47 protein-coding genes (1 of these 47 running past the window's edge) are annotated in these 57,671 nt (G+C 66.2%); 25 read left to right on the top strand and 22 right to left on the bottom strand.

Annotated features, from left to right (window positions below; all coding sequences use genetic code 11):
• Positions 1 to 5,948, top strand: a 5,948-nt coding sequence (locus ACZ92H_RS15645) for an SDR family NAD(P)-dependent oxidoreductase (protein WP_465050258.1), incomplete at its 5' end; no start/stop codon positions are given.
• Between the two features lie 297 nt (positions 5,949 to 6,245).
• Positions 6,246 to 7,013 (top strand): helix-turn-helix transcriptional regulator, encoded by a 768-nt coding sequence (locus ACZ92H_RS15650; protein WP_131370524.1) that lies wholly within the window; start codon positions 6,246 to 6,248, stop codon positions 7,011 to 7,013.
• Positions 7,014 to 7,034: 21 nt separating this feature from the next.
• Here the strand turns inward: ACZ92H_RS15650 and ACZ92H_RS15655 are convergent, their stop codons facing one another.
• The 6 genes from ACZ92H_RS15655 to ACZ92H_RS15680 all read right to left on the bottom strand — a co-directional run bounded on the left by ACZ92H_RS15655 (position 7,035) and on the right by ACZ92H_RS15680 (position 13,798).
• Positions 7,035 to 9,566, bottom strand: a complete 2,532-nt coding sequence (locus ACZ92H_RS15655) for a DEAD/DEAH box helicase (RefSeq protein ID WP_465050257.1) — start codon at positions 9,564 to 9,566, stop codon at positions 7,035 to 7,037.
• 57 nt (positions 9,567 to 9,623) lie between these two features.
• Entirely contained in the window at positions 9,624 to 11,039 is a 1,416-nt protein-coding gene (locus ACZ92H_RS15660; RefSeq protein ID WP_465050256.1) for a carotenoid oxygenase family protein, read from the bottom strand.
• An 18-nt stretch (positions 11,040 to 11,057) separates the two neighbouring features.
• On the bottom strand, positions 11,058 to 11,876 hold the full coding sequence (locus ACZ92H_RS15665; RefSeq protein WP_465050255.1) for a 4'-phosphopantetheinyl transferase family protein: 819 nt from the start codon (positions 11,874 to 11,876) through the stop codon (positions 11,058 to 11,060).
• Positions 11,842 to 12,810: an acyltransferase domain-containing protein gene (locus ACZ92H_RS15670; RefSeq protein WP_465050254.1), complete on the bottom strand. Its 969-nt coding sequence runs from the start codon at positions 12,808 to 12,810 to the stop codon at positions 11,842 to 11,844. The genes ACZ92H_RS15665 and ACZ92H_RS15670 overlap by 35 nt, the downstream gene beginning before the upstream one ends.
• 2 nt (positions 12,811 to 12,812) lie before the next feature.
• Complete coding sequence (locus ACZ92H_RS15675) at positions 12,813 to 13,148, bottom strand: hypothetical protein (protein WP_465050253.1); 336 nt, start codon at positions 13,146 to 13,148, stop codon at positions 12,813 to 12,815.
• A 71-nt stretch (positions 13,149 to 13,219) separates the two neighbouring features.
• Positions 13,220 to 13,798, bottom strand: coding sequence for an acyl-homoserine-lactone synthase (locus ACZ92H_RS15680; RefSeq protein ID WP_465050252.1), 579 nt, complete (start codon positions 13,796 to 13,798; stop codon positions 13,220 to 13,222).
• Positions 13,799 to 14,163: 365 nt separating this feature from the next.
• Here ACZ92H_RS15680 and ACZ92H_RS15685 point away from each other — a divergent pair, with 365 nt between their 5' ends.
• Positions 14,164 to 14,547 carry a hypothetical protein gene (locus tag ACZ92H_RS15685; RefSeq protein WP_465050251.1) on the top strand — a complete coding sequence of 128 codons (384 nt, stop codon included), beginning with the start codon at positions 14,164 to 14,166 and terminating at the stop codon, positions 14,545 to 14,547.
• A 486-nt stretch (positions 14,548 to 15,033) separates the two neighbouring features.
• Here ACZ92H_RS15685 and ACZ92H_RS15690 read toward each other — a convergent pair whose 3' ends face one another.
• Positions 15,034 to 15,426, bottom strand: a complete 393-nt coding sequence (locus ACZ92H_RS15690; protein ID WP_131370502.1) for a GtrA family protein — start codon at positions 15,424 to 15,426, stop codon at positions 15,034 to 15,036.
• Positions 15,423 to 16,358, bottom strand: a complete 936-nt coding sequence (locus ACZ92H_RS15695) for a glycosyltransferase family 2 protein (protein WP_131370499.1) — start codon at positions 16,356 to 16,358, stop codon at positions 15,423 to 15,425. Before ACZ92H_RS15695 ends, ACZ92H_RS15690 begins: the two co-directional genes overlap by 4 nt.
• Positions 16,359 to 16,532: 174 nt before the next feature.
• On the opposite strand from ACZ92H_RS15695, the gene ACZ92H_RS15700 reads away from it, so the two are divergent.
• The 15 genes from ACZ92H_RS15700 to ACZ92H_RS15770 all read left to right on the top strand — a co-directional run bounded on the left by ACZ92H_RS15700 (position 16,533) and on the right by ACZ92H_RS15770 (position 37,805).
• On the top strand, positions 16,533 to 18,341 hold the full coding sequence (locus ACZ92H_RS15700) for an ArnT family glycosyltransferase (RefSeq protein WP_465050250.1): 1,809 nt from the start codon (positions 16,533 to 16,535) through the stop codon (positions 18,339 to 18,341).
• A gap of 502 nt (positions 18,342 to 18,843) precedes the next feature.
• Positions 18,844 to 19,692, top strand: a complete 849-nt coding sequence (locus tag ACZ92H_RS15705) for an IclR family transcriptional regulator (RefSeq protein WP_465050249.1) — start codon at positions 18,844 to 18,846, stop codon at positions 19,690 to 19,692.
• Between the two features lie 7 nt (positions 19,693 to 19,699).
• Positions 19,700 to 21,082 carry a sodium:solute symporter family protein gene (locus ACZ92H_RS15710; protein WP_465050248.1) on the top strand — a complete coding sequence of 461 codons (1,383 nt, stop codon included), beginning with the start codon at positions 19,700 to 19,702 and terminating at the stop codon, positions 21,080 to 21,082.
• Positions 21,083 to 21,193: 111 nt separating this feature from the next.
• Positions 21,194 to 22,363 carry a porin gene (locus ACZ92H_RS15715; protein WP_131370490.1) on the top strand — a complete coding sequence of 390 codons (1,170 nt, stop codon included), beginning with the start codon at positions 21,194 to 21,196 and terminating at the stop codon, positions 22,361 to 22,363.
• 66 nt (positions 22,364 to 22,429) lie between these two features.
• Positions 22,430 to 22,945: a sugar dehydrogenase complex small subunit gene (locus ACZ92H_RS15720; protein ID WP_465050247.1), complete on the top strand. Its 516-nt coding sequence runs from the start codon at positions 22,430 to 22,432 to the stop codon at positions 22,943 to 22,945.
• Positions 22,946 to 22,986: 41 nt separating this feature from the next.
• Positions 22,987 to 24,621, top strand: a complete 1,635-nt coding sequence (locus tag ACZ92H_RS15725) for a GMC family oxidoreductase (RefSeq protein ID WP_465050246.1) — start codon at positions 22,987 to 22,989, stop codon at positions 24,619 to 24,621.
• Complete coding sequence (locus tag ACZ92H_RS15730) at positions 24,618 to 26,018, top strand: c-type cytochrome (RefSeq protein WP_465050245.1); 1,401 nt, start codon at positions 24,618 to 24,620, stop codon at positions 26,016 to 26,018. Before ACZ92H_RS15725 ends, ACZ92H_RS15730 begins: the two co-directional genes overlap by 4 nt.
• Before the next feature lie 21 nt (positions 26,019 to 26,039).
• A complete protein-coding gene (locus tag ACZ92H_RS15735) occupies positions 26,040 to 27,638 on the top strand; it encodes a methyl-accepting chemotaxis protein (RefSeq protein WP_465050244.1) in 1,599 nt (532 codons plus the stop codon).
• A 13-nt stretch (positions 27,639 to 27,651) separates the two neighbouring features.
• Positions 27,652 to 28,158 carry a sugar dehydrogenase complex small subunit gene (locus ACZ92H_RS15740; RefSeq protein ID WP_465050243.1) on the top strand — a complete coding sequence of 169 codons (507 nt, stop codon included), beginning with the start codon at positions 27,652 to 27,654 and terminating at the stop codon, positions 28,156 to 28,158.
• Positions 28,159 to 28,186: 28 nt separating this feature from the next.
• Entirely contained in the window at positions 28,187 to 29,791 is a 1,605-nt protein-coding gene (locus ACZ92H_RS15745) for a GMC family oxidoreductase (RefSeq protein ID WP_465050242.1), read from the top strand.
• Positions 29,784 to 31,136, top strand: a complete 1,353-nt coding sequence (locus tag ACZ92H_RS15750; protein WP_465050241.1) for a c-type cytochrome — start codon at positions 29,784 to 29,786, stop codon at positions 31,134 to 31,136. The genes ACZ92H_RS15745 and ACZ92H_RS15750 overlap by 8 nt, the downstream gene beginning before the upstream one ends.
• Positions 31,137 to 31,480: 344 nt before the next feature.
• A complete protein-coding gene (locus tag ACZ92H_RS15755) occupies positions 31,481 to 31,981 on the top strand; it encodes a Fur family transcriptional regulator (RefSeq protein WP_465050240.1) in 501 nt (166 codons plus the stop codon).
• A gap of 90 nt (positions 31,982 to 32,071) precedes the next feature.
• A complete protein-coding gene (locus tag ACZ92H_RS15760) occupies positions 32,072 to 33,532 on the top strand; it encodes an efflux transporter outer membrane subunit (RefSeq protein ID WP_465050239.1) in 1,461 nt (486 codons plus the stop codon).
• Positions 33,529 to 34,695 (top strand): efflux RND transporter periplasmic adaptor subunit, encoded by a 1,167-nt coding sequence (locus tag ACZ92H_RS15765; protein WP_465050238.1) that lies wholly within the window; start codon positions 33,529 to 33,531, stop codon positions 34,693 to 34,695. Before ACZ92H_RS15760 ends, ACZ92H_RS15765 begins: the two co-directional genes overlap by 4 nt.
• On the top strand, positions 34,695 to 37,805 hold the full coding sequence (locus ACZ92H_RS15770; protein WP_465050237.1) for an efflux RND transporter permease subunit: 3,111 nt from the start codon (positions 34,695 to 34,697) through the stop codon (positions 37,803 to 37,805). Before ACZ92H_RS15765 ends, ACZ92H_RS15770 begins: the two co-directional genes overlap by 1 nt.
• Here the strand turns inward: ACZ92H_RS15770 and ACZ92H_RS15775 are convergent.
• From ACZ92H_RS15775 to ACZ92H_RS15810, 8 genes are all read right to left on the bottom strand, one after another.
• The gene (locus ACZ92H_RS15775) at positions 37,802 to 39,145 is read right to left on the bottom strand and encodes a sensor histidine kinase (RefSeq protein ID WP_465050236.1); all 1,344 of its coding nucleotides are present in this window, start codon (positions 39,143 to 39,145) and stop codon (positions 37,802 to 37,804) included. The two genes, ACZ92H_RS15770 and ACZ92H_RS15775, sit on opposite strands and share 4 nt — an antisense overlap.
• Positions 39,121 to 39,783: a response regulator gene (locus ACZ92H_RS15780; protein WP_465050235.1), complete on the bottom strand. Its 663-nt coding sequence runs from the start codon at positions 39,781 to 39,783 to the stop codon at positions 39,121 to 39,123. Before ACZ92H_RS15780 ends, ACZ92H_RS15775 begins: the two co-directional genes overlap by 25 nt.
• A 46-nt stretch (positions 39,784 to 39,829) precedes the next feature.
• Positions 39,830 to 40,603 (bottom strand): COG4705 family protein, encoded by a 774-nt coding sequence (locus ACZ92H_RS15785; protein ID WP_465050234.1) that lies wholly within the window; start codon positions 40,601 to 40,603, stop codon positions 39,830 to 39,832.
• A gap of 64 nt (positions 40,604 to 40,667) precedes the next feature.
• Positions 40,668 to 41,264, bottom strand: coding sequence for an undecaprenyl-diphosphatase (locus tag ACZ92H_RS15790; protein WP_465050233.1), 597 nt, complete (start codon positions 41,262 to 41,264; stop codon positions 40,668 to 40,670).
• 51 nt (positions 41,265 to 41,315) lie between these two features.
• On the bottom strand, positions 41,316 to 41,666 hold the full coding sequence (locus tag ACZ92H_RS15795; protein WP_465050232.1) for a PepSY domain-containing protein: 351 nt from the start codon (positions 41,664 to 41,666) through the stop codon (positions 41,316 to 41,318).
• Positions 41,667 to 41,762: 96 nt separating this feature from the next.
• Positions 41,763 to 42,194 carry an EamA family transporter gene (locus ACZ92H_RS15800; RefSeq protein ID WP_290605434.1) on the bottom strand — a complete coding sequence of 144 codons (432 nt, stop codon included), beginning with the start codon at positions 42,192 to 42,194 and terminating at the stop codon, positions 41,763 to 41,765.
• The gene (locus tag ACZ92H_RS15805) at positions 42,191 to 43,630 is read right to left on the bottom strand and encodes a sensor histidine kinase (RefSeq protein ID WP_465050231.1); all 1,440 of its coding nucleotides are present in this window, start codon (positions 43,628 to 43,630) and stop codon (positions 42,191 to 42,193) included. The genes ACZ92H_RS15800 and ACZ92H_RS15805 overlap by 4 nt, the downstream gene beginning before the upstream one ends.
• The gene (locus ACZ92H_RS15810) at positions 43,617 to 44,300 is read right to left on the bottom strand and encodes a response regulator transcription factor (RefSeq protein ID WP_465050230.1); all 684 of its coding nucleotides are present in this window, start codon (positions 44,298 to 44,300) and stop codon (positions 43,617 to 43,619) included. Before ACZ92H_RS15810 ends, ACZ92H_RS15805 begins: the two co-directional genes overlap by 14 nt.
• A 151-nt stretch (positions 44,301 to 44,451) precedes the next feature.
• Here ACZ92H_RS15810 and ACZ92H_RS15815 point away from each other — a divergent pair, with 151 nt between their 5' ends.
• Positions 44,452 to 45,141: a response regulator transcription factor gene (locus ACZ92H_RS15815; protein WP_465050229.1), complete on the top strand. Its 690-nt coding sequence runs from the start codon at positions 44,452 to 44,454 to the stop codon at positions 45,139 to 45,141.
• A 12-nt stretch (positions 45,142 to 45,153) separates the two neighbouring features.
• On the opposite strand, the gene ACZ92H_RS15820 is transcribed toward ACZ92H_RS15815, so the two are convergent.
• The gene (locus ACZ92H_RS15820) at positions 45,154 to 47,307 is read right to left on the bottom strand and encodes a TonB-dependent receptor (protein WP_465050228.1); all 2,154 of its coding nucleotides are present in this window, start codon (positions 47,305 to 47,307) and stop codon (positions 45,154 to 45,156) included.
• Between the two features lie 403 nt (positions 47,308 to 47,710).
• On the opposite strand from ACZ92H_RS15820, the gene ACZ92H_RS15825 reads away from it, so the two are divergent.
• Positions 47,711 to 49,918 carry a TonB-dependent receptor gene (locus tag ACZ92H_RS15825; protein WP_465050227.1) on the top strand — a complete coding sequence of 736 codons (2,208 nt, stop codon included), beginning with the start codon at positions 47,711 to 47,713 and terminating at the stop codon, positions 49,916 to 49,918.
• A 10-nt stretch (positions 49,919 to 49,928) separates the two neighbouring features.
• On the opposite strand, the gene ACZ92H_RS15830 is transcribed toward ACZ92H_RS15825, so the two are convergent.
• Positions 49,929 to 50,840, bottom strand: coding sequence for a LysR family transcriptional regulator (locus ACZ92H_RS15830; RefSeq protein WP_465050226.1), 912 nt, complete (start codon positions 50,838 to 50,840; stop codon positions 49,929 to 49,931).
• 230 nt (positions 50,841 to 51,070) lie between these two features.
• Here ACZ92H_RS15830 and ACZ92H_RS15835 point away from each other — a divergent pair, with 230 nt between their 5' ends.
• On the top strand, positions 51,071 to 52,090 hold the full coding sequence (locus ACZ92H_RS15835; RefSeq protein ID WP_465050266.1) for an alpha/beta hydrolase: 1,020 nt from the start codon (positions 51,071 to 51,073) through the stop codon (positions 52,088 to 52,090).
• Between the two features lie 10 nt (positions 52,091 to 52,100).
• Here ACZ92H_RS15835 and ACZ92H_RS15840 read toward each other — a convergent pair whose 3' ends face one another.
• From ACZ92H_RS15840 to ACZ92H_RS15850, 3 genes are all read right to left on the bottom strand, one after another.
• Positions 52,101 to 52,637, bottom strand: coding sequence for an ankyrin repeat domain-containing protein (locus ACZ92H_RS15840; protein WP_131370420.1), 537 nt, complete (start codon positions 52,635 to 52,637; stop codon positions 52,101 to 52,103).
• Between the two features lie 74 nt (positions 52,638 to 52,711).
• Positions 52,712 to 53,224, bottom strand: a complete 513-nt coding sequence (gene sodC / locus ACZ92H_RS15845; protein ID WP_465050225.1) for a superoxide dismutase [Cu-Zn] SodC — start codon at positions 53,222 to 53,224, stop codon at positions 52,712 to 52,714.
• A 92-nt stretch (positions 53,225 to 53,316) separates the two neighbouring features.
• Positions 53,317 to 54,531 (bottom strand): YbfB/YjiJ family MFS transporter, encoded by a 1,215-nt coding sequence (locus tag ACZ92H_RS15850; protein WP_465050265.1) that lies wholly within the window; start codon positions 54,529 to 54,531, stop codon positions 53,317 to 53,319.
• Positions 54,532 to 54,863: 332 nt separating this feature from the next.
• On the opposite strand from ACZ92H_RS15850, the gene ACZ92H_RS15855 reads away from it, so the two are divergent.
• The 4 genes from ACZ92H_RS15855 to ACZ92H_RS15870 all read left to right on the top strand — a co-directional run bounded on the left by ACZ92H_RS15855 (position 54,864) and on the right by ACZ92H_RS15870 (position 57,374).
• A complete protein-coding gene (locus ACZ92H_RS15855; protein ID WP_131370414.1) occupies positions 54,864 to 55,538 on the top strand; it encodes a CsgG/HfaB family protein in 675 nt (224 codons plus the stop codon).
• 8 nt (positions 55,539 to 55,546) lie between these two features.
• Positions 55,547 to 55,918 (top strand): DUF4810 domain-containing protein, encoded by a 372-nt coding sequence (locus ACZ92H_RS15860; protein ID WP_465050224.1) that lies wholly within the window; start codon positions 55,547 to 55,549, stop codon positions 55,916 to 55,918.
• A complete protein-coding gene (locus tag ACZ92H_RS15865; protein ID WP_131370411.1) occupies positions 55,915 to 56,577 on the top strand; it encodes a DUF799 domain-containing protein in 663 nt (220 codons plus the stop codon). Before ACZ92H_RS15860 ends, ACZ92H_RS15865 begins: the two co-directional genes overlap by 4 nt.
• Positions 56,578 to 56,741: 164 nt before the next feature.
• Positions 56,742 to 57,374, top strand: coding sequence for a hypothetical protein (locus ACZ92H_RS15870; protein ID WP_465050223.1), 633 nt, complete (start codon positions 56,742 to 56,744; stop codon positions 57,372 to 57,374).
• A 26-nt stretch (positions 57,375 to 57,400) separates the two neighbouring features.
• On the opposite strand, the gene ACZ92H_RS15875 is transcribed toward ACZ92H_RS15870, so the two are convergent.
• A protein-coding gene (locus tag ACZ92H_RS15875; RefSeq protein WP_465050222.1) for a siderophore-interacting protein crosses the window boundary here: on the bottom strand, positions 57,401 to 57,671 show its 3' portion. It continues 578 nt past the right edge of the window; only the last 271 of its 849 coding nucleotides appear in the window; the start codon falls outside the window, past its right edge — the gene reads right to left on this strand; the stop codon is at positions 57,401 to 57,403.

Raw genomic sequence — 57,671 nt, forward strand, 5'->3', positions numbered from 1 at the left:
CCGAGCTGTCGGCCGGGCAGTGCTACGCCGCGCTTGGCGAACTGGGGCTGGCGTATGGTCCGGCCCTGCGCGCACTGCACACGCTGTACGTGGGCCAGGGACAGGTGCTGGCGCGGCTGGAGCTGCCGGCGGGGCAGGCGGCGCAGGCTAGCGCCTATGGCCTGCATCCGAGCCTGCTCGATGCGGCGCTGCAGGCGCCGGTCGGGCTGTCGCTGGGCGCGGCGCGCGGCGCGCCGCTGCCGTTCGGCCTGGAGCGCCTGGAGGTGCTGGGCGAATGCGGTCCCAGCATGTGGGCGCTGGTGCGCACGCGTGCGCCTGACCAGGCGGACGCGCGCGCGCGCAAGCTCGATATCGACCTGTGCGATCCGGATGGCAGCGTGCGCGTGCGGCTGACAGGGGTGGCGATGCAGGAAGGGCCGCCGCATTCCACCGCGCCGGAGAATGCCTGTGAAATCATGACCTTCGCCGAAAGCTGGCAGCGGCTGGACTTGCCTGAGACAGGCGGTGCCGAGACAAGCGTGGTGGTGTGCTTCGCTTCCGTACCGGCGCACCAGCGCAGCATCCGGGATACGCTGCGCCAGCTCGCGCCACGGTGCCGCGTGGTGTTTGTCTCGCAGACAACGCAGGGAGCGGGCGCGGATGTCCACGCGGTCAGCCTCGGCGTGCCGGCAAGTTACGCCGCTGCCTGCGCCGCCATCCGCGACGCCTGCGGCGAGATCGATGCATTGCTGTATCTGTGGCCGCTGGAGGACGCTGCCTGCATGCGCGACCACGGCCCCATCGTGCATACGCTGCAAGCCATTGCCGCTACCGGGCTGGTTTGCCGGCGCGTGCTCCTTGCCGCCGCCTATGGCGATGACGTACTGCGCTGCCATGCCCAATCCTGGACAGGCTATGCGCGCTCGCTGGGCAGCGTGCTGCCGCATACGCGCCTGGCCGTCGTCGGCCAGCTGGAGGGCGGGCCCTTCGATGCTGCCGCGTGGTGCCGCCGCCTGTGGGCGGAGCAGGCGCACGGCGCCACTGACTGCGTGGAATACCGGGACGGCGTGCGGCACGTGCCGCAGGTGCGTCCGGTTCCTCTCGATGCGACGCTGCCGACACTGCTGAAAAAAGGCGCGACCTACCTGATTATCGGCGGTGGCGGCAGCCTGGGCTACCTGCTGGCCCAGCATCTGGCAGCGGCATATGGGGCCAAGCTGATCCTCAGCGGCCGCTCGGCGCCGGATGCGCGTCTGCACGGCCGCCTGGCAATCCTGCAAGCCATGGGGGCGCAGGTCGCGTACGTGCAGGCGGACGTGGCCGACCTGACGCAGATGCAACAGGGGCTGGCCCATGCCCGCGCCCGTTTCGGCCGCATCGACGGCGTCTTCCATGCTGCCGGCCTGGAAGGCCGGACCGCCTTGCCCGACACCACCCTGGAGCAGTTCGAACAGGTACTGGCGCCGAAGGTGGCCGGGACGCTCGTATTACACGATATTTTTCTCGATGACGCGCCGGACTTCGTGTGCCATTTCTCGTCGGCCGCCGCCTTGCTCGGCGATTTTGGCTCCTGCGACTATGCGGTGGGAAACCGTTTCCAGATGGCGCACGCGGCATGGCAGGCGCGCTGCGGCACGGCCGGCAAGGCCGTGGTGGTCAACTGGCCGCTGTGGAAGGACGGCGGCATGGGCGGCACCGAAGGCGCGGCGCAGCTTTATCTGCAGAGCAGCGGCCAGCGCGCGCTGGAAACGGCCGACGGCATGGCGCTGCTGGAACGCCTGCTGGCGCAGCACGCGGGCCAGCATCTGGTGCTGTTCGGCCAGCCGGACAGGCTGCAGCGCTTCTTTGCACCCGCTGCGACGCATCAGCCTGGCACGGCCGTCGCCGCTGTCGCCGTCGTGGCGGCGACAGGCGCCACGGCTGGCCGGCGCAGCGGCATGCGCGGCTTGAGCGTGCAGCAGTGCGTCGGCATCGAACTGAAGCGGCTTGCCGGCGAACTGCTGCAGCTCGGCAGCGAGCGCATGGGGGGACAGCAGAACCTGGCCGATTTCGGATTTGATTCGGTCAGCCTGGCGCGTTTTGCCGGCACGATCAGTGCCTGTTTCGGCATCACGCTGCTGCCGACGGTATTTTTCACTTTTCCCACCCTGGACAAGCTGGCCGCGCATCTTGCGCAGGAACATGCCGCGGCGCTGGCTGCCCTGTATGCGGAAGATTGCGCCGGTGCGCCAGCGCCGGCGCTGCCCCAAGCGGCAGCGCCGGTCTCCACAGGCGTGCCCGCAGCCGCTGCGCTGCCTGCGCGCCGGCGCCAGGGATACAGGGCCGCGCCTGCCGCGCCGGGCGCCTGCGCGCAGGAAGCCATCGCCGTCATCGGCATGAGCGGACGCTTTCCCGGCGCGCGCAACGTGGACGAATTGTGGCAGATCTTATTGGACGGCAAGGAAGTGCTGCGCGCCGCGCCCGACGACCGCCCCGGCGGGTGGAATGCGGGCAGCCAGCCCTGCGGCTTCGTGCCGGGCGTGAGCGAGTTCGATCCCCTGTTCTTTGACATTTCGCCCAAGGAAGCACAGGCGATGGACCCGCGCCAGCGCCTGCTGCTGCAGGAAGCCTGGAATGCACTCGAGAATGCAGGCTACGGCCCGGACCAGCTGCGTGCCGGCCGGCTGGGCAGTTTTGTCGGCGTGGAAGAGGGCGACTACCAGCTGCTGGCGCAGGGCGATGCGGGCATCACGTCGAACCACAACGCCATCCTGGCGGCAAGGCTGGCCTACTTCATCAACGCCAGCGGACCTGCAATGGCCATCAATACGGCCTGCTCCTCCGGACTGGTCGCGCTGCACCAGGCTTGCCAGAGTTTGCGGGCGGGAGAATGCGACACGGCGCTGGCTGCGGGTGTCAGCCTGATGCTGACCGACGCGGGACATGGCCGCATGGGGCAGGCAGGCATGCTGTCGGCCGATGGCCGCTGCTATGCGTTCGATGAGCGGGCCAACGGCATGGTGCCTGGCGAAGCGGTCGCCGTTGTCGTCCTCAAGCGGCTGTCGCAGGCCCAGGCAGATGGCGATCCGATCCATGCAATCATCCGCGCCAGCGGCATCAATTACGATGGCAAGACGAATGGCATCACCGCCCCCAGCGGCGCGGCGCAGGCGGACCTGCTGCGTTCCCTGTACGAGCGCAGCGGCATTGCACCGGACGGCATCGACTACATCGTGACGCACGGCACGGCCACGCGCCTGGGCGATCCAGTAGAGGTCAATGCGCTGTATGAGACGTTCAAATCCTTCACGGACAAGACAGGCTTCTGCGCGCTGACTTCGGTCAAGCCCAACCTTGGACATACCTTGGCGGCATCGGGGTTGGTCAGCTTGATCAGCCTGATTCAGGCCATGCGCCATCAGACGATTCCAGCCAGCCTGCACTGCGCCCGCGAGAACAGCTATATCCGCTGGGAGCAGAGCCCGTTCTATGTCAACAAGCGCAACAAGCAGTGGCGGGCCAGCAAGGGCCAGGCCCGCATGGGCGCGGTCAGTGCCTTTGGCATGAGCGGCACGAACGCGCACGTGGTACTGCAAAGCCATGAGGAAGCCAGGCCCGCGGTATCAGCGCCGTCGCCGCACCATCTGCTGGTGCTATCGGCCAAGACGGAGAGCGCGCTGCAGGACAGGCTGCGCGACGTGCACGCCTGCCTGGCCGATGGCATGCATGCCGGCCATGCCCTGGCCGACATATGCCATACCCTGCTCGAGGGGAGGCAGCATTTCATGTACCGCTGTGCGCTCGTGGTTGGCGACCGCGACGATGCGCAGGCGGTGCTGGCGCGCGCGCTCGACGGTGAAAAAACGCCGCATGTCTTCCACGGCAAGGTGGCACGCGATTTCACGCCGCAGGTGATGCTGCAGCAGTACGCGGATGAGCTGACCAGGCACGACAGCGCGCTGCATGGCACGCTGGACCAGATGCAGGACAGGATGATGGCGCTGGCGGACCTGTATTGCCAGGGATACGCGCTGCATTGGCACAGCCTGTTTGGCCAGCCTGCGCCGCGCCGCATCAGTCTGCCGGGTTATCCATTTTCCCGGGAACGCTACTGGGCGGCGCCTGCGCCTGCGCCGCAAGCGGAAGCCGCGCGCTCCGCCCTGCCGGACTGGAACGAAAGCATGACCTTCGAGGAACGCTGGCAGGAGCAGCCCTGCGCGCCGTCCGCTGCCGCGCAGATGGGCACCGTGGTCTGCCTGGCGTCGCGGACGGCGGACCGGCAGGCCATAAGCGCGGCGATCCACGCACTGGAGGCCGACGCGCGCGTCGTGTTCGTGGGACGCGCCGCCCTGCACGACGCCGCGGCGCCGGCGCCGGATGGGGAGTACTGGATCGATGCTGCCGATCCGGCCAGCTATGCGCTGGCGTTCGACGCCATCGGCAAGGCGCATGGCAAGATCGGCGCCATGCTGTACCTGTGGAGCCTGGAGGACAGCGAATGCCTGCGCGACTACCGGCATATCGTTTATATTCTGCAAGCGATCGCTTCCAGCCGCCTGGAGGTGGCTCGCCTGCTGCTGGCCGGCTGCGAGTATGCGCCGCTGGACCGCTGCTATGTCGAGTCGTGGATCGGTTTTGAGCGTTCCATCGGCATCGTTTTGCCGCATACCCAGGTCGCCGCGGTCGCCCTGGACATGGCCGGTCCCGTCGCCGACATGGGGGCGTGCGTGCCCCTGCTGTGGCAAGAACTGCAGCTAGAGAAGATGAAAAGCGTCCGCTACGACACAGGCCGGCGCCAGGTCTGCCAGATACGGCCGACGGTGCTGCAGGCGCAGCCGAGCCTGCTCAAGTCCGGCGCCACTTACCTGATCACGGGCGGGCTGGGCGGACTGGGCTACGTGTTCGCCGAGCATCTGATCCGTGCCTACGCAGCCAACATCATCCTGACGGGACGCGCGCCGCTCGATGAGGCAAAGCGCGAACGCATCGAGGCGCTGGAGCGGCTGGGCGGCAAGGTACTGTACCTCCAGGCCGACGTGCGCGACGGCGAAGCGATGCGCACGGGGGTGCAGCGCGCGCGCGAGGTGTTTTCATCGATTGATGGGGTGATTCACTCGGCCGGCATCGTCAGCGTACAGACCATCGTGCACCAGGACATGGCCGGCTTCCAGTCGGTACTCGATTCAAAGATCGATGGCACCCTGGTGCTCGACGAGGTGCTGCAGGACGAGCCCCTGGATTTCGTCTGCTATTTCTCGACTGTCTCGGCAATCATGGGCGATATAGGCACATGCGACTATGCCATTGCCAACCGCTTCCAGATGGCGTACACCGAGCACCGCAACGCGCTGCGCGCGGCAGGGCGGCGCCAGGGACGCGCCATCGCCATCAACTGGCCATTCTGGAAGGATGGCGGCATGGGGCAAGCGTATGGCGACGCGACCAAGATGTTCCTCATGCTGGGTGGCCAGCGGGCGCTGGGCAACGACGAAGGCATCGCCATGTTCGAGCGCCTGCTGGCACAGCCGACGGCGCAGCAAATGGTCATGATGGGACGCAGCGACCGCGTCTATCCATCCCTGGGCCTGGCGCATGCGATCGCGCCGCCGGTGGCAACGCTGGCCTCGCCCACGGCACCGTCGGCCAGCCGCAGTGCGGCGCTGAGCGGCCTGGATCTGGCGCAGTGCATCGAGTACGACCTGAAGCAGTGCGTCAACCAGTTGCTGGCTTTCCCCGTCGAACAACTCGATGTCGAACGGCACCTGGTCGAATTCGGCTTCGATTCAATCAGCCTGGCTTCCTTCGCCAAACTGCTCAGCACGCATTATGGTGTCGACATCACGCCGATTGTGTTCTTCGGCTTCCCGTCGATCGCCAAGCTGACAGGCTATTTGCTGCAGGAACAGTTCGCCGCCATGCAACAGTTTTACGGCAGTCCTGGCGCAGGCACCCCTGAGTCACCGGCGGCGGCCCATCCGGCGGCCGCCTAGACGCCATTTGCCTTCCGCCGTGCCTGGCGGAAGGCAAGCCCGCGTGGCATTCACGTCGGCCAGGCTGGCACCCCGCGCGCATGCGCGCGCAGCGCCGGCACGGATGGCCAGGCAGCCGCGCGCGACCCGCGCCCCGGCGCTGCTTTTCCCTCTTGGAAGTAGGGATGTTCCTGTTCAGTTATTTGTGCAACATCGCTGAATGATGGTGTTAAAATACAGACAACTTAGGTCCGCAGGCCGCATGCGCCTGTGCTGTCCGACTGATATTTCATTCCCCCATTTCGTTACATCCACTACATGATGAAATTGCGCGATGAAGAGATCCGCTGCGAACGGCACAGTGCAGCCTTCGACAGCTCAGAACTGCTGTCGAACGTCATGCGCCTCAGTGATTGCGCGACCAGTGCCCAGCTGCATGGCGAACTCCAGCATCTGAGCCAGGTACTGGGATTTGATTCCTTTCTGTTCGGCGGGCGTTTCCGCACCTCCGGCAGCGTCAAGGTAGAAAAAGTCGAATCCAACTATCATGGGAAATGGCGTGCGCAGTACGACCAAAGCGAATATGCGGGCGTCGATCCGACGGTGACCCATTCGCTCAGCTCGCTAGTGCCGTTTATCTGGACGGATCAGATGTATGGGAACGCCAGCCAGCAGGCGTTCCGCGAGGAGGCCCATCATTATGGCCTGCTCGCCGGCGTCACGTTCCCGATTCAAAACAAGGATGGCGGCGTTTCCATGCTCAGCCTTTCCCTGTCGAGCAGAAGCGACGATGCGCGCGGCCATATCCAGCAAATGCTCATGTGGGGTCCGCTGGTGGCGACCTTGGCCCACGAGGTGATGAGCAAGATCGTCAAGAACTGCCAGACGGCCGGGCCACGGCTGACCAAGCGCGAAAATGACGTGCTGCAGTGGATCGCGGCCGGCAAGAGCACCTGGGAAATTTCCAGGGTGCTGGGCATTTCAGAGCATGGCGTGATCCACCATGTACGCAATCTGCTGCACAAATTTGATGTCACCAGCCGCCACCAGGCCGTGCTGAAAGCGATATCCAGCGGCTTGCTGTAAGGCCAGGCGACTGCGGCCGGCTCAGGCGATGGCAGCCATGCTGGAACCCAGGGGGGCCAGCAGGGCATTGAGTTCGGCCGCATCGAATTTGGGCGCCAGCGCCGCGTCGCTGCCCAGGATGTCCTCTGTCAGCGCCGATTTGCGTGCCTGCAATTCGAGTATGCGTTCCTCGATGCTGCCTTCGACCACCAGCTTGTAGACGAAAACGGGCTGGTCCTGGCCAATGCGGTAGGCACGCGCGATGGCCTGCTCTTCCACGGCAGGATTCCACCACGGATCGAGCATGATGACGGTATCGGCCGCCGTCAGGTTCAGGCCCACGCCGCCAACCTTCAGGCTGACCAGCAGGATGGGCACCGTCTTGCCCTGGAAGCGGGCCACCAGGGCGCCGCGCTGGGCTGGCGGGGTTTTCCCCGTCAGTGACAGCCAGCCCAGCTGCAATGCGTCCAGTTCCTTTTCGACCAGCGACAGCATTTCCGTAAACTGCGAAAAGATCAGGATGCGGCGTCCTTCGGCCACCAGATTGGGCAGCATGTCGCGCAGCATGTCGATCTTGGCCCTTTCGATGGTTTTGGGGGGCGCCTCGCCCTTGAGCAGCAAGGGGTCGCAACAGACCTGGCGCAGCTTGAGCAAGGCATCCATGATGCGGATCTGCGATCCGGTAAAGCCGCGGCGCTGCAGCACGCTGCGCACCTGCTTGTCGGCGGCCACACGCACGCTCTCGTACAGGTCGCGCTGGCGTCCTTCCAGGCGCAGCAGCTTGATCACCTCCGTCTTGGGCGGCAACTCCGTGGCGACGTTGTCCTTGCGCCGGCGCAGGATGAACGGCCGGATGCGCTGGGCGAGCAAGGCTGCGCGCAGCGTTTCACCGTTCTCTTCGATGGGCTTGCGCCACAGGCGGGCAAAACTGCGCGCATCGCCCAGGAAGCCTGGCATCAGGAAGTTAAACTGCGTCCACAATTCGCCCAGGTGGTTTTCCATCGGCGTGCCCGTCATGCACAGGCGATGGCGGGCCTGGATGCGGCGCACCGCGCTGGCGCTGCGCCCGGCCGCGTTCTTCACCGTCTGCGCTTCGTCCAGGATCAGCAGATGAAAAGGCTGCGGCGCCAGCACATCAAGGTCACGCCACAACAGCGGATAGGTCGTCAGGATGACGTCATGTTGCGCGATGCGCGCAAAGTCCCCGGCCCGTTTCGCCCCCTGCAGGGCCAGTACCCGCAGGCTGGGCGCCATGCGCCGGATTTCGGCTTGCCAGTTGAATACCAGCGAAGTGGGCAGCACCACCAGCGCGGGCAGGTCCAGGCGGCCAGCCTGCTGTTCCACCAACAGGTGCGCGACAACCTGGGCCGTCTTGCCCAAGCCCATGTCGTCTGCCAGGATGCCCGCCAGCCGGTGTTCGCGCAGGTACTGCAGCCAGGACAGGCCATGCAATTGGTATGGCCGAAGGGTGATGCCCAGGCCCGCCGGCGCTGCCACGGGCAACGGCGCGCCGCTGCCGCGCAGGCGCTGGGCCAGGGCGCGCAGGTCCTCGCCGCCCTGGAGCCGCAGGCTGCCCTGCGCGCCGCCGCAAGCGGCATCCGCGTCCAGCAATTCCAGGCCCAGCTCGTCGAGGCGCTGCGCATCCCATGGCGACAGGCGCAGCGCGCCCGGCTTGCGTTTGGGATCGGTCAGCAGATCGAGCATGGCCGTGACAATGGCCTTCAGCGGGGCCGCCAGCGCATCGATGCGCTTGCCGCCGGGCGCGCGCAGGGAGATGCGCGCATGGGCATCGATGGCGGCAATCTGCTTGCGGTCCAGCCAGCGCTGGTCGCGGCGCAGCAGGTCGGCGAGCATTGGCGCAAGATCAAACGACTCGCCGTCAATGTCCACGCCCAGGGTCAGCAGCCACCATTCAGCCTTGCCCGGACCACTGCCGCCGGCCAGGCTTGCACTGCGCCCGTGCAGGCGTGCGGCCACTTCGCGCCCCAGCACTTCGCCGCTTTCCGGATCGACGATGAGGTGCCACGCTTCCACGGGGACGCTTTCGTGTGCAAAACCGGGATGGACGACAATAGTCCAGCCTTGGGCCTGCAGCTGGGGCAGGTTGTCAGCCCAAAAGTCGCCGAACAGTTCTTCCTGCAGCAGCGACCACCATTGCATGGACGGCGCCATGCCGCCGGCGCGCCACTGCAGCGCGTCGTCAGGCAGCGGATGCATGCCCAGATTGCGGATCTGTTCCAGCGCGTCGGTTTCGGCATGCACGTTGCGGCGCATGAGCAGCCATTCGCCCTGCGGATCCAGCAGTTCCTGGGTCAGATCGGACTCGCTGGCGTACAACGATGTCGGAGCGGGCGTTTCCCAGCGCAAGCCGTCCGGCGTCGCATAGGTCCAGTCGATCTGTGCCACCGTCACATTGCTGCCACGCGGGGCAAACAGGCCGGCCGGACGCAAGCCCAGCAAGCCATCGCCGCGGCTCAGGGTACGCAGACTCAGGCGTGGCCGGAAGCGGCCCAGCGCTTCGCGAGGCGCGATGGCGGCGCGGCGCACCGGCGCCGTGGGGGCAATCTCACTCATACTCTCTCTCAATTCGTCTCGTGTATTGGCGCGGGCCAGGGCCCAAGGGCCGCGCTCTCAAGCGGCAGGAAGGTCAGCCCGCCAGTTGCCGTGAAATCCAAACGGCACGCGGCATGGCAGCGCTGCCGTCGCCAGCGGACCGGCCTCCAGGTTTTCCGCGTCCAGTATCAACAACTCGCTGCGCTGCTCGCGCGCGCGCCAGGCCACGGCCAGCAGCCAGCCCTGGCCTTCCGGCGCATCGCTGGCGGCCGGCGCGAAGACGGGTTCGGAAATGACGTCGCCATCAGGCAAGGTGTACAGCGTGCGCTTGCCGCTGTGCAGGTCAATCCGCGCCAGGGAGCCGAACAGCAGGTTCTGATAGGGATCGCGCGCCAGCGCGTCCGCATGGCAGGCATAGAAACCGGCGCGATGCGCCATGGTCGCGTAGCGTTCGTCGAAGCGTGGGAATTCGGCGGCGAGGTCATCGATGTAGTTGCGCTGGATCTTTCCGCTACGCAGGTCGATACGCCAGCGGCAAAGCCGCGCCACCATCCGGGCCGGGTCGCCCATGCGCCCACGCGCATCTGCCCAGCCGGGCGCGACGTCCGATTGCATCGCATGCGCCACGATGCAATCGCCTTCTTCCCAGGCGTTCATGAAATGGAAAACATGGCAGTCCTCGGTTTCCAGCCAGCGCATGCTGCGCTGCGTGCCATCGCGGCGCATGATGCCCACGTGCGTGCCCCTGCCTGGCTCCCAGGCAAACATCGGCAGGCCCTGCATGGCGCGCGTCATGCTGGCCGTGAGCGGCATCACCGGATAGAGCGCGAAGTGTTCGGTCAGCAGGAAGTCATGCGCCATGCCCGCATAGGGGGCGCGAAAAGTTTCCAGCCGTGTCAGCCGGCAATCGGGGTCGAGTACGCCGGCCAGCATGCCTGGCTGGCCGGCGCCGTCAGCGGCATAAGCAAAGAAGTGCAGGGCGCCGCTGCGCGGATCGGCCCGCGGGTGGGCCGTAAACGGAGCGTGCAGTCTGCCGCCAAAATCCTGGTGCCCTTTCGATGCCAGGGAGTCGGCATCGAGTTCGAAGGGCTGATGGGACTCTTCCAGCGCGAACAGGCGCCGGCCATGCCATATGACGTTGGTGTTTGCTGTACCGCTGCACAGGCCGGCGGTAACGGGATGGCTGGTCCGCGGATTGCCAAAGGTACCGAACAGCGCTTGCCCCGCGCCATGTTCCAGACGCCATTTCGGCGTGCGCATCCAGCGGTTGCGGTACGCGACGCGGCCGTCGCGGATGTCGAACGCGTGCAGCATGCCATCCCCGGCAAACCAATGATAGTCGGCGTCGCGGGGAGGAAACTGGGGATTGGGTCCGACGCGGCACAGCGTGCCTGACAGGCCCGCAGGCAGCCGGCCCGTCAGGCGCAGCCCGGTGATGTTCGTTTCGCTCGCAACAGGGGCGAAATTGCCCTGCAGGTAAGGGTTGCTATGCATGTTCAAGCGCCGCAGGCGTCAGAAAGAGGTCGTTGCGCAGATATCCTCCGACACCTGCTCTTGCAGCATCGGAATGATGCGTTTGTGTGTCAGCTGTTGTGGCTGCGGCGTGCCGGCTGGCGCGCACACCGCCACCAGGGCGGCTGCCTGCTGCCACTGCCAGAAACGCCAGCGCGCGGCCATATCGCCCAGCGCAGGCCGCACGTGCATGGCGATATGGCCGCCGGCCCCAAAGCCAAAACTGAACTGGTTCAGCGGAATCGACATGCCCATGCCGCGCGCCTTGACATAGGCTTCCTTCAATGTCCAGTAACGGTAAAAACGCTCGGTCCGGTGCTGAGCCGGACAGGCCGCCAACGCAAGCGCTTCCTCGGCACAGAAATAGTGCTGCGCCGTGTCCAGGCAGGGCGTGCGCCCATCCAGGCATTCCGTGTCGATGCCCAGCGCTTGATCGCAACTGACACACAGGACCACCAAATGGCCGCTGTGACTGAGATTGAATGCGATCCTTGCCGCTTGTAGCCCGCCATTGGCGACGGCAGGCTTGCCGTAGGCATTACAGGAAAAGCGCCACTGCGCTGGCGCGACCGGCGCGTAGCGCGACAGCACGGTGCGCAGCAGCACCCGCGTCACCAGGTAACGGTGCCGGTCCGCAGGAAAATGGAAGCGCCGCGCCTGCACCTGTTCGGCTTCCGCCAGCAGCGGCCAATAGCGCTGCAGCAGCACGGGCTGGCGCACATCGTCCAGATGGGTGCTCCACACATCGATACGGGCGCGATCCAGGGTGAGCAGGGGAGCGATATCAGGCCCCTTGCGCCAGCGGTGCAGTGGCGCCAAGCGCGGCTAGGTGCCGCACTTCGCCGCCAAAGGGCGACATCAGCGCTTGCGCGACCGACCCGGAATCGGGCTTGAGCGTGTATTTCAAAAATGTTGCCAGTGTTCCCGCCGGCCCGAGATCGAGATAGCGGTAAGGTGCGTTTTTTTCCAGCTCGGCAATGGTGTGCTGGAAGCGGATCGGCTTCCTGGCCACTTCCCAGAAATAGCTGGCCGACAGCTGCGTCAGGACGCGGCCGTGGGCGCAGCATGCCATGGGAATTTTCGCCGGTCTCTGCGGCAACGCAGCCAGGCCGCGCTCGATGCAGGGCTGGGCCGCATCGATCCAGCGCGAATGGAAAGCGAACGATACCGGCAGGGCCTGGAACGTCAGCTGGCGTTCGCGCAGCACGGCCTCGATGGCGGCCATGCTGCCGCGCTGCGCCGCTATCACAAAATGGTTGTCGAAGTTAATGGAGGCGATCTCGAATTCCGCGCTCAAATCCTCGAGCACGCGGGTGTCGGGCCTGCTCAGGATGGCGACCATGCCGCCCGGCAGGCAGTGCTGTTCCAGCGCGTGCGCTTGCATCATCACCGCTTTGAGCGCGTCTTCCACATTGATGCATCCGGAAACGGCCGCTGCAGTCGCCGCGCCCAGGCTCACGCCGAGCGTCAGGTCGGGCATGACTCCCTGTTCCATCACGGCTTGCGCCAATGCATACTCGACCATGAAAATGGCAGGGTGGGTCAGCAACGTCCGGTCAAAGGATTCCCCCTTGCCGCGCCGCTCGTCGTACAGGATGTCAAGCACGCTCTGCCCGCCGCTGTTGCGCACGAACTGATCCATATCCTGCATCCAGCGGCGAAACGTGGCATTGTGCTCAAATAGGCTCTTTCCCATATGAAAATAGTGCGATCCCTGTCCTGAGAACATGAATACGGTGGGGATGGCTGGCATGGTTATCCTATCGGGGACATGGCGACATGCGCCTTGACGTCAATGGCGGCGGCGTCGCCGGAGAGCAAGTCAAAACCGAGCCAGCGGTAATAACTGCGCCAGAAGCTCACGGCATCCTCGGCTTCGCTGCGGGTGGGGTAGTCCTCAATGACGAACAGCTCCGATTCGCTGCGTTGCCGCATTTCCGCTGTCCAGGCGGCCAGATGGCCGCTTTCGCCATGGGCCAGGCTGCGCAGTATGTCTTCCTTGTGCTGGTCTGGCCGGCAATCGCACAGGCCGATGTACGACAATTGCCCGGCTGCATGGCCAGCGCCAAACACGTAATAGCGGGAATCCATTTTCTTGCCTCCGTCATCTGCGCAACAGCCGCGCCTGGCACCTCGGAAAAGACGCAGCCGGGCGCTGCTGTTCAGTCATAAATGGTGATCGCCATGCCAGGCTGGCAGTAGGAAGCCTGGTGCTTTTCCTCGCGCTGGGCAAGGGCATGCACCAGGGCCGATTCCGTGGCATCGCTGGCCTCTATCCACAGCGCCACCGCGCGCGCCACCCCCATCGGCACCACGGGTCCCAGCCGGCGCGGCACGATGTTGGCATGCTTGAGCATGCGTTCCATTGCCGGCGTGGTGACCGTCACCAGATGGTTGACGCCATACTTGCGCGCCAGGCGCACGACATGCAGCATCATTTGTAGCGGCAGCAGACTGAGGCCGAACGTGGCAGAGTCCTGCTTGCGCACGGCAAAGCGGCTCAGTTCCCAGATGTCCCCGCCGCAAGGGGCCTCGCCGTCGAGCAGCACGGAAAACACGTCGCGCAGCATGTTCGGTCCCGTCGTCGGCAGCATGCGCCAGCAGCCATGCAAGGTGTTGCCTTCCTTGGCCAGCATGTACAGGGGATTGAGCAGGTCATACTCGTCGAATTCCATGCCGTCCTGCGTGTGGACATCCCATCCCAGCCGTTCCCGAAACATGGAGTGACGTAATCGAAACATTTCCTGTTCGTCAGAGTTTGAAAGAAAGATACTGCCTCTTTTAATCGCTACGATATCCATGGTGAACACTCCTGTATGTCAGGCTTGAATATAGAATGATCGCCATGGTGTCGTAACTACATGCTCATGTAGGATCTGCGCGCGCAGGGCCGGCATAAGCGGGAAGAACGGATGCATGTTTATTGCTATTGAGGAATATATAAAACTCTTTGGCATGGTGGATATATTGAAATGAAATCGATGTATTCGTGAATGCGGGGTTTTACGATTGAATCGCTGGCATTAATGACATGAAGTTCATGGCTGGCCGGTTAATGCAGGCGCAATACGAGAGGGAAATGGCATTTTATCAGTGAACGACGAAAGTGAATCGCGATAAATTAGATGCATTGCCATTTTCCGAGGATGATGCAATAAAAATTGCACATGGAAAAAAGACTATTGCTGTAGTAGCCAGATATGTCACGCTTGAGGGGTATTCAATTTTGCAGGTAATTCATCAATATGATGCGGAAAAGGGACGCCAATGGCAGTATCGCAGGCGAAGTGGTGGCTGCGCAATCGATAACATGCAATTGGTGAGCTTGCGAACGATTATCAATATTGATCCAGGAATGATGGAAGTCGCAGACTTGCCAATCAGATTTGGAGGCGGGGTCAGGTCTGCCATTCAGAGGCGGGGTCAGGTCTGCCATTCAGACACGATCTCAGCATTGCTTAGTTATTTTTCTTTGATGGGATTGTATTAGTCTGCCATTGGGTGTTGGGAACGGAGGCGGGGTCACGGAGGCGGGGTCAGGTCTGCCATTCAGACACGATCTCAGCATTGCTTAGTTATTTTTCTTTGATGGAATTGTATTAGTCTGCCATTGGGTGTTGGGAATAATATTCGGGGGCGGAGTCAGATGCCGTCTTGAATGGCGAGTCCTGTAGGCAAATAGTGCGCGGACTGGTTTCATTGATCCTGGCATGACAAACCGGCAATGCTGGATTTTTCTGATGAGGGTATTGTTGATGGTATCGGTAACTGAATGGCTCGGAAAGCGGCGAAAAATCAAGCGCTTAGCCACCTCATTGACCATCGAATGGGAATAATCTCCCGTCCGGCACCGTAAGGTAACGCCGGGTCAATGAAACAGCTAAGCCCCTGATTTTTCAGGGGCTTTTTTTATGCTGCATGTTCCAAGGCAAAGCGGCGGGGTATCTGGCAGCGCGAGGCTGTCATGTCGTTCGCCTCAGTTGCCGCACGATTTCGGCTGGAACAGCAGCCGGGACAGGGCGAAATTAATTCCCAGGGCGGCCACGGAACCCGCCGCCACCGCAGTCCATGGCTGCGCCCGGGCGTATGCCACGGTGGCGATGCACAGTGCATACACGGCGTAGTTGACGAGGGCGCCCACCGCCATCAGGCCGACGTAACGCAGCCATTCGGCGCGGCTGGCCCGGTTGGCGGTGCGGAAGGTGTAGCGCCGGTTGCAGAGCCAGGTGACGCTGGCTGCCGCCAGGAACGAGAAAATGCGCGCCTTGTACGGGTTCGCCGCTAAGGTGAGCAGCAATAATTGCAGCACGCCCGCATCGATGACGAAGCCCAGCGCACCGACCAGGCAAAAGCGGACGAACTGGCTCATCGTGGGCGTTGCGGCGGGGGGATTTGCAGGTAGGTCAGGCGCTTGATTTCCTGGCGTCCACGGGTGACGGTGTCGAGTATGAGTCCACAGGCGGCCGACAGCGCTGCCGTGATGCCCATGCCCGTGACCAGCACGGCGGTGGGGAAGCGCGGCACCAGGCCCGTTTCCGCGTAAGTGATGAACAAGGGCACGGACAGCAAGGTCGCCAGTGTCGCCAGCAGCGCGGCGATGCCGCCGAAGAACGCCAGCGGGCGCTCGATGCGGAACAGCTTGACGATCATCAGCAGGATGCGCACCCCATCGCGATAGGTATTCAACTTGCTGTGCGAGCCTACGGGACGCGATTTGTACGGGGAGGCGATTTCGTCGACCGACATGCGCAGTTCAAGCGCGTGCACCGTCAGCTCGGTCTCGATTTCAAAACCGTTGGCGAGGGCAGGGAAGGACTTCACGTAGCGCCGTGAAAACACGCGGTAGCCGGACAGGATGTCGCTGAAGGAGCGGCCGAACAGGCGCGCCACGCATTCAGTCAGCAGCCAGTTGCCGAGCCGGTGTCCGGCCCGGTACGCCGCGACTTCTTCGGTGATGCGGCGCGCCACCACCATGTCGAGCCGCCTGGTGAACAGGCTGTCCAGCATGGCCGGTGCGCTCGCGGCCGCATAGGTGTCATCGCCGTCGACCAGCACGTAGGCGTCCGCCTCGATGTCGGCAAACATGCGCCGCACGACGTTGCCCTTGCCTTGCAGGGGCACGCTATACACTACCGCACCATTTTCCCTGGCAATTTCGCTGGTGCGGTCGCTGGAGTTATTGTCGAACACGTACACGGTGGCGCCGGGCAGGGCCGCCACGAAATCACGGACCACGGCGCCGATGGCGACTTCTTCGTTGTAACAGGGAATGAGTACTGCAATTTGCTGCTGGTGGATCATTAAGTTGTTCCTGTGGGGGAGCCATGGGGCGAGAGCGCACCGAGGAGGGCCGGCCAGTGCGCGGGGTGCGTCGTGCACCGCGCTTGACGCGATGATATGCATCATCAATAATTATAGTTGATAATTTTAGTGTACTGGTGAGCATACGATGACCCATCTTGTTGTGGCACATTCATGATGGACAAAATCGGCTATGCCGCCCTGCATTACCTGACGCTGCTGGTCTTCCTGTTTGCGAGCTGGGGTTACGGCCATTTCCTGATGCGGCGTTTCATTCCATCCTCAATGCCATTGGCAGCGGCGTCTGCGCCCACTGGTGCGGATGCCCCGTTCCTGCACGCTTACAGCGCCATGGTGGGCATCGGTGTCTCGGTCTGCTTCTTGCAGTGGCTGGCAATTGCCGGTCAATTCCGGCTCGCGCCGGTGCTCGGCATCGTGCTGGCCGGCGCACTGATCGGCATCGGCCAATTGCGCGCGCTGCGCCCGTCGGCCCGGCCGTCATGGCGCGCGCGCTGGCGTGCCGCCAGCTGGCCCTTGCGTGGCGCCGGACTGATCATCGCGCTGCTGCTGTTGCCCACCGTGATCGCCCCCCTGTGCCCGCCACTGGCGTGGGATGAAGTCATGTATCACTTGCCGCATGCCCAGCAGTGGGTACTCAACGGCAAGCTCACGGTGAACGCGTGGCTGCGCTATCCATGGTTCCCCTACAACGTCGATGTGCTGTTTGCCGGCGGCATGCTGGTGCAGGACGATGTGCTGCCCCACATGCTCAACGCGCTGATGGGCTGGCTGGCCACCTTCCTGGTGTACCAGACCGGCAAGCGGCATGGCGGTGCCGGACTGGCTTGCCTGGCAACCATCATTTTCCTGGTACTGACGCGCTGGGACTATGACAGCGCCATGATCGACCTCGGCGTGACAGCCTTCATGTTTGCCGGCTGCCTGGGCTTCGCGCGCTGGATGGAGCAGCCGCGCCAGCTTGGCTGGCTGGCCAGCGCGGCATTCCTGTTCGGCATCGCGGTGGGCGCCAAATACCAGTCGCTGACGGTGCTGCTGCCGCTGGCCATTGCCATGTTGCTGCGGACACGCAAGCCCGGTGTCTGGCTGGTGGCCAGCATCAGCCTGCTGCTACCCTGCATCTACTGGTACGCCCGCAATTACCTGATGACGGGGGATCCGTTTGCGCCTGTCGGCGGCAAGCTGTTCGGTTTTACGGACTGGAACCTGGAAGACTATGTGTATCAGTTCAATGATCTCAAGATGCATGCGAACTGGCCGCATTTCGTGCTCTGGCCAGCCTTGCTCGCGCCCCTGGTTCCCGGCCTGCGGCAAATCCCGGCGGCGCGCGCGGCGCTGATATTGAGCGCGTATGCGCTGCTGGTCTGGTATCTGACGTCGCACTATGCGCGCTACCTGATGCCGTATTTCCCCATCCTGGCGCTGCTCGCCGCGGCGGCATGGCGATGGCTGTTCATGGCAGGAATCGGCAAGATCGGCGGGCTGCTACGGCACCCGGCGCCTGCGCGCATCGCCAGTATTGAGCACCGCGCGGCGGCGATCCTGGCCGCGCTGACCTTGCTGATCTTGTTGCCGACTGTCGCCAGCAAGTGGGCGGATAACTGGGCCCTGATCGCGCCGGCGCCAGCGGCGCGCGAGGCGATCCTGGAACGCAAGATCACCGGCTATCCGGTGCTGGCGTATCTGCGCCAGCATCCGATGCGGCAGACTTACCAGTTCGGGCTGGAAGATGCGCTGTATTACGCGCCATTGCATACGTCGGGCGACCATTTCGGGCCGGGACGCTACCGCGACTTCGCCACGCTGGCGCCGGCTGCCCTGGCGGCAGCCTTGCGCCAGCGCGGCAACGACAGCCTGCTGGTGCATGTCACGCGCATGCCGGGCATCACCACTCAGGCGGGTTTCGAGCAGTCGTTTGCGCTGGTGTATCAGCATGGGCCCGTGGCGTTGTACCGGATTTTATAGCTCCGTCATGTCCGATGCACGCCTTTGATTTTTCAGTTTTTTTTATTCGCGGGGCTAGCGCGGGCAGGCGAGCGCGGCCTGCAGCGAGCGCGGCCGGCTGAACTTTGCACATGGTAGATGCCTGCATTTTTCTGGCATGAAAATTTCCGTATGGCACTAAAAATCTTGACTAAGGTCAAGGTATATGGTGCTCATATGATATAGTGGCGTAGTCATGCGACGCCCTGGTGGCGCTGCGTGTCGCCTTTTGCCGGTGCAATCGCAGGAAATCGCATTATCGGCGGTGCAGTTCAATTATTTTTCCGAATAAAAGTTCGCATTCCGAATTTTGATGGTCCGGAACGGCTGGCAGGTCGGTGCGCAAGCTCAAGACAGGGCATGGCGCCATGGGACGAGCGTGCCACTGCCACCTGGGGGCAGCGAGCATGCGGCAGCACGCGGGGGCATTGCCCTTCAGTTTACGAATTATAATTCGCATTCCGAATTATTGAGGGAGTCAGACTTGAGTAAAGATACTGTTGCCGCATCTGCGGAGATGACCGCGCCGGCACCGGCGAATGCGAAAAACACGGTGCAATCGCTGGCCAAGGGGTTCAAGGTGCTGCAGGCATTCACGGCGCAGGAGCCGGAACTGACGATGGCGGAAGTGGCGCGCAAGAGCGGCATGGACAATGCCACGGCATTCCGTTTCATCAATACCCTGGTGGAGATCGGCTATGTCGACAAGGTCGACAATACCCGCCGCTTCCGCCTGACGCTGAAAGTGCTGGACCTGGGTTTCCATGCCATCGCCCGCTCCGACTTGCGCACCCTGGCGCGTCCCATCCTGCGCGGCCTCGTGGGCGAGGTCAACGAGGCGGCCTCCGTCGCCGTGCTCGATGGCAGCGACGTGATGTACGCCGAGCGCGTGCAGGCGGGGCTGACGCAGCTGGGCGTCGACGTGCGCATCGGCAGCAAGGTACCCGCGTATTCGAGCGCCGTGGGGCAGGCCATCCTCGCCTGGCTGCCGCGCGATGCGCAGGTGCGCATCCTGCGCGGCCAGCCGCTGATCAAGCGCACGGCCACCACCCTGACGGACATGGATGCGCTGCTGCTGCGCCTCGATACCGTGCGCGGCCGCGGCTATGCCGTGTCCGACCAGGAGAATGTGTCCGGCGTGTACGTGGTGGCGGCGCCCGTGTTCGACATCGACGGCTTGCCCATCGCGGCCCTCAGCGTGGCCGCGCCCGTCTGGCAGACGAGCTTGCAGCAGTTCGAGCACAACACCGTCGCCGCCGTGCAGCAGGCCGCGCAGACCCTGGCCAAGGCGCTGCAGGCAACGGGAGGCTATGCCTCCAGTGCGGCCCAGTAATTGCGGCATGCGTACGTTCGGACACGCGGATACGGCCATCATCGTGGCGATGGTGGCGCTGTACATCGTTTTCACGGCATGGCTGACGGCCCGTTCGCGCAGCCGCACGGCCAGTGAATTCATGGTCGGCGGACGCAGCCTGCCGGCGACCGTGGTCGGCATCCTGATGCTGTCCGAGTTCATCGGCGCCAAGTCGACCATCGGCACGGCGCAGGGCGCGTTTGAATCGGGCATGGCCGCCTCCTGGGCCGTGCTCAGCGCGGCCATCGCCTTTCCCCTGTTCGGTCTCTTCCTCGCCCGCAAGGTGTACGACACGGGCGAATTCACCATTTCCGGCGCCATCTTCCGGCGCTATGGCCGCGCCACGCAATTGATCGTGTCGCTGATCATGATCTACGCGCTGCTGCTGGTCAACGTGGGCAACTACCTCAGCGGCGCCGCCTCGATCGCCGTCGTGCTGCAAGTCGACCTGCCCGTGGCGGCCACCGTCATCGCCGCCGTCAGCACCTTTTATTTCGCCTTTGGCGGCATGAAGAGCCTGGCGTACGTGAACCTGCTGCACAGCGGCGTCAAGTACCTGGGCATCTTCGTCGTGCTGGGCGTGGCGCTGCACCTGTGCGGCGGCCTGGCGCCCGTCATGCAGACCTTGCCGGCAGCGTATTTCACGTGGGATGGCCAGCTGGGCGCGTCCACCATCGCCGCGTATTGCATCGGCACCATCGGTTCCGTGTTTTCCACCCAGTACATCATCCAGGCGATTTCCTCCACCGCCAGCGCGGACGCGGCGCGCCGCTCGACCTTCATCGCGGCGGCGCTGGCCATTCCCGTCAGCATCGCGCTGGGCCTGATCGGCGTGGCCGCGCGCTACCTGTATCCGCAGCTCGACAGCCTGTATGCGCTGCCCGTGTTTTTGCAAGGCATGAACGTGTACGCGGCCGGCTTTGTCAGCGTGGCGCTGGTGGCGTCGATCTTCATCAGCGTCAGCACGGTGGCGCTGGCGATCGCCTCGCTCGTCGTGCGCGATTTCTATGTGCCGTACTGGCAGCCCGGCGCCGGCCGCGAATTCATCACCACGCGCCGCCTGGCGGTGCTGATCGGTTTTCTTCCCCTGCTGTTTGTCTTTGTCGCGCCAGGCTTGCTGCAGCTGTCCTTCTTTACGCGCGCGCTGCGCCTGTCGATTTCCATCGTCGCCATGATCGGCTTTTATTTGCCGTTCTTTGCCAGCAACCGGGGCGCCAGCTGCGGCCTGCTGGCATCGGCGGTGGCCACCACCGTGTGGTATGTGCTGGACAACCCGTATGGCGTCGACAACATGTATGTCGCGCTGGCCGTGCCGGCGATCGTCATCTTCATCGACAAACTCTTGCACTGGAGGCCGGCCCGCATCTGAGTCCGCGCCGCGTCTCGCCCCGCACCGCATGCCCCCATTCGACTTTGCGCCGCAGTCTGGCGCGTTTTCCAGCCGGTTCCGCCGGCATCCTGACCTCAAGATAGACCTGATATGAAACAGAATAACTTCTTCCTCCTGGGCGGCATCCTGCTGTCCGGCGTGTATGGCGCCGCCGCGGCGCAATCGAACGTCACCGTGTACGGCATCGTCGACGCGGGCGTCGCGTACACCAGCAACCAGAAAGGCAATAGCAACACCTATCTGCGCAGCGGCACCAAGGATGGCAGCCGCATCGGCTTCAAGGGCACGGAAGACCTGGGCGGCGGCACCAAGGTGCTGTTCCAGCTGGAAGCGGGCTTCAATCTCGACGATGGCACGGCCAGCCAGGCCGGCAGCCTGTTCAACCGCGCCGCCTTCATCGGCCTGTCCGACAAGCGCTGGGGTACCCTGACGGCCGGGCGCCAGTACGCGCCATATTTCAGCTTCCTCAATCCACTGGGACCCGTGCCCGTGCTGACGGGGGCCACCGGCGCCCACCCGGGCGACATCGATGGCCTCGACATCACCATCCGCAACAACAACTCGATCAAGTATGTGTCGCCCGACTGGCATGGCGCCAGCTTCGGCGTGCTGGCCGCGTCCGGCGAGCAGGCGGACCACCAGGGCAGCGGCGGCGCGTTCAGCGCGGCGGCGAAATACGATGCGGGCCCATGGCGCTATGCGCTGGGCTACCAGGTACTCAAGAACGGTCCGCAGCAAGCCACGTGGGACCCGACGGCAGCCAGCAGCTTCTCGAAGTCGCCCATCAACGCGGGCTACCTGTCGGCCCGCGAGGTGCAGTATCTGACGGCCGCCACCTTCTACCAGCGCGGCGCGCTGGGCCTGGGCGGCTCGCTGAGCAACGTGCAGTACCGCCCGAACGCCTCGTCGCGCTTTGCCGACACGGCCATCTTCAACACGGGCGCCGTGCTGGCCAGCTGGAAGACGGGCACGCCCTGGCAGCTGGGCGCCGGCTTGACCTACACGCGCGCCACCCGGGCCAACGGCATCAGCGACGCGGCCAACTACCGCCAGCTGTCGCTGCAGCAGTCGTACTGGCTCTCCAAGCGCACGGCCATCTACATCGTCGAGGCGACCCAGCGCGCGCGCGGCCAGACCCTGGCGGCCGATGGCATGACGCCCATCAACGCGGTGGCCGTGGTGGGCGATTCGCAAGTGGCCACGCCGTCGTCGAACGGCAGGCAGAACGTCTTCATGGTCGGCCTGCGCCACGCATTCTGAACCTGATACCGGCATGACAGCAGCCGGCCAGGGCAGTGCCCCGGCCGGCGACATTGAAAGAAGACTATGGCTTTATCACGACGCACATTCCTGCTCGGCACGGCGGTGGCCTCGCGCGCCTGGGTGACCTGGGGCGGCTTGCCCGCCCGGGCCATTGCGGCGCGCACGGCGCCGGCGGTGGACGCGGGCGCCTTCATGCGCCTGTCGGCGCTGCTGGTCAACCACCAGCTGAACCCGGCGACCGGCGCGCGCATCGCCGCCGCCGCGGCGGAAAAGTATGCGGACAGCGCGGCCATGGCGGATGCCATCCTGGCCATCGCCACGGCGAAGGGGGCCGTGCTGGTCGAGGATTTTTTTGCCGACATCCCGCCCGGCCCCCTGCAGGAACTGGCCCACTGGGTGATCTTCGCCTGGTATACGGGCTGCTCGTCGGCGAAGAAGGATGCCCGGGTATTCAGCTTTGAAGAAGCGCTGACCTACCGGACCACGGCCGACGTGGTGGCGATTCCCTCCTATGGACTCACGGGGCCGAACGCCTGGAGCCGCGCCATCGTGCCGCTGTCCGACATGCCGCATTTCTGAACCCTTGTAACCCGCAACGCAACCCAAAAAGTAAATTGAACATGGCTATTTCCAACAGCTTTGATGTGGTCATCGTCGGCACCGGCGTCGTCGGCGTGGCGATCGCCGAGCAGCTGCTCGACGCCGGCATCGAGGTGCTGATGCTCGAAGCGGGCCCGCGCGTCACGCGCGCCGAGGTGGTCGAGAATTTCCGCAACCTGCCGCTGGCCCTGAAGGGCGATCCCTCCTCCTGCTACCCGCCCAAGCCGTGGGCGCCGCACCCCATGCCGTCGAGCGAAACGCCGGACGACGCCTACCTGCAATTGAGCGGTCCCGACCGCTACGCCCAGACCTTCATCCGCTACGCGGGCGGCTCCACCTGGCACTGGGCCGGCACCTGCTGGCGCCTGACGCCGCAGGACATGCAGCTGCGCACCCTGTACGGCGTGGGCCGCGACTGGGCCTTCGACTACGCGACCCTGGAACCGTACTACGCGCGCACCGAATACCTGCTGGGCATCTGCGGCCCGTCCGATCCCGCCCAGCAGTGGCCGCCGCTGCGCTCGAAGCCGTATCCGATGCCGCCGCTGCCATTCGGGCCGGGCGAGCAGCGCTTCACGGACGTCGTCAAGACCCTCGGCTATCAGAATATCCCCACGGCGCAGGCGCGCAACAGCGGCATGCCGTATGACGACCGTCCTGCCTGCTGCGCCAACAACAACTGCGTGCCCGTCTGTCCCGTGGGCGCCAAGTACGACGCCGCCACGGCGCTGGCGCGCCTGGAAGCGAAGGGCGCGACGATCCGCGCCAACGCCGTCGTCTACAAGGTCGACACGGCGGCCGGCAACCGGGTCGAGGCCGTCACCTATTTCGACGAACACAGGCAGAGCCACCGCGTGACGGGCAAGCTGTTCGTGCTGGCCTGTAACGGCATCGAGACGGCCAAGCTGCTGCTGATGTCGGCCAATGCGCGCAACCCGAACGGCCTGGCCAACAGTTCCGACCAGGTGGGCCGCAACATGATGGACCACCCGCAGCTGACCATGACCCTGACCCTGGCCGAGCCGTTCTGGGCCGGCGTGGGACCCGTCGTCAACAGCGGCATCATGGAAACGTCGCAGGGCGCGTTCCGCTCGGAACATGCGGGCGCCTATTTCCGCTTCAATAATTTCGCGCGCAACCGCTTCGTCACCTTTAATGCTCTCAAGCAGGGCCTGGTGGGCAAGGCCCTGGATGCGGAAATCCGCCGCATGACGGCGTGCACGGCCGATATCGTGCTGGCGCACGAAGTGCTGCCGCATGCGGATAACCGCCTGACGCTCTCCGGCAAGAAAGACTGGCTGGGCCTGCCCAAGCCGGCCATCCACTACGACGTGGGCGACTACACGCGCAAGTCGGCCGAGCAGTATTCGGTACCGATCGGCAAGCGCATCGCGCAAGCCATGGGCGCCACCGACATCAAGCTGAGCCCGAAATTCGCCCAAAGCAAGCACATCATGGGCGGCACCATCATGGGCCTGGACGGAGCTGATTCCGTGGTCGATGCCGACTGCCGCGCGCATGACCACGAGAACCTGTTCCTGCCAGGCGGCGGCGCCATGGCCAGCACGGCCTGCGGCAACAGCACCATCACCATGGTGTCGCTGGGCCTGAAGGCGGCCGACGCCATCGTGCGCCAGATGCGGGGTGCCGCATGAAGCGACATTTCTTCAAGGCACTGTGCCTGCTGGCCATCGGCCTGCCGGCCGGCGCGGCCACTTTTTCGCCCGAGCTGGTGGAAAAGGGCCGCTACCTGGCCATCGCCTCGGACTGCATGGCGTGCCACACGGCGCACCACGGCAAGCCGATGGCGGGCGGGCTGTCGATGGCCTCGCCCGTGGGCGACATCATTTCCACCAATATCACGCCATCGAAGCAGTTTGGCATCGGCCAGTATACGCAGCAGCAGTTCAGCGACGCCTTGCGCAAGGGCATCCGAGCCGATGGCGCGCCGCTGTATCCGGCCATGCCGTACACGGCGTATGCCGTGATGAGCGATGCCGACATGCAGGCCCTGTATGCCTATTTCATGCAGGCCGTGCCCGCCTCCGAGCACGCCACGGCGCCCACGCGCCTGCCATTTCCCATGAATATGCGCGCGTCGATGCATGTGTGGAACGCGCTGTTCCTCAAGGACCAGCCCTTGAAACCGGAACCGTCGCGCTCGCCGCAATGGCTGCGCGGGCGCTACCTGGCCGAAGGCCCGGCCCACTGCAGCACCTGCCATACGCCACGCGGCGTGCTGATGCAGGAAAAGGCGGACCTGTTCCTCGGCGGCGCGCAAGTGGGCGCCTGGCATGCGCCCAACATCACCTCGCACCCGACGGCCGGCATCGGCAGCTGGACGCAGGCGGAACTGGTGCAATACCTGCGCACGGGCCGCCTGGCCGGCAAGGCGCAGGCGGCGGGCAGCATGGCCGAGGCCATCAGCCTGAGCTTCAGCCGCATGAGCGACGACGACTTGCAGGCCATCGCCGTCTACATCAAGGATGTGCCGGCCGTGGCCGACACGGGCCAGGCACCGCAGACGGTGTCGCGCTTCCGGCAGGGCCAGCCCGGCAATGCGCTGGCCAGCCTGCGCGGCAACGGTTACGCGGCCGGCATGCAGGGTCCGCTGCAAGGCGCGCAGCTGTATTCCGCCAATTGCGCCTCGTGCCATGGCGCCAGCGCGCAAGGCACGCGCGACGGCTATTACCCCAGCCTGTTCCACAACTCGGCCACCGTGAATACCAGCAATCTGCTGGCGACCATCCTGCTGGGCGTGGACCGCAACACGGCCGAGGGCCACGTCTTCATGCCGCCGTTCGGCGCGCAGGCCAATGCCGTCACCAGCCTGTCCAACGACGAGATTGCCGCGCTGGCCAACTATATCCAGGCCGGCCACGGCGCGGGCGCGGACGCGCCGGCCATCCAGGCGGCCGATGTCGAAGTGATCCGCCAGGGCGGGCCGGCGTCGCCGCTGCTGTTGCTGGCGCGCCTGGGCATGGGGGCGGGCGTGCTGGCCGCCGCCGCAATCGCCTTCCTGTTCCTGCGGCGCCGCCGCCGGCGGGCGTAAGTCTTATGAAGAAAAACAACCATGAAAATAGCTAACTTCACTATCGGCGCGCGGCTCGGCGCCGCCTTCGGCATCGTGCTGTGCATGCTGCTGGGCGTGGCCGCGCTGGGCATCAGCCGCATGGCCATGCTGCAGGGCGAGATCGAGTACCTCACCCAGGCCGCCAATGTCGAGTCGAACGCGGCCACGGCGATGCGCTTCGGCGTGTCGAACCGCATGCTGGCGCTGCGCAATGTCGTGCTGCTGCGCGAACCGGCGCAGATCGACGCGGAAGCGGCCCTGTTTGACGAGCACGCGAAGCGCTATGACGCGGCGGAAAGCGCGCTGCGCCAGGCCTTCGCCCGCTACGGCGTCACCGACGAGGAAACGCAGGCGCTGGCGCGGGTGCAGGCGGCCAGCGCCGCCGCCGTGCCCGTGATGCGCAAGGTCATTGCGCTGGGACAGGCCAATGAGGAAGAGGCCGGCGTACGCGTGCTGTTCGACGAACTCAAGCCGCTGCAGGTGCGCTGGAGCAAGGAACTGATGGAACTGGCCACCATCAAGACGCGCCTGAACGATGCCGCCACGCTGGCCTCGTCGCAGGCCTATGTGCGGGCGCGCAAGCTGGCCGTGGCCCTGAGCGCGCTGGCCATCGCCTTCGGCATCGCCATCGCCGTGTTCATCACGCGCAGCGTCACCGTGCCCATCCACCGCGCCGTGGCCATCGCCCGCACCGTGGCGGCGGGCGACCTGACCAGCCATATCGTGGCCGACACGCGCGACGAAACGGGCCAGTTGCTGGCCGCGCTGGGCGCCATGAACGCCAGCCTGCAAGACATCGTGGGCCAGGTGCGCGCGGGCACGGATGCCATGGCCACGGCCAGCGAGCAGATTGCCGCCGGCAACCTGGACCTGTCGTCGCGCACGGAGGAGCAGGCCAGTTCGCTGGAAGAAACGGCCTCGTCGATGGAAGAGTTGACGGGCACGGTGCAGCAGAACGCGGACAACGCGCGCCAGGCCAACAGCCTGGCGCAGTCGGCCTCCAGCGTGGCGGGGCGTGGCGGCGTGGTCGTGGCGCAGGTGGTCGAAACGATGCAGGCGATCAACGCCTCGTCGAAAAAGATCGTCGACATCATCAGCGTCATCGACGGCATCGCTTTCCAGACGAACATCCTGGCCCTGAACGCGGCCGTCGAGGCGGCCAGGGCAGGCGAGCAGGGACGCGGCTTTGCCGTCGTTGCCGGCGAGGTGCGCAACCTGGCGCAGCGCTCCAGCGAGGCGGCGCGCGAGATCAAGGCGCTGATCGGCGACTCCGTCGGCAAGGTCGACGCGGGCGCGCGGCTGGTGGCGGAGGCGGGCGCCACGATGGACGAGGTGGTGGGCAGCGTGCGCCGCGTCAGCGACATCATCGCCGAAATCACGGCGGCCAGCCACGAGCAGACGCTGGGCATCGAGCAGATCAACCAGGCCATCATGCAGATGGACAGCGTGACGCAGCAAAACGCGGCCCTCGTGGAAGAGTCGGCGGCGGCCGCCGAATCGCTGCAGGGCCAGGCGAACCTGCTGGCCGGGGTGGTCAGTACCTTCGTGCTGCACCAGGCAGCGGCAGCGCAGCGCCCACAACCATTACTACTCAAATAAAACAGGAGCACCCATGCACAAGAACCAGTTCAACCGCCGGCTCGTCCTCAAGGGCGCCGGCCTGCTGCTGCTGTCCGGCGTGGCCGGGCAGTTGCTGTTGTCGCGGCAGGCGAGGGCGGGCCTGCAGCCGGCCAGCAGCAATGCCGCCGCTTTCGTCACGGTCTCGCAGGCGCTGACGGGCCGCGCCACGCTCGATCCCGCGCTGGCGCAGGGCCTGTACCGGGCCTTTCAACTCAATACCGCCGATTTCGACGCCACGCTGCTCAAGCTGCAGGCTGCGCTGGCGCAGGAGGCGGGCTTGTTGCAGGGCGATACCACGGCGTTTGCCGACGCGCAAAAAGCCGAACGCGCGCTGAGCCAGGCCATTTTGCAAGCCTGGTACCTGGGCGTCGTCGGCAAGGGCAAGAAGGCCGTCTGCGTGACCTTCACCGAGGCGCTGTCGAACCGCCTGGCCGCGCCCACCCTGGTGCCGCCCAGCTATTCGTACGGCCCCATCGGCACCTGGTCCGTCCAGCCTTAATTTCGTCATCGTTCATCCAAGTACACTTATGAAAAACAATCAATCCGCCGACGTCGTCGTCATCGGCGCCGGCATCTGCGGTTCCCTGCTGGCGCGCAAGCTGGCGTTGGCCGGCCAGTCCGTCCTGATGCTGGAATCGGGCCCCCGCGTGTCGCGCGGCGAACTGGTCAACAGCTACCGCCATTCCGCCTTCAAGGCCGACTTCATGGCGCCGTATCCGTTTTCCGAAATGGCCCCGCACCCCACGTTCACGCCGGAAGCCAACCATTACCTGGAGCAGAGCGGCCCGCATGCGTTCCAGGCGCAATACATCCGCATGCTGGGCGGCACCAGCTGGCACTGGGCGGCGCAGATGTGGCGCTTCCTGCCCAACGATTTCCGCACGCAGTCGGCGTATGGCGTGGGCAAGGACTGGCCCATCGGCTACGACGAGCTGGAAGCGTATTATTATGAAGCGGAAGTGATCACCGGCACGGGCGGTTCGCCCGACACGGGCTCGCCCCGCGCGCAGCCGTTTCCCATGGACCGGGTGCCGGCCTCGTGGTTCCAGCAGCGCATCACGGAGCGCCTGGCGCCCGCCTTCAAGGTCGAGGATGACTGCACGGCGCGCAACAGCCGCAGCTTCGACGGCCGTCCCGCCTGCTGCGGCAACAACAACTGCATGCCCGTGTGCCCGATCGACGCCCAGTATCACGGCGGCATCGCCGCCGCCAGCGCGGAGCAGGCCGGCGTGCAGGTGCTGACGCAAGCCGTGGTCTACCGTTTCGAGCACGATGCGCAGGGCCGCATCACGGCCGCGCATTACTACGACTGGAACAAGACCAGCCACAAGGTGACGGGCAAGACCTTCGTCATCGCCGCCAACGCCATCGAGTCGGCCAAGCTGCTGCTGATGTCGACCAGCGCGCAATGCCCCGACGGCCTGGCCAACCGCAGCGGCCAGGTGGGGCGCAACCTGACGGACCATCCCGCCATCGGCGTCACGTTCGACATGGACGAACCCGTCTGGGCGGGCCGGGGCCCCGTCAGCCCCTGTTCCATCGGCCAGTTCCGCGATGGCGATTTCCGCCAGGAGCATGCGCCATTCCGCATCGACATTTCCAACGCCTCGCAAGTGGCGTCCGTCACCAAGGAGCTGATCCAGGAGGGCTACCACGGCGTCAAGCTGGAAGCGGGCATTTTGCACCGCGCCGCGCGCCGCGTCAGCATCAAGAATGCGCTGGAACAGCTGCCCGACCCGGAAAACCGCGTCACCCTGAGCGACAAGAAGGATGCGCTGGGCCTGCCCACGCCGCGCATGTTCTGGAATATCGACGAGTACGTGATCAAGGGCACGGCCGCCACGCGCCAGCGCTACAACGACATTGCCGCGCAACTGGGCGCGACGAACATCAAGCACAGCAAGGAGGGCGCCTTCGGCAACCGCCAGCACATTACGGGCACCCTGTCGATGGGCAAGGACGCGGCCACCAGCGTGGTCGATTCCTATGGCCGCGCGCACGACCATGCCAATCTGTACATGGCCGGCACGGGCATCATGCCCACCGTGGGCACCTGCAACGTCACCCTGACGGCCGTTGCGCTGGCCCTGCGCACGGCCGACCAGATCATCGCGGAGGCGCGCCATGCATAAATTACTGCAGACATTCGCCTTCGGCCTGCTGCTGGCGGCCGGCGCGGCCAGCGCCCAGCCTTCCGCTGACCTCATCAAGCGTGGCCAGTACCTGGCCACGGCCGGCGACTGCATCGCCTGCCACACGCAGACGGGCAAGGCGCCGTTTGCCGGCGGCCATGCCATCGCCAGCCCGCTGGGCACGATCTACGCCACCAACATCACGCCATCGCCCACGGCCGGCATCGGCCGCTACACGCAGGCGCAGTTCAGCGACGCCGTGCGCCTGGGCATCCGCGCCGACGGCAGTCATCTGTACCCGGCCATGCCGTACACGGCATATGCCAAGCTCAGCGATGATGACCTGGGCGCGCTGTATGCCTACTTCATGCATGGCGTCAAGGCCGACGACACGCCGTCGCCGCCAACGCAGCTGCCATTCCCGTTTAACCTGCGCTTTTCCATGGCAGCGTGGAATGCGCTGTTTCTCGACAGCAAGCCATTCACGCCCGTGCCCGGCCAGTCGATCGAATGGAACCGGGGCGCCTACCTGGTGCAGGGCCTGGCCCACTGCAGCACCTGCCATACGCCGCGCAACGTGCTGATGGCGGAACAGGACGGCCAGTTCCTGCGCGGCAGTTCGCTGGGCACCTGGTACGCGCCCGACATCACGCCGGGCAACCGCGCCGGCATGGGCGGCTGGAGCCAGCAGCAGATCGTCGACTACCTGATGACGGGCCACGCGGGCAATGGCGCCACGGCGGGCGGCCCCATGCTCGAAGCGATCGAGAAGAGCTTCTCGCAGATGGAACTGCGCGACGTGCAGGCGATGGCCACCTACTTGCGCTCCTTGCCGGGTGGAACGCAGGACGCTGCCGTAGCCGTGGCGCCCGCCGTGCCAGTCCTCTCCGGCAGCGACCTGGCGGAAATGGCGGGCAAGCTGCGTCCCGGCGAGCAGCTGTACCGCGATAACTGCGCCTCCTGCCACCAGAACAATGGCGACGGCATGCGCGGCTTGCCCGCCTTGCGCAACCATCCCGTGCTGCGCCATCCGAACGGGGACAACGTGGCCATGGCCATCCTGCAGGGCGTGTGGCCGGAAGACTGGCAGGGCATGCCCGGCTTTGCCGCCGAGCTGACCGACCAGCAGATCGCCGACATCAGCAACTACGTGGTGGCCGACTTCGGCCACGGCGCGGCGCGCGTCGACGAAGGCCGCGTGCGTTCGCTGCGGGCGGGCGGCGACGCGCCCTTGCTGCTGCCGCTGGCGCGCGGCGGCATGCTGCTGGGCGCCTTGCTGGCGCTGCTGCTGGCGTTTGCCTGGCGCCGCAAGCGCAAGGCCCGGCTTGCCGGCCAGGCGCGTTAAACCGCCACAGCCAGCCGCGCCGTCGCTCCAGCAACCCCGAACGCCAGGCACTGGCTGTCGGGGTTTTTTCATGCGCGGACAGGCAGCCTGGAGCGCGGCATGCGGGATGCGGCGCTCCATGGCGCGCTTGCCCTCGAAATGCCGCTAGCCCGGCAGCACGCCGGTGTCCTTGCGCACGCGCACAGCGAAGGTGGCATCGCACAGGCAAATGAGCGCGAGCATCATTATTGCTTGCCTTGCGTGGCAGCGCTTCTTCATGCCCTGTTCATGATCGGCTCGCTACCATTGCCAGCCAGGGCGAGAATGCAGCGCCCGCCACACAGTGACATCACCGGCCCAGGCACATGGATCAAGCACAATCGATTGCCCCGCAGGCATCTTCCCCCGACCATGGCGATGCGCATGCCTACCTGCGCAAGGCCGGACTGCGCCCGACCAGCGCCCGCGCCGCGATCGTCGACATGCTGCACGAATATCGCCACCAGCCGCTCGCGGCGGAAACCCTGTTCCGCCGCCTGGGCGAGCGGGGCGTGAGCATCAGCCAGGGCACCATCTACCGCGTGCTGCACGAACTCGAATACCGGGGACTGTTGCACCGCGAACGCGAGGAAATCGACCCCAAGGCCAGGCTGCTGTATGCACTGGCGCCAGCCTCGCCGCCGCCGGCTGCATATTGCTGTGTGTGCCGCGGCTGCGGACGCGCCATGCCATTGGAAGACAAGCAGTTCGCTGAAACGTTCTACCGGCTTGCCAGGAGCGCCGGTTTCGATCACATGCTGTCCTCGCTGTCGATGCAAGGGACGTGCAACGACTGCGCCCAGGCGCTGCCGCAGCGGCCGGCCTGAAACAGCATGAATTAAATTTCATCTGGCGGCGAAGGGGGATTTAGCCCCTGCGGCCTATTCTGGACACCAGTTCAGAACGAGGCCATCACCATGAGATTCCCGATACGACGGGCCAGGATCCCCATCCTGGCCACCCTGGCCGCCAGCGCCATCCTGCTGGGCGGCTGTTCGCTGGTGCCCGCCTATGAGCGGCCCCGGGTGGACCTGGCGCCGCGCTGGAACAGTTACCAGGCGTCACCGCTGGAGGCCACCGTGCCCGTGCGCAGCGGCTGGTGGCGCAGCTTCGGCGATCCCGCCCTGTCCGCGCTGGAAGACCGGGCGCTGCGCGACAGCCCGACCCTGGCGCAGGCGCGGGCGCGCATCGATCAGGCGCGCGGCACGGCCCAGTCGGCCGGCGCCGCGCTGTATCCCACCGTCAGCCTGAACGGCACGCTGGACCGCGTCCACAATGGCAGCGGCACGACGGCGAAGGTGGGCAGCGGCAGCAGCAACACGCAGAGCCTGTTTGCCCAGGCCGGTTACGAGCTCGACTTCTGGGGCAGGAACCGCGCGGCCGGCGACGCGGCGCAGGCGCTGGCGCAGGCCAGCGTGTACGACGCCGACACGGTGGCGCTGACGCTTACCGCCTCCGTCGCCGATACCTATTTCCAGCTGCTGTCGCTGCGCGAACGCCTGCGCCTGGCGCAGGGCATCGCCGACGATGCGCAGCGCCTGCTGGTGCTGGTGCAAAGCCAGGCGGACCTGGGCGTGGCCAGCGGCCTGCAGGTGGCGCAGCAGCGCAGCGCGGCGGCCAGCTTTGCCGCGGCGCTGCCGCCGCTGCAGCAGCAACTGGAGCAGAACAGCCATTTGCTGGCCGTGCTGGTGGGCGCCACGCCGGAACAGTTCGCGCTGGCCGACGGCGGCGTGCAAGCCGTGGGCGTGCCGCAGCCGCAGGCGGGCCTGCCGGCCAGCATCCTGCAGCGCCGGCCCGACATCCGCGCCGCCGAAGCGCGCCTGCAGGGCGCCAATTTCGACATCGGCGCGGCGCGCGCCGCCTTCTATCCGAACCTGACCCTGACGGCCAACGCGGGCGTGACCAGCGCCGCGCTGGGCCATCTGCTGTCGTCCAATCCCATCCTCGACATCGGCGCCGCGCTGGCGCAAACCCTGTTCGACGGCGGCCAGCGCCAGGGCCAGCTGACGGTGAGCCAGGGCCGCGCCACGGAACTGGCGGCCGCCTACCGGGGCACGGTGCTGGGCGCCCTGCAGGAAGTCGAGGATGGCCTGAGCGCCACCGTGCACCAGCGCGAGCTGGAAGCGGCGGCGCAGGACGCGGCCAGCGCGGCGCAGCGCGCCAGCACCCTGGCCGAGGCGCAGTACCGGCTGGGCAGCAGCGATTTCCTCAACGTGCTGACGGCGCAGCGCACGCGCGCCCAGGCGCAGGACGCCTTGCTGCAAGCGCGCCTGGGCCGTTTGCAGGCGGCCGTGGGCCTGTTCCGCACCCTGGGCGGCGGCTTCGACGCCGCCAGCGATACCCCATTCATTGCATCCATTTCGGGAGTCACACCGTGAACCAAGAAGAACACAGCAGCACTGGCGCGGGAGCGCGGCGCGGCCGCTGGCTGCTGGCCGCGCTGATCGCGGCCCTGGCCGCCGGCGGCGCGTATGCGCTGCATAAACCGGCGCCGGCGCCCGCCGCCAGGGCCGCCGTTCCCGTCCACCTGGGCGTGGCCGAACGGCGCGACATGCCCGTGTGGCTGTCGTCCGTGGGCACCGTCACGGCCCTCAACGCCGTCGACATCAAGACGCGCATCGATGGCCAGCTGCAGAAGATCGCCTTTGCGGAAGGCCAGGAAGTGGCGCCCGGCACGCTGCTGGCGCAGATCGACCCGCGCCCCTTGCGCGCGGCCCTGCTGCAGGCGCAAGCCACCTTGCAAAAGGATGCGGCCTCCGTGGCCAGCCTGCGCCTCGATGCGCAGCGCTACGCGACACTGGCGGAGATCGGCGCGGGCAGCACGCAAAGCCGCGATACGAGCCAGGCGCAGCTGGCCGCCCAGCTGGGCGCCGTGGCGGCCGACCAGGCGCTGGTGGAAACGGCGCGCCTGCAGCTCGATTACGCCACCATCCGCGCGCCGTTCGGCGGCCGCCTGGGCATGCGCCAGGCCGACGTGGGCGCCATGGTCAAGGCGGCCGACGCGGCCGGCCTGGTGACCCTGACGCAGATCGCGCCCATCACCGTGCTGTTCTCCGTGCCGCAGGAAAACCTGGGCGAACTGGCGCAGCAGCAGGCCAGGGCGCCACTGGCCGTCGCCGTGGCCGACGCGTCGGGCGGCAAGCCCCTGGCCGATGGCCGGCTGGCCTTCATCGACAGCCAGGTCGACGCGGCCACGGGCCAGATCAAATTGAAGGCGGGCTTCGCCAACGCCGACCGGGCCCTGTGGCCGGGCCAGCTGGTGACGGCGCGCCTGCTGCTGCGCACCGACCATGGCGTCGTCGCGCTGCCCAGCGCCGCCATCATGACGGGCCAGGACGGCAACTTCGTCTACGTCACGGGACCTGATCACAAGGCCAGCGTGCGCAAGGTGGCCACGGGCGCCAGCGACGGCGCCTATACCGCCATCACGGCCGGCCTGCAGGGCGGCGAACAGGTGGTGCTTGACGGCCAGAGCCGGCTCGCGCAGGGCACGCCGGTCACGGCCATGGCCACGGCCACGGCCGCGCAGGGAGCACGATAATGTCGCTTACCGAACTGTTCATCCAGCGCCGCGTCGGCACCTCGTTTCTCGCCATCGGCGTGCTGCTGGTGGGCCTGGTGGCGTATTTCATGCTGCCCGTGGCGCCCCTGCCGCAAGTCGATTTCCCCACCATCCAGGTGCAGGCCAAGCTGCCCGGCGCCAGCGCCGACACCATGGCCACCTCGGTGGCCACGCCGCTGGAGCGCCAGCTGTCGGCCATCCCGGGCATCACGCAGATGACATCATCGAGCTCGCTGGGCACCACCTCGATCACGGTGCAGTTCGACCTGGCGCGCAATATCGACGGCGCCGCGCAGGACGTGCAGACGGCCATCAACGCGGCCGGCGGCAGCCTGCCGAAGAACCTGCCCAGCCCGCCCACCTACCAGAAGACCAATCCCGCCGACTTCACCTTGCTGTCGCTGGCCCTGACCTCGGACACCATGCCGCTGACGGAACTCGACGACTACGCGGAAAACCACGTGGCGCAGCAGATCTCGCAGATGAACGGCGTGGGCCTGGTCGACTTCCACGGCCAGCAGCGGCCCGCCGTGCGCGTGCAGGTCGATCCGGACAAGCTGGCGGCGCTGGGCCTGAGCCTGGAAGACGTGCGCGGCATCATCGGCACGCAGACCGTGAACGCGCCCAAGGGCACCTTGAACGGCCCGGACAAGGCGGTGGTGCTGAACGCCACCGACCAGCTGACGGACGCCAACGGCTACCGCGCCATGGTGGTGGCCTACAAGAACGGCGCGCCGATCCGCCTGGGCGACCTGGGGCGGGTGCTCGACGCGCCCGAGGACACGCACCAGGCGGCATGGCTGCAGGGCCGCCGCGCCATCATCCTCGACGTGCACAAGCAGCCCGGCTTCAACGTCATCGACACCATCGCCAACGTCAAGGCCAGCCTGCCGCAGCTGACGGCCAGCCTGCCGCCGGCCGCGCGCCTGGACGTGGTGGGCGACCGCACGCAGACCATCCAGGCTTCCGTCAGCGACGTGCAGTTCACCCTGATGCTGACGGTGGGCCTGGTGGTGCTGGTGATCTTTTCCTTCCTGCGCAATCTGTGGGCCACGGTGATACCCAGCCTGACCATCCCGCTGTCGCTGATCGCCACCTTCGGCGTGATGTATTTGTGCGGCTACAGCCTGGACAACCTGTCGCTGATGGGCCTGACGATCGCCATCGGCTTTGTCGTCGACGACGCCATCGTCGTCATCGAGAACGTCATGCGGCATATCGAGGAGGGGAAAGGGCGGCTGGAAGCGGCCGTGCTGGGCGTGACGGAAGTGCGCTTCACCATCGTCTCGATGACGATTTCGCTGATCGCCGTCTTCATTCCCATCCTGCTGATGGGCGGCATCGTGGGGCGGCTGTTCCGCGAATTCGCCGTCACCGTCAGCGTCGCCATCGTCATGTCGGCGTTCGTCTCGCTGACCGTCACGCCCATGCTGTGCGCCTGGCTGATCAAGCCGGGCGCCGGGGAGAAGGCGAAGCAGGGCCGCTTCTACCAGTGGAGCGAGGGCTTTTTCCAGCGCATGACGGCCGGCTACGGCCGCCTGCTCGACATCGTGCTGCGCCACCGGGGCCTGACCCTGGGCGTGACGATCGCCACCGTGTTCGCCACGGCGGCCCTGTTCGTGGCCATCCCGAAGGGCTTCTTCCCGCAAGCCGATTCCGGCCTCATCGTCGGCCTGGCGCAGGCGTCGCCGGACACCTCGTTCGACGCCATGTCGGCGCGCATCCAGCAGCTGGGGCGCATCGTCAAGAGCGACCCGGCCGTCGACAACGTGTACTTCTGGATCGGCGCCAACCCGACCCTGAGCCAGGGCCGCATGATGATCAACCTGAAACCGTTCGGCGAGCGCACGGCCAGCGCCGACCAGGTCATGGCGCGCCTGAAGGCGCGTACAGCCGTGGTGCCCGGCATCGTGCTGCAGATGCAGGTGCGCCAGGATATCCAGGTGGGCGGGCGCATCGCCGCCGCGCAGTACCAGTACACCCTGCAGGGCACGGACGTGGCCAGCCTGAACCAGTGGTCGACGACCCTGACGAAGCAGCTGGCGGCGCTGCCGCAGCTGCGTGACGTGTCGTCGGACCTGCAGTCGTCGGCCGGCAGCGCCACCCTGACCATCGACCGTCCCACGGCGTCGCGCTTCGGCATCACGGCGCAGGCCATCGACGATACGCTGTACGACGCCTTCGGCCAGCGCCAGGTGGCCACCATGTTCACGCAGCTGAACCAGTACCACGTGATCCAGGAAGTCGACCCGGCCTTCCAGCTGTCCACGCAGGCGCTGGAACACCTGTTCGTGCGCTCGCCGCTGACGCAGCAGCTGGTGCCCTTGAACCTGCTGGCCAGGGTGACGCAGGGCGTCTCGCCCATCACCATCAACCACCAGGGCATGTTCCCCGCCGTGACCATCTCGTTCAACCTGGCGCCTGGCTATGCGCTGGGAGACGCCGTCACGGCCATCCACGACGCTGAACTGGCCAGCGGCATGCCGGCCACCCTGAACGGCACCTTCCAGGGCGCGGCGCAGGCCTTCCAGAGCTCCCTGAAGAGCGAGCCGTGGCTGATCCTGACGGCGCTGGTGGCCGTGTACATCGTGCTGGGCGTGCTGTATGAAAGCCCGATCCACCCGCTGACCATCATCTCCACCTTGCCGTCGGCCGGCGTGGGCGCCTTGCTGGCGCTGATCGTCTGCGGCCAGGACCTGTCCATCATGGGCATGATCGGCATCATCCTGCTGATCGGCATCGTCAAGAAGAACGCCATCATGATGATCGACTTCGCGCTGGTGGCGGAACGGGAGCAGGGACTGTCCGCGCTTGAGGCCATCCGCCAGGCCAGCCTGCTGCGCTTCCGGCCCATCATGATGACCACCATGTCGGCCCTGTTCGGCGCCTTGCCGCTGGCCCTGGGGCACGGCGCGGGCGCGGAACTGCGCGTGCCGCTGGGGATCTCCATCGTCGGCGGCCTGATCGTGTCGCAGGCGCTGACCCTGTTTACCACGCCTGTCATCTACCTGTACTTCGAGCGCGCCGCCAAGGCGCTGGAACACCGGCGCGACGCGCGCCACGGCGCGCTGGAGGAAAAGACGGTTTAATGGGCTGCCGGCAGGCGCACTTCGACACGCAGGCCCGTGCCGCCGGCCGGGTCGGCGCAGTGCAGCGCCACCGTGGCGCCCAGGCGCAGGCAGATGGCGCGCACGATGGACAGGCCCAGGCCGGCGCCTTCCTCGCCGCTGCCCAGCACGCGGTAGAACGGGTCGAAGACGCGTTCCCGTTCGGCCGCAGCGATGCCGGGACCGTTGTCTTCGATGGCGAGGATGGCGAACGGGCCTGCGCGCCGCAGCGATAGGTCGACCTTGCCGCCCGGCGGCGTGTAGCGGATGGCGTTGCCGGCCAGGTTGCGCAGCACCGTGGCCAGGTCGGTGGCAGCGGCCTGCACCAGGACGTCGCCGCCGGCCAGCAGGCCGATATCGGTGTGCCTGGCCTCGGCCAGGGGCAGCAGCTCTTCCAGCACCTGCCGGCAGATGGCGTGCACGGAGGTGGCCGGCGCGGGCGCATCGGTGGCTTGCTGCGCCCGCGCCAGCGACAGCAGCTGCTCCAGCAGGGCGCGGCTGCGGGCCATGCCGTCGCGCAGGGTCGCCAGCCGCGCCTGCGCTTCCGCGGGCAGCGGCGTGGCGCCCAGGCGCTCGGCCTGCAGCGACAGGGCCGTCAATGGCGTGCGCAGCTCATGCGCCGCGTCGGCGATGAAACGGCGCTGTTCGTCCATCGACCGGGCCACGCGCAGCAGCAGCCGGTTGATGGCATCGGCGAAGGGACGGATTTCGGCGGGCAGGGCGGCGCTGGCGACGGGCCGCAAGTCGTCCTCGCCGCGCGCATCGACGGCGCGGGCAGCATCGCGCACGGGCGCAAACAGCTTGCGCACCAGGTCCGTGACGACCAGCAGCAGCACGGGCACAAGCAGCAGGAAGGGAATCAGGGTCAGCAGGGCGCTGTCGCGCGCCGCTTCATCGCGCACCGAGGTTTCCTGCGCCACGGCCAGGCGTTGTCCGCCGCTGCCGCGCACCATCACGCGGTAGGTTTCGCCATCCGCGCGCACCGTCTGCAAGCCGTCGGGCAGGTGGGCCGGCAGCGCCGGTGCGCCAGCCAGTGGGGCGCCCAGCCATTGCACATATACCGTGCTGTCGCTGTCGTCATGTTCATCCGCATCGGCGCCGCCCGGCGCGGCCAGCGGCTGGCGGCTGGCCAGCGCGGCCACCTGGCGCAGCATGTCGTCCTGCAGTTCATGGGCTTGGCGGAAAGCGGCATAAAAGGCGAAGGCGCCGGCCAGCACGGCCACGCAGCAGATCGCCAGGGCCAGCCACAGGGACAGGCGCCAGCGCAGCGAGGTGCGCAGGGCATTGCTGACGCGCTTCACGCGCCCTTGGAGGTCATCCATCCCACGCCCCGGACATTCCTGATGACGGCCGCGCCCAGCTTCTTGCGCAGCGCATGGATGAGAAATTCGACGGCATTGCTTTCCACTTCCTCGCCCCAGCCGTAGATGCGCTCTTCCAGTTCGCTGCGCGAGAGGATGGCGCCGGGGCGCAGCAGCAGGGCGTGCAGCAGGGCGAATTCGCGGTTCGACAGCTGCACGGGGGCCGCGCCGCCGGCCGTCGCTACGCGCGTGGCCGGGTCGAGCGAGACGCTGCCGTTGCCCAGCACGGGGGCGGCCGCGCCGCCCTTGCGGCGCAGCACGGCGCGCATGCGCGCTAGCAGCTCGGCCATCTCGAACGGTTTCAGGACATAGTCGTCGGCGCCGCCGTCGAGGCCCAGCAAACGCTGTTCCAGCGCGTCGCGGGCCGTGATGACCAGCAGCGGCACGTTGTTCCTGGCGCGGATGGCGCGCAGCACGTCCTGGCCATCCTTGCCCGGCAGGCCCAGATCCAGCAGCACCACGTCATAGTGCTGGCAGGCCAGGGTGTCGAGCGCCGTCTGGCCGTTGCGTACCCAGTCGGCCGCGTACGCGGCGTCGCGCAGCGCTGCCTGCACGGCCGCGCCTATCATGGCATCGTCTTCCACCAGCAGTACCCGCATGGCTGTCTTTCTTCAATGTCCTGCCGCGATTTTCACATATTTGTCCTCAGCGCGGCGCGGCATGCCTGTGCGTGGCCGACAGATAGGCCACCAGGGCGACGATGGTGGCGAGGAACAGGGCGCTGGTGGCGACGGTGCCGTAACCGAGGCCGCCATTGCCGGCCGGCTGCGACAGCAGGTCGCCGCAGGCGGCGCCGAAGGGGCGCGTGAGCACATAGGCGATCCAGAAGCAGGCCACGCCATTCGCCTGGAACAGGTAACGGGCGGCGGCCGTGGCGGCGATCAGGGCGCCGAACAGCAGGGCCGCATGCGCGTAGCCCAGCTGCATGCCCTCGGCCACCCAGTCGCCGGCCGCCGTGCCCAGGGCAAAGGTGAACAGGATGGCGGCCCAGTAAAACCATTCGCGGCGCGGCGTGACGATGCTGTCGATGGACAGGGTGCGCTCGCTGCGGTGCCAGAGCAGGAAAGTGGCTGCCAGCGCGGCGCAGAAGGCGCCCGTGGAGGCGGCCAGCGGCACGCCCAGCTGGTCGGTGAGGTTGTCCGTCAGCAGGGTGCCGAATACGCTGACGCACACCACCACCAGCCAGTAGCGCACGGGAACATAGCGGCTGGCGCGCAGCTGCGCCCACAGGCACAGGGCCAGCAGGGCGCCGACGACGGCCGTGGTGCCGCCCAGGCCGAAGTGCAGGTCGGCGTTCAGGTAGTCGGCGCCCGTCTCGCCGACGGTGGTCGACATCATCTTGATGATCCAGAACAGCACGGTGGCGTGGGGTATCTTGTTCAGCCAGACGCGGCTGGCGGCGGGGGCATGAGTGGGCATGATGGGCTCCGGTCAGTGGTGGTGCTGCCAGTGTGGGGCGCCAGACTTAGGCCAGCCATAGGCTTCAGGGACGCAGCCAGCCGCGCGCGATGAGGGGGGCGAACAGGGCGCGGTAAGCGCGGATGGCCTGCCGCGCCAGCGCCAGGGCGACCGGCTGCGGCAGGCAGGCCGTCAGCGCGGTGCTGACGATGGCGACCAGCGCCGCGCCCGGCATGTCGAACGGGAAATGCACGCCCAGGTAGATGCGGGCCCAGGCGGCGGGCAGGCCCAGCAGGGCAATCACGGCACCGGCGGCGCGCGTGGACGGCTGCAGCAGCAGGGCGCCGGCGGCGCACCAGATGACTGTCAGGTGATCGCTGGGGAACGAGGAATCGGCCACGTGCGCGATGAAGGTATGCCCGAGGTGCAGCATGAACGGGCGCGGATGCTGCCATCCCAGGCCGATCAGCTGGTTGAGGCCCAGGCCGGCGAGCACCGTGGCGGTGGCCGCCAGCAGCCGCGCGCGCAGCGCCTCGCCGCCGCGCAGCCAGGCGGCGACGGCGGCGGCAGGCAGCAGCCAGATCAGCCATTCGCCGAACAGCAGCGCCAGGGCAAGGGTGACGGGGGAGGGCGCCGCCGGGCCGTTGAGCAGGGCGAACAGGGTGACATTGAGGTGTTCCATGGTTTAGCTGGCAGGCCGGCCCGACTGGGTCGGGCCGGCGGGTTGGCGGGATCAGTCGTCGTCGTGCTCGTGTTCGCGGCCGTCGCGGTCGGCCTTGTCCTCTTGCGAGGACAGCACGGCGCCCTTGTCGGCATCGATGCGCACGTCGAAGACCCTGGCGCCGCTGGCCACTTCCACGTCGAAGATCCAGCTGCCTTTTTCATGTTCGAATTCGGCGCGCGTGGCCTTGCCGCCCGCATGCTGCTCGGCCGTGGCGATGGCCTGGCTGAGGGATATTTTTGCCTTGGCGATGGCCAGGGCATCGTTGTCCATGGCGGCCTGCTGGCCCGTCACGGCCCAGGCCATGCCGCCGCCCGTGGCGAGGGCGACGACGAGTAATGTCAGTTTGGTATGGCGGTACATGGTTTCCTCCAGTGGTTGTGCGCGTGGGGTGCGCCAGGGAGAGCATAGGGAACGAGACTTAGCTGTCACTGAGCACGCCGCAGCTTCGGCAGAAACCTAGAAGATCACCATGATGATGGAGCCGGCCACGATCAGCGCGGCACCCAGCGCCACGGGCCAGGTCAGGGTCTCGCCCAGGAAGACCACGCCCAGCACGATGGCCAGGGCGACGCTGAGCTTGTCGAGCGGCGCCACCCGGCTCACGGGCCCCAGCTGCAGCGCGCGGTAATAGCATAGCCACGACAGTCCCGTGGCGATGGCCGACAGCACCAGGAACAGCCAGCTGCGCGCGCTGATGGTGGCGGGGTTTTGCCATTCGCCGCGCAGCGAGACGATGCCGCCGATGACGGCGAGGATGACGACGGTGCGGATGAAGGTGGCGAGGTTGGAATTGAGGCCCACCACGCCCAGCTTGCCGAACAGCGCCGTCAGCGCGGCAAAGACGGCGGAGGCGAGGGCAAAGGTGATCCAGTTCGATTGGGGCGTCATGGGGCGGGCATCCTTTCAGGGACGGAGGCATCCAGGGAAATGGGCAGGCGCAGCGCGATGCGGCAGCCGGCCTGGCTGTCGGCGATGGCGATGCTGAAGCCGTGCAGGCGCGCGACGGCGGCCACCAGGCTCAGTCCCAGGCCATTGCCGGGCAGGTGGCGGCTCGCCTCGCTGCGGTGGAAGCGGCGGAACACGGCTTCGCGCTCGGCGGCGGCAATGCCGGGCCCCGTATCCTCGATGTCGATGCCATAGCCCGCGGCGTCCTGCCACAAGCGCACGGCGATGCGGCCGCCGTCGGGCGTGAACTTGATGGCGTTGTCGAGCAGGTTGCCGAAGGCTTCGAACAGCAGGCTCGCTTCGCCGCGCAGGGGAAATGCCTGGCCGGCCGGGCGCGCATAGTCGATGGCCAGGTGCTTTTCCTCGCCGCTGGGTTCATAGAATTCGATCACGTCGTCCAGCACGGCGGCCAGGTCCACGTTCGTGAAACCGGCGCGGCGGATGCCGTCCTCCACCTCGGAGATGCGCAGCATGGCGTTGAAGGTGGCCAGCAGCGACAGCGTTTCCGCGATCGCCGCCTGCACGGCCAGGTGGTAGTCTTCGGCGCTGCCGGCGCGGCGCTGCGCCCGTTCCAGGCCCGCCAGCAGGCGCGCCAGCGGCGTGCGCAGGTCGTGCGCGATGCCGTCGCAGACGCCCTTGACTTCGCGCATCAGGCGCTCGATGTTGTCGAGCATGCCGTTGACGACGATCACGAGGCGGTCCACGTCGTCGTTGGCGCCCTGCGCCGCGCGCTGCGGCAGGCGCTGGCTCAGGTCGCCCGAGACGATGGCTTCGATGGCGCGCGTGATGGCGTCCAGGCGCCGCACGGAGCCGCGGCCGATGATGGCCGCTCCCGTCATGCCCAGCAGCAGTGCCAGCGCCGCGGCCGAGGCCAGGGCCCGCACCAGCACTTCGTCGAATTCCTTGAACTCGTGCAGGTCCTGCGACAGCAGCAGGGTCTGGCCATTGTCCAGCGCGAAGGCGGCCGCGCGCAGTGCGCGCCGGCCGTCCTGCAGCGCCACGCTGACGGCGCGGCCGTCGCGGGCCATGGCCGGCAGGGGGCCGGGAAAGGTGCCGGCCAGGCGGCGGCCCTGCGCGTCGTACAGGCCGAACGGGCGCACGTTGTCGGGGTCGAGCCGGGCGTGGAAATCCACGCGCGCATGCAGCTCGGCGATGCCGTCGCGCATCAGGCCATTGCGCTCGCGCGCCAGCCAGTCGTCGATGCGGCCCAGCGCGTAGGCGGAAATCTGCACGTACAGGAAGGCGAACAGCAGCAGCGATATCAGGCCGTACAGGGCCAGGAACAGCAGCGCCATGCGAAAGCTGGCCGCGCGCCGCAAGCCGTGCAGCAGGGCCGTGGGGCCGCCGGGGGCGGCTTGCCACCATTTAGTCGGGGACACGGAAGACATAGCCGGAACCCCGCAAGGTGTGGATCAGCGGCGCCGTGCCGTCCGGGTCGATCTTCTTGCGCAGGCGGCTGATGTGCACGTCGATGACGTTGCTGCGCTCATCGCTGCGGTAATCCCATACGGCTTCGAAGACCATGGTGCGCGTCAGCACCTGGCCCGCGTTGCGGAACAGGTATTCGAGCAGGCGGAATTCGCGCGGCAGCAGGTCGATGGTCTGACCGGCGCGGCGCACGGTGTGCGTCAGCAGGTCCATTTCCAGGTTCGCCAGCTGGAAGCCCGTGACGGCGGGCGCCGCGTCGCGGCGGCGCAGCAGGGCGTCCAGGCGCGCCGTCAGCTCGATGAAGTCGAAGGGCTTGGCCAGGTAGTCGTCGCCGCCCGCGCGCAGGCCGCGCACGCGCTCGTCCACGGCGGACAGCGCGCTGAGGATCAGCACGGGCGTGGTGGTGCCGGCCGTGCGCAGGGTGGACAGCACGGCCAGGCCATCGAGGCCGCCCGGCATCATGCGGTCCAGCACGATCACGTCATAGCTGCCGGTGACGGCTTTCAGCAGGCCGTCGCGGCCATTGCCGGCCAGGTCGACCTGGTGGCCATGGTCGGACAGGGCCGCGTCGATTTCGCTGGCCGTCTGCCCGTCATCTTCGATTACCAGCACCCTGGCCATGTTGTCCTCCCTGTGCGCGGCGGCGGCATGGTGCCGCGTGCCCCTGATATATACTGCATTATGCCGTGGCGCCGGCTACAGGCGCTTCGCGCGCGGATTAAAAATCGTTCATGTTGGGCCGCTGCCTGGCAATTATGGAAAGAATCGCACAATGCGTCTGCTGGTAATCGAGGATGACCGCCGCTCGGCCCAGTACCTGGCCCGCGGCCTGGCCGAGAGCGGCCACGTGGCCGACCAGGTGGGCGACGGCGCGACGGGCCTGGCCATGGCGGGCGAAGGCATCTATGACGTGGTGATCGTCGACCGCCGCATGCCGGGCATGGACGGCATGGCGCTGCTGGCGCAGCTGCGCCAGCGCGACGCGCGCACGCCCGTGCTGATGGTCAGCGCCCTGGGCAGCACCGAGGAGCGCGTGGCGGGCCTGCGCGCCGGGGCGGACGACTACCTGGTCAAGCCCTACGCGTTTGCCGAGATGCTGGCGCGCCTCGAGGCGCTGGGACGGCGCGGCGACGCGAGCCGGCGCCAGCCCGTGCTGGAACTGGCCGGCCTGCGCGTCGATACGGCCGCCCGCACGGCGCAGCGCGACGGACGCGCGCTGGACTTGCAGCCGCGCGAATTCCTGCTGCTGGAACTGCTGATGCGCCGCGCCGGCCAGGTCGTCACGCGCGCCATGTTGCTGGAGGCGGCGTGGGACTACGATTTTGAACCGCGCGGCAATATCATCGACATGCACATGCACCGGCTGCGCCGCAAGGTCGACCACGGCCACGCCGAAGCGCTGCTGCACACGGTGGCGGGCGCCGGCTACTGCCTGCGCCGCGCCATGCCGGGCGATGCCTGACCGCGCTCGGCGTCAGAAGTCCACGGCGGCCGACAGCTGCAGCGTGCGTGGCGCCGACTGCGAGATGGTGCCATACGAGGCCACGCCGGCCCAGTAGTGGCGGTCGAAGGCGTTCATCAGGCCGCCGCGCAGCGTGGTCGCCTTGCCGGCGATGGCCGTGCGGTAGCGCAGGCCCAGGTCCACCTTGGTCCAGGACGGCACCGATTGCACGTTCGCCTGGTCGACATACTGCTTGCCCGTGTAGCTGACGGCGCCCGTGGCCGTCAGGCCGGGCCAGTACGGCACATCCCATTCGCCGCCCAGGTTGGCCATGGCCGTGGGCACGCCGACGGGGCGCTTGCCCATGGTGGCGGCGCTGTTGGTCTTCACCAGGCGGCCGTCGAGCAGGGTGATGCCGGCCAGCAGGCGCACGGCCTTGCTGGCCGCGCCCGACAGGTTCAGCTCCAGGCCCCGGTTGCGCTGTTCGCTGTCCATGCTGTACACCTTGCCGTACAGTGCGCCACTGGGCTTGCTGACCTGGAACACGGCCAGGGTCGCCAGCACCACGCCGAAATCGGCCTTGCTGCCCACTTCATACTGCTTGCTCTTGTAGGGCGCGAAGACCTGGCCCGCGTTGTCGGCGATGTTCGGCGCGATATCGCCCTTGCTCAGGCCCTCGATATAGTTCGCGTACAGCGACACGTGGCGCAGCGGCTTGACGACGATGCCGGCCAGCGGCGTCAGGGCGCCCTGCTTGTAGCGGGTGGTCAGCGCGCCGGTGGCGGCGCTGTAGTTCTTCGATTCGACCAGCTGGCGGCGCACGCCCAGGGTCAGCTGCACGCGCTGGTCCAGCATGTCCAGGGTGTCGGCCACGGCCAGGCTGGACAGGGTGGAGGCGGACAGTTTCGGCGCGCCGGCGGGCGCGGGAATGCCGGGATCGGGCACGGCGACCGGGTGGTAGATATTCGACGTGATGAGCTTGCCGGAATTGGCCACGCTGCCAAATTCGTCCTGGTAGACATTGCCCATCACGACCAGCGCATGCTGGACGTCGCCCGTGCGCAGGCGCGCCCGCACGCCCGTGTCGGCGCTGGCGCGGCGCACGCGGAATTTCCAGTTCATGGGCGTGACCGTCATGTCGCCCGCCGCGCTGGTGATGGTCGGCGTCTGGTCCGAATAGCGCGACACGTCGGAGCGCGTGCCGCCCGCGTCGGCAAACAGCGTGACGTTGTCGTTCAAGTCGTATTCGATCTTGCCCAGGCTGGCCAGGTCGTTGGACTTCCACCAGCCCCAGGACTGGGCGATGTTGCGGCGGCCATCGGGCGCGGCCGGCACGGGCAGGCGCGCGGCGACGAGGAAGGGGCGCGTGGGCGCGTCGATCCACTGGTATTGCTCGATCAGGTCGAACGAGGCGCGCAGGCGCTGGCCCTGGTAATCGAGGGCGACGGCCGCCACTTCCGCGCGCGAGCGCTGGTGGTCGAGCGGCGTCTTGCCCTGGCGGTGCAAGCCATTGAAGCGGATGCCGAAGCGCCGCTCCTCGCCGAAGCGGCGGCTGACGTCGATGGCCGCGCCCAGCTGCGCGCTGGAACCGTAATCGACGGTCAGGCGCGTCAGGTCGCGCGGCAGCGAGCGTTTCGGCACGGCGTTGACGACGCCGCCCACGCCGCCATTGGGCGACATGCCGTACAGCAGGGCGGCTGGCCCCTTGAGCACTTCCACGCTTTGCAGGTATTCCGTAAACAGGTGGTAGTTGGGCGAGACGCCGTACACGCCGTCGAACGCCACTTCGCTCAGATTGCCCTCGTTGAGGGGGAAGCCGCGGATGAAGAAGGAATCCGTGACGCCGCCGATCTGGCCCGTGAAGCGCGTAGACGGGTCGCCGCCCAGCACCTCGGCCAGGGTCAGCGCCTGCTGGTCCAGCATGCGCTGGCTCGTGTAGCTGTTGACGCTGAAGGGCGTGTCCAGCAAGTCCTTTTCGCCCAGCATGCCGGCGCGCGCGCTCTTGGCAATTTGCCCGCCGGCATCAGCTTCCGCCTGGCCCGTGACGACCACGGTGGCAAGGGTGGCGGGAGGGTCGGTCCTGGCCTGGGCGATGGCCTGCGGCGTCACGCTGGCGACCAGCAGGCCGGCGAGGATCAGGCGGGTGGTGAGGAGAGGGTGGGCTGGGGCGGTATGTAGCGTAGTCATCAATGGTTACAGTGGGTGAGCGTACAAGGTTGATAAATAGAAAACTGCACGCACTATAACCGAAATGAGAATCATTACGATCTAATTTTGTTAAAAAAATTGCGCCGGCATGGGGCGTTGCTGCAGCCCATGGCGGGGCTCGAAATACCCTAGCAGACCGAACATTAAGGGAGCATGAACAGGTCGCAAAAATACTACATTTATGAAATATATTTTTATATGCCTTCTCGCCGCCGGACTCGTAAATGATAATGCGGTTCATTCTCATTTGAGATGATCGCACTGAGCGTGATGCAGGCGCAGCCCTGTCCGATCACCGTTCGGCAAGCTGGACCGGGTTGACCGGCCGCTACCCCGCTGGCCCATCTTTTGGAATGGGTCCGTTTTTCCGGAGAAATTGAATATGCAGTCAAGTCATAGCATGGCGTTGCAAGCCACTCCCATGGCACGCGCCATCCGCGCCGTGTTTTTCGCCGTACCGATGCTGTCGCCGCTGGCCGTCCACGCCGCCGCAGCCGCTGACACGGACGCCACCATGCCCACCATCACGGTCACGGGCCACGCCGACCAGGGCCTGCAAGTGACGTCCTCGGCCTCGAACAAATTCACCGCGCCCCTGATCGACACGCCCCGCACCGTCACCGTCATCCCGGCCGCGCTGCTCAAGGAAACCCAGGCTGCCAGCCTGAGCGATGCCTTGCGCAGCGTGCCGGGCATCAGCTTCAAGGGCGGCGACGCATTTGGCGCGCCGGGCGGCGACCATCCCAGCATGCGCGGCTTCGATTCCAGCAGTTCGCTGTTCATCGACGGCATGCGCAGCGCCGGCGCGCAAAGCCGCGAAACCTTCGACATCGAGCAGATCGAAGTGGTGAAGGGCCCCAGTTCCGTGTACACGGGCCGCGGTTCCGTCGGCGGCAGCATCAATATCATCAGCAAGACGGCCAAGGCCGACGATTTCACGAATGCGGGCGTGGGCGCGGGCAGCGATGGCTATCTGCGCGGCACCCTGGACGCCAACCGCCAGCTCGGCGGCAACGCCGCCGGCCGCCTGAACCTGATGTGGCACGAGGCGAACATGCCTGGCCGTAATGCCGTTGACTACAGCCGCTGGGGCATCGCGCCGTCCGTCACCTTCGGCCTGGGCGGCCCCACGCAAGTCATCCTCAGCTATTACCACATGCAGTCGCATGACATGCCCGACTATGCCGTGCCATACGCGCGCTCGGGCGGGGAACCGCTCGACGTGCCGCGCAGCCGCTTCTTTGGCCTCACCAGCCGCGACTTCATCAAGAACACTGCCGACATCGCGCAGGGGGAAGTGCGGCATGACCTGGGCGGCAACTGGAAGCTGCGCAACGTGACGCAAGTGGCGAAGACCAGCCTCGACTACATCGCCACCAACCCGCAATGGTCGGGCAGCAGCGGCGATATCCTGCTGCTGGAAGCGAAGAGCGGCATCTTCGACATGACCTCGTTTACCAACCAGACGGAACTGACGGGCAAGCTGCTGCTCGGCGGCATGCAGCACAGCGTGACGACGGGCCTGGAACTGAGCCGCGAGAAGAGCAAGCGCGACAATTACTACGTGCTCGACAGCGCCGGCAACAACCTGCGCCCGGGCGCACCGTGCAAGGTGGCCTATAACTGCACCTCGGCCAGCGGCTGGAATCCGGCCAACCCGTGGACGGGCTCGTACACGCGCACGGAGCCTGCCTATCCCGTGCTCGACACCACCACCGACACGGCGTCGGCATATGCCTTCGATACCGTGGCGCTGGACGCGCAATGGCTGCTGAACGCCGGCGTGCGCTTCGACAGCTACCGCACCAGGGCGACGACGGATGCCAACGCGCTCGTCAAGGCGACTTCGCTGCAGAATGACGTCAATTTCGCCAACTACCAGCTGGGCATCGTCTACAAGCCCGCCGCCAATGGCAGCGTGTATGCGTCATGGGGCACCTCGTCGAACCCGGTGGGCGTCGACGGCGGGCAGGGCGGCGACGCGATCGGCGCCGCCACGGCCGACCTGTCGCCGGAGCGCAGCCGCAACATCGAACTGGGCACCAAGTGGGAAGTGCTGGACCGCCGCGTTTCGCTGTCGGCAGCCGTGTTCCAGGCGGCCAAGACGAATGCGCGCATTCCCGATGGCTTGGGCCACACCGTCAACGCTGGCCGGCAAAACGTGGAAGGCGTGGAACTGGGCATCGCCGGCAATCTGTCGGCCGACTGGGACATCTTCGCCGGCTACACCTACCTCGACAGCAAGGTCAAGGATGGCGGCCCCACGCAGCAAAATATCGGCAAGCAATTCCCGCTGACGCCGCGCAACAGCGCCACCGTGTGGACCACGTATCGCGTCCTGCCGCAACTGAAAATCGGCGGCGGCGCGACCTCGGTCGACAAGATGTATGCGAACGCGGCCAATACGACGGGCGTGCCGGGTTACACGCGCTTTGACGCCATGGCCAGCTACACCGTGAGCAAGCACCTGGCCCTGCAGTTCAACCTGTACAACCTGACGGACAAGAAGTACTACGACAAGGCCTACGGCAACTACGCGTCCGTGGCGGCGGGCCGCTCGGCCGTCATCACCGCCAACTTCTCGTACTGACGGCGGCGCATCAGGCTACGGCCGCTGCCGTGGCCTGATGCCATTCCCGGACCGCCTCCGTCAGCAGCCGCAAGGCGATGGGCGGATGGAGGTTCGCCGGGTAGTACAGGCAAAAACCCGGCATGGCCGGACTCCATTCCTCCAGCACCTGCACCAGCCGGCCGGCGGCGATATGCTCGCTCGCGTGGTAGCCGGGCACCCAGGCGATGCCGATGCCGCCCAGCGCCGCCTCGATCATCAGGGGGGGATTGCCCAGCGTCATGGGGCCGGCTACATCGATGTTCACGCTCTTTCCCCCGCGCTCCAGGTTCCAGCGGTACAGCGTGCCGCTGGCGAAGCGGAAGCGGATGCACTGATGGCGGGCCAGCTCGTCCGGCGTCGCGGGCGTGCCGTGCGCGGCCAGGTAGGCAGGCGAGGCAACGGCAGCAAAGCGCATTTCCGGTCCGAAACGCACGGCCACCATGTCGCGCGGCACGTCGTCGTGGACGCGGATGCCCGCATCGTAGCCGTCGGCCACGATGTCGACAAAGCGCGTGTCGACGACGAATTCGACATGGATATCGGGATATTTCGCCAGAAAGCCGGGCAGCACATGGCGGATCAGGGGCTTGGCGCCCGCCTCGGCCGCACTGATGCGGATGATGCCCGACGGGCGGTTGACGGCGGACGCCACTTCATTCATGGCGTCCGACAGGTCGGCCATCGCCGGCGCCACCCGGTGCAGCAATTTCTCTCCCGCCTCCGTCAGGGCCACCGAACGCGTGGTGCGGTTGAACAGGCGCACGTTCAGGCGCGCTTCCAGATGGCGCAATGCATGGCTCAGCGCCGATGGCGATACCCCCAGACGCAGCGCCGCCGCGCGAAAACTGCCGTGCTCGGCAATCGCGATAAAGGCCGTCAATTCGGAGATGCCTGCTTGCATAGGTGAATTTCCTTCATCAACTTGTACAGATTTTTCGGGATTGTTGAGAATGGTACATGAACCTATACTCGATTCCAAGCCAGCGTGCCTGCGTGAAAAATCGTCGGGCAGCGCCACGCCTGCGCGCCGCACCCGCACCATTGAAAACCTGTTAAACCTGTTTGTGGAAAGAGGAATATTCTCATATGGCAACAACCGATTTGATCAAGTCCGTTCTTTTCGCTTCGGCCATGGCCGTCTCGATCAACCAAGCGCAAGCAGAGGATTACAGAATGAATCCATTTACGTTGACCTACCGCGGTGCCATTACGGAAAATGTCGCCGGCAAGGTGAATATCCACCCCGTCACCTACAAATTGAACAATCTGGATATCGCCGCGAATGTCTACACCCCGGCGAACTACGATCCGAAACACCGCTGCCCGGCCGTGGTGGTGGCGCATCCGAATGGCGGCGTCAAGGAGCAGGTGGCCGGCCTGTATGCCCAGCGGCTCGCCGAACTGGGCTACATCACGATCACGGCGGATGCGGCCTACCAGGGCGCCAGCGGCGGCCAGCCGCGCAATGTGGACAAGCCGGCGAACCGCGTCGAGGATATCCACGGCATGGCCGATTTTCTCAGCCAGTATGCCGGCGTGGACCAGGCCCGGCTGGGCTTGCTGGGTATCTGCGGCGGCGGTGGCTACTCGCTGAAGGCGGCGCAGACGGACAAGCGCTTCAAGACGGTGGCCACCCTGAGCATGTTCAATTCGGGACGGGTGCGTCGCAATGGCTTCATGGATTCCCAGCTGGACACGGTGCAGCAGCGCCTGCAGCAGGCGTCCGATGCGCGTGCCCAGGAAGCGGCCGGCGGCAAGATCCTGTATGCGAACGACGTGCAGCTGAGCGATGAGCAGATCGCCAAGCTGCCGTTTGAAATGTACCGCCAGGGCTTCGACTATTATGGCAAAACGCATGCCCATCCGAATTCCAGCGCCAGATTCACCGTCAGCAGCCTGCTCGACCTGATGCGCTTTGACGCTACCGACCAGATCAGCCTGATCGACAAGCCGCTGCTGATGATCGCCGGCAGCAAGGCCGACAGCCTGTACATGACGGAAGATGCGTTCGCCAAGGCGACGGGCACGCGGGACAAGGAACTGTACAAGATCGAGGGCGCCACGCACATCGAAACCTACTGGGTGCCGCAATACGTGGACGCCGCCGTGGCCAAGCTGGCCGGCTTCTACGCCAGGACGCTCAAGCCGTAAGGGGACGCCGTCAGCCTGCCGTCTGCCCCAGGCCGGCCAGCTTGCCCAGGGTGTCCTGCGCATTCATGGACTTGGCCAGGGTAACGGCGTTCATGCCGCGGCTGTCCACGGCGTCGATGCGGGCGCCGTGCCGCAGCAGCAGCTCCAGGATGGCCAGGCGGTTGAACATGGCGGCCATCATCAACGGCGTCTTGCCGTCCGGGCTGGCGCCTTCCACCTTGGCGCCATGCCGCAGCAGCAGCTCGGCGATCTCCAGGTAGCCCTTGTAGGCGACGCCGGCCAGCGGCGTCTGGCCCTGGTCGTTGGGCACGTTGGCGTCGGCACCCGCTTCGAGCAGCAGGCGTGCCGTGTCCAGATGGCCGTGGTAGCTGGCCAGCATGATCAGGCTGTCGCCTTTTGCGTTGCGGAAGTTGACAGGCACGCCCTGGGCCACCATGGCCCCAAGCTGCTGCGTATCGCCTTCGCGCACCAGGTCAAACAGGCCGTGGATGAATGCCAGCGTCTCCGCATCCATGGTTGGCGGGGTGTTCGGGGTATCGGCGTTCATGGGTTTGTCTCCGCAAGGGTGGTCAAGGCGCCCAGCTTACACTGACTGCGCCCTGATGCTTGCCCCGATGCCGTTTATTTCACCACGCCGCAGGCCATGCGCGCGCCGCCGCCGCCGAGTTTTTCCGGGTGGTCGCTGTGGTTGTCGCCGCCCACGTGCACCATCAGGGCATGGCCCTTGAATTCATCGGCCTTCAGGCGCGGCGCCAGCACCGGGTAGGTGGCCGTGCCATCGGCCCCGACATAGATGGCGGGCAGGTCGCCCTTGTGGCCGGTCGCGTCGTATGGCCCCTTGTGGGCCGCCGTCTTGGCCGGGTCCCAGTGGCCGCCCGCCGCGCCGGCAGGCGTCGGCTTGCCATCGGTGAGCGTGGCGTCGCACGACGGCTTTTCGTGCAGATGGAAACCGTGCGTGCCGGCGGGCAGCCCTTTCAGGTCGGGCGTGAGCAGGGCGCCGTACGGCGTTTGCGTGATGCTGACCGTGCCGGCAGCCTGCTGCGCGCCATTCGGTCCCGCAAAGAACAATTCCACCGTCTGCGCCTGCGCCAGTGGCGCACCGAGTACCAGCACTGCCGTCAATAATATTTTCATACGTCGCTCCTCAAGTCGGTTGTTCGGATAGGGCATTGCACCGTGCCGTCCTTATTGTCGCACCGCGCGGGGATTTGCCGCGCCCGGCTGCCTTATTTCCCCTGCAGGGCGCTGGTCGGCGCCAGCGCCTTTTGCCGCGTGGCCAGCGCCGCGCCGATGAAGAGGGCGATGGCCGAGGCGATCAAGCCCCGTTCCAGGCCCGCCGGGCCGTCCGCGATCCAGCCGACGACGACGGGGCCGACGATCTGGCCCAGCGCGAAGACGGTCGTGTAGGCGCTGATGCCGGCCGTCCAGGAGGCCTGCGGCAGGTTGTGCCGCACCAGCGCCGTCGTCGATGCCACCACCGACAGGAACACGGCGCCGAAGACCAGGCCGGAGACGAAGACGACGGGCACGTTGCCGGTCAGCGCGGGCAGGACCGTCACCGCGCCCAGCACGGCGTTGAGAATGGCCAGCGATTCGCCGCCGTGGTAGCGGTCCAGCATGCGCGCCCAGATGCGGGACGACGCCACTACCGCCAGGCCCAGCAAGGTGTAGAACACGGTGATCAAGGTGGCGCTCATGCCTTGCTGCTTGAGCAGGGCGATGACAAAGGTCATGTAGCCGATGTAGCCGACGCCAAACATGAAGTAGCCGGCCAGGCTGGGGGCAAAGTCGCGCCAGGCGAAGCGCCGGCCCGCATCGGTCGCGCGCGGCGCCTCGCCGAGCGCCCTGGCCGGCAAGGCCATGAGGGCGGTGGCCAGCAGGCAGGCGATGCCCAGCGCCAGCCATGGCCATTGCCACGCGTGCGCCGCGCCGCGCGCCTGCGCCGCTGCCAGTGCGGCCGGCACCAGCAGGGCCGACAGCGCGATGCCGAAACCCGTGCCGCCGTAATACAGGCCGATGTAGAAGCCGGCGCGCTGGCTGTGCATGGCGCCGAGCCGGGCCGCCAGCACGCCGCCGGCGATGAAGATGAAGGCGCTGGCCACGCCCGCGCAGACGCGCTGCAGGAACAGGGCGGTGGTGTCGCTGACGAGGCCCGACATCAGCATGAAGAGGCTGGCCAGCACGCAGCCGGCCATCAGCAGGCGCCATACGCCCAGGCGGCGCATCAGGGCCGGCGTGGCCAGGGCGCCGAGGAAGTAGCCGAGCGCATTGAAGGTATTCATCGACCCGGCCAGCAGGTAGGACCAGCCCAGGTCGGCGCGCATGGGCGGCAGCAGCAGACCGTAGGAAAAGCGCGACAGCCCCAGGGCGACGGCGGCCCCCAGCGAGAGCGCCAGCGCCGTGGCCAGCGGATGCGCCGGGGAGGGATGATGTGTCGGCATGGTCAGGAAACCCGAGAAGGTGAGAGCGATGACACCGGAGCCGCCACGCGGCCCGCCGGCAGGGTCAGCTGGTGGCAGCGCGCCAGGACGCTGCCGCATGCCATTGTTGCGCAGTCATTCACTAGTAAGTTAATGAATATCAGTTTAGAAGTCAAGCAATCGCTGCGTACCTTGCCGGCGGGTATTTTCGCTGGTAGTAATGCAATTATTGCCATTGTGACTTTTGGAGAGAATTGTGAGACATGCAATGCCATATAATTGCATTTAGGAAATTTACTTGCCTAAATTCAATTTCGCGAGTGGCTCCTGATCCTCCATCTCATAAGGGCACTATGAACAAGAATAAACCTGGCGCGTTGTTGATTGCAGCGCTGATTGGCGCGGCATTGGCAGGCTGCGCTTCCGAATCGTCGCAAGCCCTGGCTGTTCCCACAGTCGCCAGCGCCGCCCGTCCCTACGTCGGCCCGCGCACCCTGATCGCCGTCGGCAAATTCGATAACCGCTCCAACTTCATGCGCGGCATCTTTTCCGATGGCGTCGACCGCCTGGGCAGCCAGTCGAAGACAATTTTGATTGCACATTTGCAAACATCCAACCGCTTCAACGTGCTCGACCGTGACAACATGGCCGAGCTCAAGCAGGAAGCGGAGTTCAAGAAGCAGGGCCAGAACATCAAGGGCGCGGATTTCGTCGTCACGGGCGACGTGACCGAATTCGGCCGCAAGGAAGTGGGCGACAAGCAGTTGTTCGGCATCATGGGCCGCGGCAAGACGCAAGTGGCGTATGCCAAGGTGACATTGAACGTCGTCAACATCGCCACGTCGGAAGTCGTGTACTCGAGCGCCGGCGCCGGCGAATACAGCCTGTCGAACCGTGAAGTGCTGGGCTTTGGCGGCACCGCCAGTTATGACGCCACCCTGAATGGCAAGGTATTGGATCTGGCCATGCGCGAAGCCGTCGAGCGCCTGGTTGCCGGCGTCGAAGCGGGCGCACTGCGCACACAATAAGGTATCCCATGAAACAGACAATGATGAAAAAGGGCGCTGCCCTGCTGGCGCTGCTCGCCTGTGCCGCACTGACCGGTTGCGCCACGCAATCGAAGACCCTGTATCAATGGGAGGGCTACCAGCCGCAGGTGTATGAATACCTGAAGGGTGAAAGCCCGGAGCAGCAGATTGCCGCCATGGAAAAGGATTTGCAAGTGATCGCCGCGAAGGGTAACCATGCGCCGCCGGGCTACCACGCCCACCTGGGCATGCTGTACTCGATCGCCGGCAAGCCGGAGCAGGTCGCCGCGCAGTTCGAGGACGAGAAGAAGCTGTTCCCGGAATCGGCGCCGTACATGGATTTCCTGTTGGGTAAAATGAAAAAAGGCGAAAAATTATGATGTCGCGCATGTTGAAAATGGCCCTGTGCCTGGGTCCCGCCATCTTCATGGTCGGTTGCGCCACCAAGCAGGCGGCCTACGACTATACGGCCTTCAAGGCCGCCAAGCCCCGCTCGATCGTGGTCTTGCCGCCGCTGAACAATTCGCCGGAAGTCAATGCCGGCAACAGCGTCTACGCCCAGGTGACTTATCCGCTGGCCGAAGCGGGCTACTATGTGCTGCCGGTGGCGGTGGTGGGTGAGACTTTCAAGCAGAACGGCCTGACGAATGCCGCCGATATCCACGGCGTCGATGCCAAGAAGCTCAACGAGATCTTCGGCGCGGATGCGGGCCTGTACGTGACGATCTCCAAGTACGGCACGACATACGCCGTGATCGACAGCGTGACGGTGGTCTCGGTCGATGCCAAGCTGGTCGACCTGAAGACGGGTGCCTTGCTGTGGCAGGGCGCGGCCAGCGCATCTAGCAATGAAGGCAACAATAACGGTGGCGGCGGCCTGATCGGCGCGCTGGTGACGGCGGCGGTCAAGCAGATCATCAACACCACGACCGACGCCAGCCATCCGATCGCCGGCACGGCGAATGCGCGCCTGCTGTCGGCCGGCGTGCCCAACGGCCTGCTGTACGGTCCCCGTTCGGAACGCTACCTGGCGCAGTAATCGCGTTGCTCCCCCGCGCGCTGGCCCTGCCGGGGCCTGCCGCGCGGCCGCGCTTGCCAGGGGCGGCATGCCCTGCAGTGATGACCGGCGCCGGAGGGAATCGCGGACTCGTCCTCCGGCGCTGTCTTTCTTGAGTTCGTGCAGATCCCCCCAGCAAGGAGCGCATGATGGCAATCTATTTCAACATCCACTTCAACGTGTCGGACGACGAGCTGCAGGACAAGAGCCTGCTGGTCTTCCTGAAACCGCAGAATCCGCAGCGCAATGACCAGATCCACGCGTGGCAGGTGGTGAGGGGCGTGGCCGGCGCCAGCGCAGTGTTCGCCTACGCTGACAGCATCACGACGGACGTGAGCAGCGTGGGCCGCCACAGTGCGGCGACCGTCTCGCGGCGCGAGCCCGTCGTGCCGGGCCAGCTGCTGCGCGCCGTCAGCCCGGACGGGCTGTCGCCGGTGCTGCAGCCCGCTCCCACGTCGCTGGCGCAAGAGAAGCTGACGCCGCAGCAGTGCGGCGTCATCAACCAGACCTATCCCTTTACCCAGTTCGACAGCAACTGGTACGTCAATGACAGGCCCGTCGTGACCATGCCGCATGTCGACATGAACATGACGGTGACCTTCGAGTACCTGCCCAATTTCTACTTCATGCTGGCAACACCGCCCATGCCGGGCCAGACCTACATCGTGCAGAATTTCTCGGACATGACGCAATATGTGATGCCGGTGACGGCCACCGAGGTGAGTGTCACCGTCAATCGCGTGCAGGGCCTGTGGAGCTTCGACTTCAGGGCCAGCTAGAACGCGGGGCCGGCGCCTGGCGCCATTTACACCTCGACGGCCAGGTCGTCGAAGTCGGCCAGGGTGCCGCCGTTGGCGATCAGCTGCTCGAAGCTGTCCTTGCGGCGCTGGTCGATTTCCGTGTTGCTGACGCCGCGTTTCCAGTAGCCGGCCACCAGCACCTGTTCCTTGTCCAGGCCCGCCGTGATGCGCAAGTGCTGGCGGATGGCGCGCATCTCATCGCGTTCGCCGGCGCCCCAGATGATGTAATCGCGCGGATCTTGTAACGCCCTGGCCTGGGCTGCCAGCGGCCCGTCC

It is taken from the genome of Janthinobacterium foliorum (assembly GCF_978021625.1).

Bases quoted from the DNA above. Each gene is read 5' to 3' on its own strand.
- ACZ92H_RS15650 (WP_131370524.1), top strand. From the start codon at position 6,246: ATGATGAAATTGCGCGATGAAGAGATCCGCTGCGAACGGCACAGTGCA.
- ACZ92H_RS15655 (WP_465050257.1), bottom strand. From the start codon at position 9,566: ATGAGTGAGATTGCCCCCACGGCGCCGGTGCGCCGCGCCGCCATCGCG.
- ACZ92H_RS15660 (WP_465050256.1), bottom strand. From the start codon at position 11,039: ATGCATAGCAACCCTTACCTGCAGGGCAATTTCGCCCCTGTTGCGAGC.
- ACZ92H_RS15670 (WP_465050254.1), bottom strand. From the start codon at position 12,810: ATGCCAGCCATCCCCACCGTATTCATGTTCTCAGGACAGGGATCGCAC.
- ACZ92H_RS15675 (WP_465050253.1), bottom strand. From the start codon at position 13,148: ATGGATTCCCGCTATTACGTGTTTGGCGCTGGCCATGCAGCCGGGCAA.
- ACZ92H_RS15680 (WP_465050252.1), bottom strand. From the start codon at position 13,798: ATGTTTCGATTACGTCACTCCATGTTTCGGGAACGGCTGGGATGGGAT.
- ACZ92H_RS15690 (WP_131370502.1), bottom strand. From the start codon at position 15,426: ATGAGCCAGTTCGTCCGCTTTTGCCTGGTCGGTGCGCTGGGCTTCGTC.
- ACZ92H_RS15695 (WP_131370499.1), bottom strand. From the start codon at position 16,358: ATGATCCACCAGCAGCAAATTGCAGTACTCATTCCCTGTTACAACGAA.
- ACZ92H_RS15700 (WP_465050250.1), top strand. From the start codon at position 16,533: ATGATGGACAAAATCGGCTATGCCGCCCTGCATTACCTGACGCTGCTG.
- ACZ92H_RS15710 (WP_465050248.1), top strand. From the start codon at position 19,700: ATGCGTACGTTCGGACACGCGGATACGGCCATCATCGTGGCGATGGTG.
- ACZ92H_RS15715 (WP_131370490.1), top strand. From the start codon at position 21,194: ATGAAACAGAATAACTTCTTCCTCCTGGGCGGCATCCTGCTGTCCGGC.
- ACZ92H_RS15720 (WP_465050247.1), top strand. From the start codon at position 22,430: ATGGCTTTATCACGACGCACATTCCTGCTCGGCACGGCGGTGGCCTCG.
- ACZ92H_RS15725 (WP_465050246.1), top strand. From the start codon at position 22,987: ATGGCTATTTCCAACAGCTTTGATGTGGTCATCGTCGGCACCGGCGTC.
- ACZ92H_RS15730 (WP_465050245.1), top strand. From the start codon at position 24,618: ATGAAGCGACATTTCTTCAAGGCACTGTGCCTGCTGGCCATCGGCCTG.
- ACZ92H_RS15735 (WP_465050244.1), top strand. From the start codon at position 26,040: ATGAAAATAGCTAACTTCACTATCGGCGCGCGGCTCGGCGCCGCCTTC.
- ACZ92H_RS15740 (WP_465050243.1), top strand. From the start codon at position 27,652: ATGCACAAGAACCAGTTCAACCGCCGGCTCGTCCTCAAGGGCGCCGGC.
- ACZ92H_RS15745 (WP_465050242.1), top strand. From the start codon at position 28,187: ATGAAAAACAATCAATCCGCCGACGTCGTCGTCATCGGCGCCGGCATC.
- ACZ92H_RS15750 (WP_465050241.1), top strand. From the start codon at position 29,784: ATGCATAAATTACTGCAGACATTCGCCTTCGGCCTGCTGCTGGCGGCC.
- ACZ92H_RS15755 (WP_465050240.1), top strand. From the start codon at position 31,481: ATGGATCAAGCACAATCGATTGCCCCGCAGGCATCTTCCCCCGACCAT.
- ACZ92H_RS15760 (WP_465050239.1), top strand. From the start codon at position 32,072: ATGAGATTCCCGATACGACGGGCCAGGATCCCCATCCTGGCCACCCTG.
- ACZ92H_RS15770 (WP_465050237.1), top strand. From the start codon at position 34,695: ATGTCGCTTACCGAACTGTTCATCCAGCGCCGCGTCGGCACCTCGTTT.
- ACZ92H_RS15775 (WP_465050236.1), bottom strand. From the start codon at position 39,145: ATGGATGACCTCCAAGGGCGCGTGAAGCGCGTCAGCAATGCCCTGCGC.
- ACZ92H_RS15780 (WP_465050235.1), bottom strand. From the start codon at position 39,783: ATGCGGGTACTGCTGGTGGAAGACGATGCCATGATAGGCGCGGCCGTG.
- ACZ92H_RS15785 (WP_465050234.1), bottom strand. From the start codon at position 40,603: ATGCCCACTCATGCCCCCGCCGCCAGCCGCGTCTGGCTGAACAAGATA.
- ACZ92H_RS15790 (WP_465050233.1), bottom strand. From the start codon at position 41,264: ATGGAACACCTCAATGTCACCCTGTTCGCCCTGCTCAACGGCCCGGCG.
- ACZ92H_RS15795 (WP_465050232.1), bottom strand. From the start codon at position 41,666: ATGTACCGCCATACCAAACTGACATTACTCGTCGTCGCCCTCGCCACG.
- ACZ92H_RS15800 (WP_290605434.1), bottom strand. From the start codon at position 42,194: ATGACGCCCCAATCGAACTGGATCACCTTTGCCCTCGCCTCCGCCGTC.
- ACZ92H_RS15810 (WP_465050230.1), bottom strand. From the start codon at position 44,300: ATGGCCAGGGTGCTGGTAATCGAAGATGACGGGCAGACGGCCAGCGAA.
- ACZ92H_RS15815 (WP_465050229.1), top strand. From the start codon at position 44,452: ATGCGTCTGCTGGTAATCGAGGATGACCGCCGCTCGGCCCAGTACCTG.
- ACZ92H_RS15820 (WP_465050228.1), bottom strand. From the start codon at position 47,307: ATGACTACGCTACATACCGCCCCAGCCCACCCTCTCCTCACCACCCGC.
- ACZ92H_RS15825 (WP_465050227.1), top strand. From the start codon at position 47,711: ATGCAGTCAAGTCATAGCATGGCGTTGCAAGCCACTCCCATGGCACGC.
- ACZ92H_RS15830 (WP_465050226.1), bottom strand. From the start codon at position 50,840: ATGCAAGCAGGCATCTCCGAATTGACGGCCTTTATCGCGATTGCCGAG.
- ACZ92H_RS15835 (WP_465050266.1), top strand. From the start codon at position 51,071: ATGGCCGTCTCGATCAACCAAGCGCAAGCAGAGGATTACAGAATGAAT.
- ACZ92H_RS15840 (WP_131370420.1), bottom strand. From the start codon at position 52,637: ATGAACGCCGATACCCCGAACACCCCGCCAACCATGGATGCGGAGACG.
- sodC (WP_465050225.1), bottom strand. From the start codon at position 53,224: ATGAAAATATTATTGACGGCAGTGCTGGTACTCGGTGCGCCACTGGCG.
- ACZ92H_RS15850 (WP_465050265.1), bottom strand. From the start codon at position 54,531: ATGCCGACACATCATCCCTCCCCGGCGCATCCGCTGGCCACGGCGCTG.
- ACZ92H_RS15855 (WP_131370414.1), top strand. From the start codon at position 54,864: ATGAACAAGAATAAACCTGGCGCGTTGTTGATTGCAGCGCTGATTGGC.
- ACZ92H_RS15860 (WP_465050224.1), top strand. From the start codon at position 55,547: ATGAAACAGACAATGATGAAAAAGGGCGCTGCCCTGCTGGCGCTGCTC.
- ACZ92H_RS15865 (WP_131370411.1), top strand. From the start codon at position 55,915: ATGATGTCGCGCATGTTGAAAATGGCCCTGTGCCTGGGTCCCGCCATC.
- ACZ92H_RS15870 (WP_465050223.1), top strand. From the start codon at position 56,742: ATGATGGCAATCTATTTCAACATCCACTTCAACGTGTCGGACGACGAG.